This is a genomic window from Butyrivibrio sp., from assembly GCF_024699075.1.
The window spans coordinates 1-41,836 of the sequence record NZ_JAILQF010000340.1; the positions used below are offsets into that span (position 1 = coordinate 1).

40 protein-coding genes and 1 pseudogene are annotated in these 41,836 nt (G+C 40.5%); all 41 read left to right on the forward strand.

All coding sequences use genetic code 11. The annotated features are described in order from the left end of the window. On the forward strand, nt 1-516 hold a 516-nt coding region (gene codY, locus K6G87_RS13650; protein ID WP_296838402.1), incomplete at its 5' end, for a GTP-sensing pleiotropic transcriptional regulator CodY. 526 nt (nt 517-1,042) lie between these two features. After that, nucleotides 1,043-1,441 (forward strand): flagellar basal body rod protein FlgB, encoded by a 399-nt coding sequence (flgB, locus tag K6G87_RS13655; protein ID WP_296838405.1) that lies wholly within the window; start codon nt 1,043-1,045, stop codon nt 1,439-1,441. Nucleotides 1,442-1,473: 32 nt separating this feature from the next. Further along, complete coding sequence (gene flgC, locus K6G87_RS13660) at nt 1,474-1,923, forward strand: flagellar basal body rod protein FlgC (RefSeq protein ID WP_296838406.1); 450 nt, start codon at nt 1,474-1,476, stop codon at nt 1,921-1,923. Nucleotides 1,924-2,060: 137 nt separating this feature from the next. Further along, nucleotides 2,061-2,393 (forward strand): flagellar hook-basal body complex protein FliE, encoded by a 333-nt coding sequence (gene fliE, locus K6G87_RS13665; RefSeq protein ID WP_296838408.1) that lies wholly within the window; start codon nt 2,061-2,063, stop codon nt 2,391-2,393. Nucleotides 2,394-2,725: 332 nt separating this feature from the next. After that, nucleotides 2,726-4,354, forward strand: a complete 1,629-nt coding sequence (gene fliF / locus K6G87_RS13670) for a flagellar basal-body MS-ring/collar protein FliF (protein WP_296838410.1) — start codon at nt 2,726-2,728, stop codon at nt 4,352-4,354. A gap of 145 nt (nt 4,355-4,499) precedes the next feature. Then, the gene (gene fliG / locus K6G87_RS13675; protein WP_296838485.1) at nt 4,500-5,531 is read left to right on the forward strand and encodes a flagellar motor switch protein FliG; all 1,032 of its coding nucleotides are present in this window, start codon (nt 4,500-4,502) and stop codon (nt 5,529-5,531) included. Further along, on the forward strand, nt 5,524-6,495 hold the full coding sequence (gene sctL / locus K6G87_RS13680) for a type III secretion system stator protein SctL (protein ID WP_296838412.1): 972 nt from the start codon (nt 5,524-5,526) through the stop codon (nt 6,493-6,495). Before fliG ends, sctL begins: the two co-directional genes overlap by 8 nt. A gap of 107 nt (nt 6,496-6,602) precedes the next feature. Next, the gene (gene fliI / locus K6G87_RS13685) at nt 6,603-7,973 is read left to right on the forward strand and encodes a flagellar protein export ATPase FliI (RefSeq protein WP_296838414.1); all 1,371 of its coding nucleotides are present in this window, start codon (nt 6,603-6,605) and stop codon (nt 7,971-7,973) included. Nucleotides 7,974-8,026: 53 nt separating this feature from the next. Continuing rightward, nucleotides 8,027-8,485, forward strand: a complete 459-nt coding sequence (gene fliJ / locus K6G87_RS13690) for a flagellar export protein FliJ (protein WP_296838417.1) — start codon at nt 8,027-8,029, stop codon at nt 8,483-8,485. 79 nt (nt 8,486-8,564) lie between these two features. Further along, nucleotides 8,565-9,485, forward strand: a complete 921-nt coding sequence (locus K6G87_RS13695) for a magnesium transporter MgtE N-terminal domain-containing protein (RefSeq protein ID WP_296838419.1) — start codon at nt 8,565-8,567, stop codon at nt 9,483-9,485. A 108-nt stretch (nt 9,486-9,593) separates the two neighbouring features. Next, entirely contained in the window at nt 9,594-11,183 is a 1,590-nt protein-coding gene (locus K6G87_RS13700) for a flagellar hook-length control protein FliK (RefSeq protein WP_296838421.1), read from the forward strand. 52 nt (nt 11,184-11,235) lie between these two features. Further along, nucleotides 11,236-11,946, forward strand: a complete 711-nt coding sequence (locus K6G87_RS13705) for a flagellar hook capping FlgD N-terminal domain-containing protein (RefSeq protein ID WP_296838422.1) — start codon at nt 11,236-11,238, stop codon at nt 11,944-11,946. Nucleotides 11,947-12,140: 194 nt separating this feature from the next. Continuing rightward, nucleotides 12,141-12,554, forward strand: a complete 414-nt coding sequence (locus tag K6G87_RS13710; protein ID WP_296838426.1) for a TIGR02530 family flagellar biosynthesis protein — start codon at nt 12,141-12,143, stop codon at nt 12,552-12,554. Nucleotides 12,555-12,763: 209 nt separating this feature from the next. Next, nucleotides 12,764-15,679, forward strand: coding sequence for a flagellar hook-basal body complex protein (locus tag K6G87_RS13715; RefSeq protein ID WP_296838427.1), 2,916 nt, complete (start codon nt 12,764-12,766; stop codon nt 15,677-15,679). 363 nt (nt 15,680-16,042) lie between these two features. Next, nucleotides 16,043-16,837, forward strand: coding sequence for a motility protein A (locus K6G87_RS13720; protein ID WP_296838428.1), 795 nt, complete (start codon nt 16,043-16,045; stop codon nt 16,835-16,837). 2 nt (nt 16,838-16,839) lie between these two features. Beyond that, a complete protein-coding gene (locus tag K6G87_RS13725) occupies nt 16,840-17,733 on the forward strand; it encodes a flagellar motor protein MotB (RefSeq protein WP_296838431.1) in 894 nt (297 codons plus the stop codon). A gap of 109 nt (nt 17,734-17,842) precedes the next feature. Then, nucleotides 17,843-18,382 (forward strand): flagellar basal body-associated FliL family protein, encoded by a 540-nt coding sequence (locus K6G87_RS13730; RefSeq protein ID WP_296838432.1) that lies wholly within the window; start codon nt 17,843-17,845, stop codon nt 18,380-18,382. A gap of 27 nt (nt 18,383-18,409) precedes the next feature. Continuing rightward, nucleotides 18,410-19,390: a flagellar motor switch protein FliM gene (fliM, locus tag K6G87_RS13735; protein WP_296838434.1), complete on the forward strand. Its 981-nt coding sequence runs from the start codon at nt 18,410-18,412 to the stop codon at nt 19,388-19,390. A gap of 3 nt (nt 19,391-19,393) precedes the next feature. Beyond that, nucleotides 19,394-20,602, forward strand: coding sequence for a flagellar motor switch phosphatase FliY (fliY, locus tag K6G87_RS13740; protein ID WP_296838435.1), 1,209 nt, complete (start codon nt 19,394-19,396; stop codon nt 20,600-20,602). A 104-nt stretch (nt 20,603-20,706) separates the two neighbouring features. Next, the gene (locus tag K6G87_RS13745; protein WP_296838438.1) at nt 20,707-21,069 is read left to right on the forward strand and encodes a response regulator; all 363 of its coding nucleotides are present in this window, start codon (nt 20,707-20,709) and stop codon (nt 21,067-21,069) included. Between the two features lies 1 nt (nt 21,070). Next, the gene (locus K6G87_RS13750; RefSeq protein ID WP_296838439.1) at nt 21,071-21,412 is read left to right on the forward strand and encodes a flagellar biosynthetic protein FliO; all 342 of its coding nucleotides are present in this window, start codon (nt 21,071-21,073) and stop codon (nt 21,410-21,412) included. Nucleotides 21,413-21,479: 67 nt separating this feature from the next. Further along, complete coding sequence (gene fliP / locus K6G87_RS13755) at nt 21,480-22,421, forward strand: flagellar type III secretion system pore protein FliP (protein WP_296838440.1); 942 nt, start codon at nt 21,480-21,482, stop codon at nt 22,419-22,421. Between the two features lie 75 nt (nt 22,422-22,496). Continuing rightward, a complete protein-coding gene (gene fliQ / locus K6G87_RS13760; protein WP_296838442.1) occupies nt 22,497-22,766 on the forward strand; it encodes a flagellar biosynthesis protein FliQ in 270 nt (89 codons plus the stop codon). A gap of 62 nt (nt 22,767-22,828) precedes the next feature. After that, on the forward strand, nt 22,829-23,611 hold the full coding sequence (locus K6G87_RS13765; protein ID WP_296838445.1) for a flagellar biosynthetic protein FliR: 783 nt from the start codon (nt 22,829-22,831) through the stop codon (nt 23,609-23,611). Continuing rightward, complete coding sequence (flhB, locus tag K6G87_RS13770) at nt 23,595-24,713, forward strand: flagellar biosynthesis protein FlhB (RefSeq protein WP_296838446.1); 1,119 nt, start codon at nt 23,595-23,597, stop codon at nt 24,711-24,713. The genes K6G87_RS13765 and flhB overlap by 17 nt, the downstream gene beginning before the upstream one ends. A 267-nt stretch (nt 24,714-24,980) precedes the next feature. Further along, nucleotides 24,981-27,038 (forward strand): flagellar biosynthesis protein FlhA, encoded by a 2,058-nt coding sequence (gene flhA, locus K6G87_RS13775; RefSeq protein ID WP_296838448.1) that lies wholly within the window; start codon nt 24,981-24,983, stop codon nt 27,036-27,038. Between the two features lie 77 nt (nt 27,039-27,115). Then, on the forward strand, nt 27,116-28,492 hold the full coding sequence (flhF, locus tag K6G87_RS13780; RefSeq protein ID WP_296838449.1) for a flagellar biosynthesis protein FlhF: 1,377 nt from the start codon (nt 27,116-27,118) through the stop codon (nt 28,490-28,492). A 62-nt stretch (nt 28,493-28,554) separates the two neighbouring features. Continuing rightward, nucleotides 28,555-29,487 carry a MinD/ParA family protein gene (locus K6G87_RS13785; RefSeq protein WP_296838451.1) on the forward strand — a complete coding sequence of 311 codons (933 nt, stop codon included), beginning with the start codon at nt 28,555-28,557 and terminating at the stop codon, nt 29,485-29,487. 1 nt (nt 29,488) lies between these two features. After that, entirely contained in the window at nt 29,489-30,202 is a 714-nt protein-coding gene (locus K6G87_RS13790; RefSeq protein WP_296838453.1) for a flagellar brake protein, read from the forward strand. Nucleotides 30,203-30,284: 82 nt separating this feature from the next. Beyond that, nucleotides 30,285-31,376 carry a protein-glutamate methylesterase/protein-glutamine glutaminase gene (locus K6G87_RS13795; protein ID WP_296838455.1) on the forward strand — a complete coding sequence of 364 codons (1,092 nt, stop codon included), beginning with the start codon at nt 30,285-30,287 and terminating at the stop codon, nt 31,374-31,376. A gap of 59 nt (nt 31,377-31,435) precedes the next feature. After that, entirely contained in the window at nt 31,436-33,577 is a 2,142-nt protein-coding gene (locus K6G87_RS13800; RefSeq protein ID WP_296838458.1) for a chemotaxis protein CheA, read from the forward strand. Between the two features lie 5 nt (nt 33,578-33,582). Then, entirely contained in the window at nt 33,583-34,068 is a 486-nt protein-coding gene (locus K6G87_RS13805; RefSeq protein WP_296838459.1) for a chemotaxis protein CheW, read from the forward strand. Between the two features lie 255 nt (nt 34,069-34,323). Then, nucleotides 34,324-34,956, forward strand: coding sequence for a chemotaxis protein CheC (locus tag K6G87_RS13810; RefSeq protein WP_296838462.1), 633 nt, complete (start codon nt 34,324-34,326; stop codon nt 34,954-34,956). Nucleotides 34,957-35,008: 52 nt separating this feature from the next. After that, the gene (locus tag K6G87_RS13815) at nt 35,009-35,494 is read left to right on the forward strand and encodes a chemotaxis protein CheD (RefSeq protein ID WP_296838465.1); all 486 of its coding nucleotides are present in this window, start codon (nt 35,009-35,011) and stop codon (nt 35,492-35,494) included. After that, the gene (locus tag K6G87_RS13820; RefSeq protein ID WP_296838468.1) at nt 35,491-36,000 is read left to right on the forward strand and encodes a hypothetical protein; all 510 of its coding nucleotides are present in this window, start codon (nt 35,491-35,493) and stop codon (nt 35,998-36,000) included. The genes K6G87_RS13815 and K6G87_RS13820 overlap by 4 nt, the downstream gene beginning before the upstream one ends. 78 nt (nt 36,001-36,078) lie before the next feature. After that, on the forward strand, nt 36,079-36,849 hold the full coding sequence (locus tag K6G87_RS13825) for a FliA/WhiG family RNA polymerase sigma factor (RefSeq protein WP_296838471.1): 771 nt from the start codon (nt 36,079-36,081) through the stop codon (nt 36,847-36,849). A gap of 53 nt (nt 36,850-36,902) precedes the next feature. After that, the gene (locus K6G87_RS13830) at nt 36,903-38,507 is read left to right on the forward strand and encodes a DUF342 domain-containing protein (protein WP_296838474.1); all 1,605 of its coding nucleotides are present in this window, start codon (nt 36,903-36,905) and stop codon (nt 38,505-38,507) included. Between the two features lie 81 nt (nt 38,508-38,588). Beyond that, nucleotides 38,589-39,749 carry a DUF6115 domain-containing protein gene (locus tag K6G87_RS13835; RefSeq protein ID WP_296838477.1) on the forward strand — a complete coding sequence of 387 codons (1,161 nt, stop codon included), beginning with the start codon at nt 38,589-38,591 and terminating at the stop codon, nt 39,747-39,749. A 76-nt stretch (nt 39,750-39,825) separates the two neighbouring features. Then, the gene (locus K6G87_RS13840; protein WP_296838480.1) at nt 39,826-40,659 is read left to right on the forward strand and encodes a hypothetical protein; all 834 of its coding nucleotides are present in this window, start codon (nt 39,826-39,828) and stop codon (nt 40,657-40,659) included. Nucleotides 40,660-40,946: 287 nt separating this feature from the next. Continuing rightward, entirely contained in the window at nt 40,947-41,681 is a 735-nt protein-coding gene (gene rpsB, locus K6G87_RS13845) for a 30S ribosomal protein S2 (protein WP_296838482.1), read from the forward strand. 33 nt (nt 41,682-41,714) lie between these two features. After that, nucleotides 41,715-41,836: pseudogene (locus tag K6G87_RS13850) on the forward strand (translation elongation factor Ts); the annotation flags it as partial.

A 41,836-nucleotide genomic window follows, 5' to 3' on the forward strand; every position in this document is an offset into this window, starting at 1 on the left:
AAGGAGAATGTCAATCTGACAACTCTTGGATTTGATTCAGAAGAGTCTGATCGCTATCAGGCAATCATTACACCTATTGATATTGCTGGTGAGAGACTCGGAACATTGTTCATATACAAGATGGCAGAGACATACGAAATAGATGATATTATCCTGTGTGAGTATGGAACTACAGTCGTAGGTCTTGAAATGCTTCGTGCGGTTAATGAAGAGAGCGCAGAAGAGAATCGTAAGATTGCGGTTGTTAAGTCTGCGATAAGTACGTTATCTTTTTCAGAAATGGAAGCTATTGTTCATATATTTGATGAGCTTAATGGTATGGAGGGGGTTCTTGTTGCCAGCAAGATTGCGGATAGAGATGGCATAACACGCTCTGTTATTGTGAATGCACTTCGTAAATTTGAAAGCGCAGGTGTTATAGAATCCAGAAGTTCTGGAATGAAAGGAACTTATATAAAAGTTCTTAATGACGTTGTATTTGATGAAGTCAAAAAACTAAAAAAAGAGTCTAAATAAATTGAGCCTTGATAAAGTGAAATATCAAGACTTCACATTGCAAGAATTCGAATTAAAATGTAGCAGGTAATGTAAAATACTTAAACATTATTCTGCAGGAATTCGAATTAAAATGTAGCAGCTAATGTAAAATACTCAAACATTATTCTGCAGGAATTTAACTTAAAATACATCAGGCAATATGCAAAAGCTAAACTTTACGCTGATTAATACCGAAATATAGGTAACAGCGTAAATCTTACCGGAATTAAATTTAATAAGACCGGTTTATAGTACATCAAAGAATTAAGGATTTATCGCTGTTTGACGGTGATAGATCCTTTTTAAATGGCTAATATTGTCGCAAATACGTCAACATTACTTGCAATTTACAGATAAAACCTTTATCATAAATATTGAATAATCAGATATTTTTTTACTCTAAATTGTCCACGGATGGGAGAAACGCAAACTGATAAGCAATAGCGGTATGTTGCAGGTTTAATCGTTTTTAGGCCGCAGAATAAGCGGAGTAAAAGGGGTAAGCATGATTAATTCCAACGCTTTCGATTATATAAATGTTCTTGATGCTACGGCAGATGCGGCATGGACCAGAAATGAGATCATAGCCAATAATATTGCCAATGCAACAACTCCCGGTTATAAAAGAGAAGATATAGATTTTGAAAATGAGCTAAGACGTGCTCTTGGCTATATGAAATATAAATCACTTGATGAAAAGGTTGAAAATCTTCGAGGAAGTGAGCTAAAAGGCAGGACTTATAAAGACAGTATCAATTATTCTTACAGACTTGATGAGAACAATGTAGATATTGAGCAGGAGAACATTGAACTTGTATCCAATCAGCTCAAGTATCAGGGCGTTATAGCAAGTCTTACATCAGAATTCCAGAACCTTTCAACAGCAATGAGATCTTCATCATAATTTCTGGTCATCAGGACAGAAAGGAATAAGATATGAGTTTATTTACATCGTTTGATATCAATGGATCAGGTCTTACAGCTCAGAGGTTCCGTATGGATATTATCTCTGAGAATATAGCCAATGCAAACACGACTCGTGATGAAGACGGCGATCCTTATGTGCGTAAGGTTGTAACTTTTTCTGAAAAAGGTACGCAGACTCCTTTTTCAAAAATCCTTAATCAAAGACTTGATAACTACTCGGGTAAGGGTGTTAAAGTCACTACTGTTCAGGAAGATACGAAGACTCAGATGAACATCGTGTATGATCCTTCTCATCCTGATGCAGACGAAGACGGATATGTTACATATCCTAACGTAAATATAGTTACAGAGATGACTAATCTTATCGACGCAAGTAATGCTTACCAGGCTAATGCTACAGCTTTTAATGCGAGCAAGCAGATTGCACAGATGGGACTTACAATGGGACAGGGAGGCTGATAAGCTTTTAGCTTTGATGCAAAGTTTTATCAAGAATGTCGCGGCATTTTTGATCGGGTTTTATTTCGGGTAAAAAAAACTATTGTTCGGGGCAGTGCATGGGAAAAGGCTGTTTTTTCCCAAAAAGGAGAGGGCTGATGGCTGATATTTCTACTCTTACCAATGTTTCTTCGGGTGCGATAAGGAATGCCGAAAAGGCAACGAGTAATGTTACGAACCCGGTGGGCAAAGTCGACGAACGTAATACTTTTTCTAAAATACTATCTTCCACAATTGATAACATCAATACTACCAATGCTTATCTTTCTGATGCTGAAAATGCAGAGATAGAGTGGGCGCTTGGCCAGTCTGATAATACTCATGATCTGACGATAGCACTAAACAAGGCTCAGACAGCACTTCAATATACTGTTGCTATAAGGGACAGAGTCCTAACAGCTTACAACCAGCTTATGCAGATGCAGTTCTAATACAATCTGACTACACTGGATATTTACAAAGACAGTTCTAGTACATTCAGACTACATAGGATATTTACAAAGACAGTTCTAAAATATTCAGACTACACAGGATATTTACAAAGACAGTTCTAATACATTCAGACTACACCGGATATTTATAAAATTACAATTCACGGCTTATGGGAGCCTGTGCATACAATAGGATAAAAAGTAAGGATTCTTATGTAAATTGCAGAAGTACGTATTGAACTAGTATATGCGTAGACTATAAGTGGTTTACTTTTGGGACAAAGAATCTTTTTGCAGAACTTTTTATCTCTATACTCAGAGGGGAGGTAAGTATGCAGGAAAGATTGAAAGCTATTCTCGACAGGATCAAAGAGTGGTGGAACCGTTTTACCACCAAGCAAAAGACGATGATTGTTGCTGTAAGTGCTGGCGCGCTTGTCACACTTGCAATTCTTATAATGGTCTTCTCGCAGCCTAAATACGTGATACTTGTCACGGCGGATGATACTGCTCAGGCTGCAGAGATAAGAGATCTTCTTGAGGAAAATTCTGTAAATTATCAGTTGTCAGAAGATGCTCTTGTATTCAGGGTTCGTGAAGCGGACCAGCAGAATGCGAGACTTCTTCTTGCTGCTAACGGAGTTCAGGCTGACGACTATACAATTGATAATGTTACTGATTCAAGCTTTACCACCACAGAATCTGACAAGCAGAAGAAATATGTAACCTATATGGAAAAAAAGCTTGAGAAAGATCTGGCATCCATCGAGACCATAAACTGGGCAAGAGTTACTCTTCATGTGCCTGAAGACGATGGAACGCTTCTTGCTTCTCAGGAATCATCCACTGCAAGTATTCTTGTGGAATTAGAGGACCCTGAGAATTTTACGGAAGACAATGCGGCTTTTATAGCCAAGATCATAGCTGCGGCCCTTGGTAATGAGAATACAGAAGGAATTGTTATCATAGACAGCCTTGGAAACATGCTTTATGCAGGTGAGGATCAGACAAGCATCGGTATTGCATCTTCACAGCTTACACTTAAGCAAAAAGCTGAAGCGTCTGTAAGAGGAGCTGTAAGAAGTGTAATACTCGGAACCAATCTCTATGACAATGTTGAAGTTGGAACTAATCTTGCAATGGATTTTTCTACAATAGATGATACCGTTCATACCTATACACCTGTAGATGGCGGTTCTCAAGGTGTTCTCAGTTCACAAAGGACGTATTCATCAGAATCAAGTGGCGGAGAAACCGGAGTTCCCGGAACAGATACTAACGATGATACAACTTATGTAACAGAGGATACCGAGAATTACTCACAGTCAGTATCGGAAGAAGAGTTCAATTATCTTCCAAATGAGAGGATCACTACTACAAATACTCCACCTGGATCAATTGATTATGAAAATTCATCAGTTTCTGTATCAGCTATTAATTACGTAGTCATGAACGAAGATGACTATAAGGCAGAAGATCATGATGGTATGACCTGGAATGAATATAAGCTTGCAAACACTTCTCCAGTAGATGTCACAGAGACAATAGATGCAGCTACTCTTGCAAGACTTCAGAATCTTGTAGCCAATGCAACGGGTATTGATACTGAAAATATCACAGTAGGACTTTTTGAACAGAACGTATATTTTGACAGCGAAGGATTTAATGTAAGTCTTACAGACCTCCTTCAGATAATCCTGATCCTTGTGATACTCGCTCTTCTTGCATTCGTTATTATCAGAAGCCTTCGCTCTGAGCGTCAGGAAGAGGTTGAAGATGAGCCTGAAGAACTTTCGGTTGAACAGCTTCTTGAATCACAGCCCGAAGAAGCAGAAGCTCTTGAGAATATCGAAATGGATGAGGGATCTGAAACCAAGCATCTTATCGAAGAATTCGTCGAGCAGAATCCTGAAGCAGCTGCAAACCTTCTTCGTAACTGGCTAAATGATGATTATGCTTGATGTAATGGCATGAAAACATTTATTAACTGCCTATGGTAATCAAATTGCTAGGGAAGGGACTTGGTTACATGTGCGAAGTCTGTAACATAAATATTTTTTGACAAAAAATAATGGGAGAATACTTATGGCTGAAGAAGATGAAGTAATGTCTGGACCACCACCGGCGGTGAATCTAACAGAGAATCTGACAGGAACGCAAAAGGCAGCAATTCTTCTTATTGCACTTGGGCCTGAGAAGTCGTCGCTTATTTTTAAATACCTGAAGGAAGAGGAGATTGAGGAGCTCACTCTTGAAATTGCAAATACAAGGTCTGTAAGTTCTGAGATCAAAGAGGCTGTTATCAATGATTTCTATGGCGTATGTCTTGCCCAGCAGTACATTGCTGAAGGCGGTATCACATATGCTAAGGAACTTCTTGAAAAAGCCCTTGGTGAAGACAAGGCTATGGATGTTATCAGTAAGTTGACAGCTTCCCTGCAGGTTAAGCCTTTTGAATTTATCAGAAAGACGGATCCTTCACAGATACTTACGTTTATACAGGATGAGCATCCCCAGACTATAGCACTTATTTTGTCCTATATGTCTCCTGCACAAAGCTCTCAGATCCTGGGCGCTCTTACACCTGACAGACAGGCTGATGTAGCCAAGAGGATAGCTACTATGGATAGAACAAGTCCTGATACTATTAAAGATGTCGAAAAAGTACTGGAGACCAAGCTTTCATCGCTTGTTAACCAGGATTACACTATCATCGGCGGTGTCGATGCTGTTGTTGAGATCCTCAATACAGTTGATCGTCAGACAGAAAAGCATATCATGGAGACTCTGGAAATCGAAGAGCCCGAGCTTGCTGATGAAATCCGTAAGAAGATGTTCGTATTCGAAGATATCCTTATGCTGGATGATCGTTCCATTCAGAGAGTTCTTCGAGATGTTGATAACTCTGATCTGTCCCTTGCTTGTAAGGGTGCTAATGAACAGGTTCAGACTGCAATATTCAACAACCTTTCAAAGCGTCTTGCTGTCATGATCAAGGAAGATATGGACTTTATGGGACCTGTTCGTATGAAGGATGTTGAAGAAGCACAGCAGAAGATCGTTAACATTATCAGAAAACTTGAGGATTCTGGCGAAATTGTAATCTCCAGAGGCGGAGGTGATGAGATAGTTGTCTAATCTTGTAAAAGGCATGTGGGTTACTCTTGATAGTGAAGATACAAGAGTGATCGATAATAATGAGCTATCAGATCTGAAGATCCAGGAATCTTATGAAGAGGAAATGAGGCGTCGTGCCAGACTGAATGCCCAGATGCAGGAAGAAAACAGCGCAGACGAAATGTATGAGCCTCAGTTCAACGAAGGACTGGATGCAGAACAGCTTGACAGACTTATGGAAGATCAGGAGGGCATGGATGGCATGCCCTCTGAGATGAGTTTGTCTGATTTTGACACAAATGAAGGAATGATGCAGGATCAGGCTTCTATGAATCAGATGCAGGGAGGCGCAGGTTATAATGACCCTGGCGCTATTCCTGCCAGTGTTCAAAAGGATGTTGATCAGATCCTTGATGATGCCCAGATCCAGGCCAATCAGATAGTTGCGGATGCAAGAGCCCAGGCTGAGCAGATCATCAATGAGGCAAGAGATGAAGGTCACAGGCAAGGCTATGATGAAGGTTATCAGGAAGGCCTTAGTAAGTCCGAAGACAAGGTTCAAAAGACTATCAAGAAAAAAGAAAAAGAGCTTGATACAAGGTACGAGCGCATGGTTCAGTCAATAGAGCCTGAAATGGTAGATACACTGACAAGAATCTATGAGCATGTTTTTAACGTATCCTTTAAGGATGATAAAGAGATAATTCTTCACCTTTTACAGACATCACTATCAAGAATTGAATCAAGCGGAAGTCTTCTTATACACATATCACCGGATGATTATGACATGATAACAGATGCCAAGGATCAGCTGATGCAAAATGTCGTAAGTCCTGATACGGCGCTTGAACTTGTAGAAGATCCTACACTTAAGGAAAATGAGTGTATTATCGAAACAGATGGTGGCATCTTTGACTGCAGCGTTGGTGTAGAACTGGAAGAACTTGGAAGAAAGATTAAATTATTATCTTTTGACAGAAGATAATTATGCATATATCGGTTCTGGCTGCAATTATATCCTGTAATAATCCTGCAATGATAATCTTGTAATAATGATCTTGTAATAATGATCCGGTCTGTTGGAGATGACTTATGGCGAGTGGACTTATAGATTATAGCAGATACAAGAAACTTGAGACTCAGACCTTTTACAGAACAAGAGGAAAGGTCATAAATATCGTCGGTCTTACAATCGAGTCTGCGGGACCCGATGCGAAGATGGGCGATATTTGTTACATATATCCTAAGCAAAAAGGTGATGAGTCACCTGTTAAATATTCAGGAAAGCCTACTATGGCGGAAGTTGTAGGCTTTGCAAATGGAAGAGTCCAGCTCATGCCCTATGAGAATACAAGTGGCATAGGAAGCGGATCGATTGTGGAAAATACTGAGTCGCCCCTTAGAGTAAATGTTGGAGACGGCCTTCTTGGGCAGACTCTGGACGGACTTGGAAGGATTGATGGAACAAGCTATGGCCAGGGACATGTTCTTGAAAACGGTATTTCGTATTCTGTTGAGAATCAGCCTCCGGATCCCATGTCCAGAGACCCGATATCAGACGTTCTTCCTCTTGGAGTCAAGGCAGTTGACGGACTTCTTACAGTAGGAAAGGGACAGCGTATTGGAATATTTGCAGGTTCCGGTGTCGGAAAATCTACTCTTCTTGGTATGTTTGCCCGTAATACTAAAGCCGATATAAATGTAATAGCACTTATAGGAGAGCGAGGAAGAGAGGTTCGAGAATTCATAGAAAGAGACCTTGGAGAAGAAGGTGTTCAAAGGTCTGTAGTTATAGTTGCAACATCTGATAAGCCTGCTCTTGAAAGAGTCAAGGCTGCAAAAACAGCTACATCCATAGCTGAATATTTCAGGGACCAGGGTAAAGATGTGCTTCTTATGATGGATTCACTGACACGTTTTTCAATGGCACAAAGAGAAATAGGTCTTGCAAGCGGTGAGCCGCCTGTATCAAGAGGTTATCCGCCGTCCGTATATGCAGAAATGCCAAAGCTCTTAGAGCGTGCAGGAAGATCTTCAAAAGGCTCTATAACAGGGCTTTATACAGTTCTTGTAGATGGTGATGATTTTAATGAGCCTATTACTGATACGGCCAGATCTATTCTTGACGGACATATAGTACTTAACAGAAAGCTTGCGCAGAAGAATCATTATCCGGCGATTGATGTACTTCAGAGTATCTCCAGATGTATGTCTGCTATAGCATCTCCTGAGCAGAAGCGCTCTGCAGGACGATTCAAGAATGTCATGGCAACCTATAATGATGCTGAAGACCTGATTAATATAGGTGCTTACAGGAAAGGTGCCAACAAAAATATTGATTATGCTATTGATAAAATAGATGCGGTCAATGCCTTTTTACTTCAATCAACGGAAGAGAAGTTCACCTTTGAGGAAATAATTGAGCAGCTTGAAGAACTTTTTCCTGATGAACCCAAGAAATAACTTCTAAGCCTAAGTGTACTTGAGTAAAGCAAAGAAATGATCAGGAGGCGCTATTGGCTAAGTTTGTATATAGGATGCAGAGTGTCCTCAATTTAAAGATCAAAACTGAAAATCAGTCCAAGATGGAGTTTGGAACTGCCCAGATGCATCTCAATGAAGAGCTTGATAAGCTAGATCTTTTGAAAAAACGTCTTGAGGATTATCTAAGAGAAGGCGAGGAACTTCAAAAAAGTAAGCTTAATGTAAACGAGATTCTCTTTAATGGCAATGCCGTAGAAAATGTAAAGGCGCAGATAGAAGATCAGAAAGTAAATGTTGAGAAAGCTGAAAAGGTTGTAGACGAAGCAAGGTTAAAACTCTCCAAAGATATGCAGGAACGTAAGATGCAGGAAACTCTTCGCGACAGGGCTTTCCAGGAATATATTCAGGAGGAAAAAGACGCTGAGTTTAAGGAAAGCGATCAAAGGACCAGCTTTACATACGGCCAGCGTATAAACCAGAACAGGCAATAAAGTTATATTAGTTGAATTGTTAACCGGATATGTTTAGATATAGCATCTAACAGAGCTATAAGAATAAAAGAGGGATTTTATGGCTACTAAGAAAAAAGAACAAGAACCCGAAAGACCAGCATACACATTGCCGGATGACCCTAAAGAGGCAATGAAACAACTTAAAGCAGACAGGAAACAGCTGCGTACTGATCAAAAGGCGGCTGCCAAGGAAGCAAGACTTCGTGCAAGAGAGATGGAGGAAGCAGAGGCAGAGCTTACAGGAGATGTACATGGCGGCCTTGGATCTTTTCTTCTGATCCTTCTTATAATACTTGTCTGGCTCCTTCTTATGGCGATCATGATCAAGTTCAATATATTCGGGCTTGGTGATACGCTGACGCCTGCGCTTAAGGATATTCCATATATCCAAAACCTTCTTCCGGGAGCTACGGTAAAAACTGAAAGTGAAAGTGAAGAAGTGACAGAAACTGTATCAGATAATTCTGAATATGTCGCTTCTCTTGAAAGGGAGCTTTCAGAGCAGCTTGCAAGAAATGCCTCACTTTCAGCAACTATTGATGTTTTAAATGCTGAAGTTGAGAGGCTTGAGCCATTCGAAGCTGAACAGGCTGAGCTTCAGCAGGAAAAGGAACAGTTCTATAACGATATAATCTACAATGACAATGCTCCTGATGCAAGCGCCTATGCTTCTTATTATGCGATGATAGATCCTGAAGAAGCAGCTAAGATATATGAAGAGGTCGCTGCCAATGAAGTTTCAGATGAGGAAGTTGAAGTATATGCTGCAACCTTCTCTGCTATGAAACCTAAGGAAGCTGCTGAGATCTTCAACAACATGTCCAACATAACGCTTGTTGCAAGAATCTTAAAGCAAATGGGTAGTGATGACAGAGGTAAGATAATGGCCAAACTCGACACGGATGTGGCAGAAAAAGTCACGGAACTCTTAGAGCCTGAAGGACTTCCTGAACTTTCAGATAATAGCGGCACAAGCTAAACATGGTTCCCACTGCGAATGAATTTTGCAGTGGGAGCTTTTTATTTTTTATCAGAAAAGGTTATGGGTTTTGCAATATACTCCGATATATGTGATGACAGTTAATATATGCGCAGGGAAGCGCTTCTATATTTAGTTCTAAATGCAGGATCCCATGACAAGGACGTCACAGATGCAGCAGGAAAGGAGTGCCAGTACATGCCAGGAAACACTATGGGCGATGTCGGAGCACTGGCGCTGATGCCACAGGTGGCGGTTACAGCTACAAGGGTAGTAAGTAAAGTGCAGTCGACAAATGGCGGTGATTTTGGCAGTGTCATTGAAAACGCAAGGTTATCGAACATAGCAGATTCGAACCAGACATTTAAGACAGAAAGTACACTACAAAATACCGGACAGGACAACTCACAAAGAAATGTGAACACTAATGAACGGCCAAAGCTACAGGATAACAAAGGCAGCATAAAAGATTCAGCTAACAACAATCCTAAAGATGAACCTGAAAAGATCGACAGCAAGTTTAAAACAACAGATACAAGTGGAGATAACAAGGTAAGTGATCTTGAAAGCAAGGTAGATGAGATCAGTGAAGATTTGGAAGAAGCAGGTAATGAGCTGGTTTCACAGATCGCCGATGAACTTGATGTAACAGATGAAGAAGTATTGGAAATATTAGCATCACTTGGAATGACAGTTACAGATCTTTTTAATCCTGAAAATCTGACACAAGTGGTAATGGAAGTCACCGGCGTTGATGATGTGGCAGAGATACTGATGGATGAAGATCTTACATCTTCATTACAGGAACTTTTAAAAAGTGCACGTGATATGATCGAGGACATAGCTTCAGATTACGACACTTCGCCGCATGAAGTAGACAAGATGCTTGAAACCCTGAAGGAACTTGAGCAAAAAGACAATCCGCTTAAGGAAGAGACAGTATTAAAAGATCCTAAAGCTTTGGATAAGCAGTCCTTGGAAGACAAGATCAAGATCGAGTTTGAACAAAAAAATAATCCTTCAAATGAACAGGTGCAGGAAGGCAGGCATGAGGGAAAGAGTGATGGACAAGGACAGGATTTTAAGGGCGAAGGACAAAATCTTTTTTCACAAAATGAAGAAATAAAGACTCCTGAAATGAATCCTTATCAGCAGATGGTCAATGACTTAAAGAGTGCATTTAATGAAGCAGTAAATGAAGCGGCAAGACCCCAGCATACAGCAGCTGATCCTTCTGACGTTATAAACCAGATAACCGAATACATGAAAGTTAACGTCAAAGCGGATACAACATCGATGGAGATACAGCTTCATCCCGCAAGTCTTGGAACAGTCAAAGTCATGATAGAGCAGGCACAGGACGGCGGCGTAAGCGCTAAATTCACAGCATCTACAGAAGAAGCCAAGACAGTACTTCAGACACAGCTAATGCAGCTTCAGCAAAAGCTTGATGAGCAGGGAATTAAAGTAAATGCTGTTGAAGTAGCAGTTGATGCACATGCATTTGAACAAAATCTTGAAAAAGGTAATCAGGAGAATGCTTCAGAACAGGAAGAAAAACGTCAGAGCAGAATAAGGAGAATAAACCTTGGTGATCCGGACCTATTGCAGGAGGGTACCTTGGAGCTCGACGAAGAAACAAGACTCGCAGCCGAGATGATGGCAGCAAACGGACAGACTGTTGATTATACAGCTTAAATAATATGAACTTATAAGTTTGCTTATGACGAGTCTGGAATGAGGTGACAAAATGGCAGTAGATGCAATAGTAAAAGATGGTGTAATCGTAAATAACGGAAAAGCTGCTTCTGAAACTACCGAAACTACTTCAAATGACAAGCTTGGCGAATACAAAGAGCAGTTCATGCAGCTTCTGTGTGCGCAGATGAAATATCAGGATCCACTGGAGCCCACATCTAATACAGAATATATTTCTCAGTACGCTCAGTTCACACAGGTTGAGCAGATGCAGAATATGGCTCAGAATATGGCGCTTAACAGGGCATCTGATATGGTTGGTAAGACGGTTCAGATAACTGAAGTAGATGAATCAACGGGTGAGACAACCTCAGTCGTTGAAGGCGTAGTAGATTATGTATCATATTCAAATGGTGATGCATATGTAAGCGTAAACGGTAGTAAATACAGTCTTGATGACGTAACAGCAGTTGTTGACAGCACATACTACAGTGATACAAAGCTCGTCGATACGGTAAATGAACTTCTTGAAGAGCTTCCAGGTGTTGATTATGTAACACTTTATTCTGATCAGAGTAATCTTGAAAAGATGCTAAGCGCTTATGAATCTATATCAGGAGATGTATCATCTTACTTTACAACAACAGAGCTTTCAAAGATTTCACAGTATGCTCTTAAGTATGCAGAACTTGTCGAGAAGGCATCACAGACATCAGAGGAAAGTACGGATACTACAAGTACTACTGAAGTAGAAGAAACTTAAAGAGTAAGACATAAAGATCAAAACTTAACAATCAAGCTTTAAAGATCAAAACTTAACGAACAAGCTTTAAAGATCAAATTTTAAAGAACAAAGATTAAGTTTTAAAGATCAAGGTTTAGAATTAATGATTTTGGTAACAGGAGATTAAAGCATAAAAACTTTAATCTCCGGATATGAAAGGAGAAGATTAACAAATGAATAGCTTTAATCCATCCTTTCTTTCCATAGATCAAGTTCAGGGTCAGTACCTGAATAAAGAAAAGATTACAAAACCGGTATCAGGGGTTAAAGAAGCTCAAGAATCTTTTTCATCTATACTGGACAAAGCTCAGGAACAGGCCCGAAATAGTGAGCCGCTTAAATTCTCAAAACATGCAGCAGCAAGGCTCAGCGACAGAAATATTGAAATATCAAGTGAACAACTTGAACGCCTGAATCAGGGAAAGATACAGGCAGGAGAGAAAGGAATCAGCGAATCACTTATACTTGTCGATTCTCTGGCTTTCATCGTAAACGTACCTAACAATACGGTAGTTACAGCAATGAACCAGGAAGACAGCAGTGATAGCAAAGTATTTACAAATATAGACGGAGCAGTAATAGCATAAGGCCGGACTTAAGAAAAAAGATTTTTCTACAAAGAGGTCTATAAAATCCCGACTGACAGAAGGATTTTAAATATATATTCTGCTCCTGCAGATGCCCGTTATTAAATGTTAAAAGATCAGATCTATAAAGGTACTTTTATATAAGTGCAGTTACTTATCCGGCGATCTTAGTAAAACATTATGGCATCGTTTAGTAGGAGGTTTTATCTATGTTAAGATCAATGTACTCAGGTGTTGCAGGCTTAAAGACTCATCAGACCAAAATGGACGTTATTGGTAACAATATCGCTAATGTTAACACCACATCTTTTAAATCTCAGAACATCAGCTTCTCAGATCTTATGTATCAGACAACTCAGAATGCATCCGGCGCTACCGAGACAACCGGTGGTGTTAATGCCCGTCAGATAGGTCTTGGTGCCCAGTCTGCAGCTATAGCAACAGCTATTGAAACTCAGGGCGCAACACAGACGACCAATAACCCATACGATCTTATGATATCCGGAAATGCTTTCTTTATCGTAAATGATGGAACTCAGAATGTATATACACGTGATGGTTCATTCTATGTTGATGGACAAGGTAATCTTGCAACTCAGTCAGACGGTTACTATGTCATGGGATGGATGGCAGTTACAGATGAAGATACCGGCGTAACTTCAATAAATACAAATGGCGGCCTTTCAAGTCTTCAGATCATGAGCGATGAGACCAATACATTCCCTCCTGAAGGAACATCACAGGCTGTTATAAGCGGTAATATTGACGCCAAGGATTCTAATATTACTTCATCAGCAGGTAAGACAATCGCCCTTGAATTCTATGATAATCTTGGTTATCTCTATACTGCAGAATTCACTATTAAGGACGTTGATGATGAGCTTAATACCTATACCATGACTCTTACTGACATCATGGATTCTGACGGAAATTCAGTAGGAGCTGAGCAGCTTGCAATGGTTCATCTTGGAAATGATACTCAGGCAGGTGTTACAACTCAGGTTCCTGGCGTTCTTGCTGCAGGATATTATGTATCAAGTTATTCAGCATCAAAGGGAACAGCAGATTTTTCATATTCTGACAGTGACACAACGACTACGGATACAGTTCTTTACTCAGGAGTACCTACAAGCGGATCATTATCTGACCTTGATGATGCTGGTGTATTATATGATCTTTATAAGATAACCATTGATGATGAAACATTCTTTGATGAAGATACTTATACAATGGATGAACTTGGAAATCTTACTATTTCTCATATAAGCACAACATCTACAACTACTACAAAAAGCGTAGTAGATGATACAACTACAACATCATATGCTGTAACAGTAAATGGCACTACAGCAACAGTTTCATATACAACTACAACAGGAACACTTACCTCAGATAGTGATGGCGGTAAATATACAGCTATAGCTTCAGCGCTTAAAACTGCCTATAGCATTCCTACTGGGCTTTCATCATCAACTACATATCATACAACTGATGGAAGTACAGTTATTCTTACAGTTCCATCTTCAACAACTGCATCAACAAAAAGTGACTATACAGTTAGTGTAACAAGTGGAACTGCTACAATAACATATGGAACAGCTACTACAGCTACAGCTTCTGTAAGTGGTAATTATTCTAAGCTTTCAGAAACAGAAACAGTACTTGGTTATTATGGTCTTACGGCTGATACAAGCTCATCTGATACATATGTTATTTCATCAAATGGAATTACTGTAACAAGTACAGTTACAGGAACGCTTCAAAGTGGCTATACTTATGATAGTTCTGAAGAAACTATAACTGATGGTACAAATACTTACGAGGACGTTGAAGCTTCAGGTACAATGACTGATGATATTGCTGCGGCATTTGGTATATCATCAGATGATTATGATGAAGATGATACATATACGATAACAGAAAGTGATGATGGTACAGTAACGATAAGTATTGCGCATACTGTAACAACTAAATTACAGGATTCCACTAATGTTTCTGCTAATGTAGGTTCATCAACAGTTACATATACAGATAGTACAAATGTAAAAACATATACAATTGATTCAACAGGTGATCTTGAAGATCTGGAAAGTGATACAAATGCATCAGCAATTTTGGCAGCTTTTGGACTTACCAGTGTTGACGATTATGAGTCTGATTCTGATTATAGTGAATCAACATATGTAATATCATCAAGTGGCCTTTCGATTACTACATATAAAGATACTACTTATACACTTGATACTGATTCGGGTTATTCGGCTTCTACATCAGGTACTACAGTTACTGTATCTCTTACTTCTTCAGAAACACTTGATACTGAAGGCCAGATGACAGAGCTTTCATCTACAGTTAAGAACGCATTTGGAATATCAAGTTCTGACTATGACACAAGTGAACCTTATGATACCTATACTATAGAAGTTGATAGTAGTGGTAATGCAACACTTACGATCACAGATAATTCATATGAAACTGTAGCAACAGAATACAACCGCAACGAGATGACTCTTAATTATGATCATGCTACAGGCGCATATACAGGAGCAACCTTCAAGCAGGCTGATACCACTGAGAATGGTATTACTTATACTGACATAACTACTGACAAGATAATCCTTAACTTTAACCCTGATATGGATGATTCAGTTAACCCATGGACAGATGTATATCTTGATCTGTCTACAACTACTAACTATAACTCATCAGGAACATCTACACTTCAGGCATCAAAGGGAGATCTTGCAGGTAACAATACTGGACGTATGATGGGTAAGATGACAGGTATATCCATTTCCAAGGATGGTAAGATATCAGCTTCCTATTCAAATGGTCAGACACTTCTTCTTGCACAGATAGCATCTGCAACCTTTGCTAATGCATCAGGTCTTGAGAAGGCTGGTAATAACCTCTATACAGCAACACTTAACTCAGGAGATCCTGTAGTTGCTGATATTACAGTTGGCGGTGGATCCATTTCAACCGGTGTTCTTGAAATGAGTAATGTAGACCTTTCCAATGAGTTCACCAACATGATCACAGCACAGCGTGGTTTCCAGGCTAACTCACGTATCATCACAGTTTCAGATACACTTCTTGAAGAGCTTACAAATCTGAAGAGATGATAAAGGCTTATAGCTATTAACCATTAGTAACTGTATCAAATACATATGGTTATATAAAAATATTCAAATAGTAATAAAACGAATGGCATAGGGAGAAAGAGTGTCTAAGGCATTTTTTCTCCCAAGCCTGTATCAGGAATTTTAGGATCAGCATCTGTGGTTGACATAACTGGTTTTATCTAACAATTTTTACCAAAAATTGCAAAAAAATTTGTATCTTTAGTATAAAATTGACAGACAAGTACAATATTTCGTGATATAATATTTTTTATAAAATACAAAAATCACAAAATGTTTGCACGAACCAATGTCTATCTATTGTTGTCTTCTCATTCTTAATGTCGTGAACAAAGGAGATTTAACGTGGATATAGCTACATTAGCAGCGCTTGGTGGCGGCGTACTTATTATTCTAATAGGAATTGCTACAGCCGGTGGTCTTCAGACAATTCCAAGTTACATTGACATACCGTCGGTTGTTATCACAATCGGTGGTTCTCTGCTTGCAACATTTGGTACCAATACGATTCCCGGTGCTATAACAGCTCTTAAAACAGTTGGAATTGTTATAAAAATGCCAAGTTTTGATATGTCAGGACTTGTCAAACAGATTGTTGATCTGTCTAATACCGCAAGAAAAGAAGGACTTCTGGCTCTTGAAGAAGCAGCTAATGGTATTGAAGATCCTCTTCTTAAAAAGGGACTTTTGCTTACTGCAGATGGTACTGAGCCGGAGCTTGTAAGAGCGATCCTTGAAGCGGAAATTGACTCAATAGATGCAAGACATAAAGTTAATATCAAGTTCTTCGAGGACTGGGCCAGCCAGGGTCCTTCCTGGGGTATGATCGGTACTCTTATAGGACTTGTTAACATGCTTAATAACATGTCAGATGCATCTTCACTTGGACCTAATATGGCGGTTGCCCTTATCACAACATTCTACGGATCGGCGATCGCTAACTGGATTTGTTTCCCTGTTGCAGAAAAACTCAAATTCGATAATGATCAGGAGCTTACATATAAAGGCGTAATGATAGAGGGTATCCTGTCCATACAGGCAGGTGAAAACCCCAGAGTAACCGAAGAAAAGCTTAAGGCATTTATGAATCCTGCTGAAAGAGAAGCTTACGACGCAGCTAACGGTGGCGGAGGTGAGTAGTAATGGCTAAAGCAAAAAAAGAAGCCCCGCCTAAAAAAGGATGTCCTGCCTGGCAGGGAACCTTTGGCGATCTTATGAATCTGCTTCTGTGTTTCTTCGTGCTTCTTTTCTCGATGTCAACTTTGGATGCAGCAAAGTACGAGGAAGTTGCAGCATCTTTTAGTGCGGCTTTTGGTCTTTTCTCAGGTGGTCAGAATGCACTTGGTGATGGCGCACTTGTGGGTGATGGCGTATCTCAGCTTAGCTCACTTTCTGCATATACTACTTCTATGGGCGCATCTTCTTCGGGAGAGGCTGAAGATATCACAGATTCAACATCAGGAGAGGAGACTTCTGAAGGAGCTTCATCTGATGTATCTGAAGCAGAAGCAACTCTTGAAGCAGCGCAGCTTGAAGCATCCGAAGAACTTGCCAAAGAGGTCACCGAGGCCCTTCAGGAGGGCATGTCTGAGGAAGAACTTGCAGAGCTTACAGAAGAGGAAGTTATATCAGATGTAATCCTGAATTATACGAGCCAGTATGTTCAGCTGACTATAAGTGGTTCATTACTATTTGCTTCTGGTAGTTCGCAGGTTCAGGAAAGTGCTTATCCTGTCCTTAACAAGGTTGGCGCAGTACTTGAAAGCTATGCCGGCGGAACTATTGAAATTGAAGGTCATACAGATAACGTGCCGATCAGCAATTCACAGTTTGCTAATAATGATGAGCTTTCAGATGCTCGTGCACTATCTGTTTTCTATTATATTCTTGATGTGACGGATCTGGATCCTGCTAACATCAAGCACTCAGGAAGAGGAGAATATCAGCCGGTAGCTGATAATACTACAGCTGAAGGCAGAGCTAAGAACAGACGTGTTGAGATAAGGATCTATAACCCTCTCAGTGCGCAGTACTGATCATAGTATAAGAATAATTTATATTTTATAAATATACAGCATTTGTAGCAGAGACTAAAACGGCTTTGATGATTTTGATAAAAGCATAAGGCCTACCAGGAGGAAGTTTATGAAAAGGAACATGCTGGCTATTATCATTCTGGCTCTTCTTGTTATCAATACGGTTCTTACAGGAATAGTAATGCTGTCTGTCATGCAGACCAACCAAAAGACAGCTACCGTAATATCTGATATAGCATCTGCACTTGAACTTGAGGCAGGAGGCGGTTCGGGTACAAGTTCAGGATTTGCAAGGCAGGCTTCGGATATAACTGCTGCAGAAACTGCCAACTATGAAATAACCGACATTCAGATATCACTTGCCAAGACAGAAAGCGGTCAGTCAGCTATTTTGCAGTGCTCACTTAATATTTCAATGGATACTGTAAATTCTGATTATGCAACACTTGGATCAAGTGACAGCTTATCAGGTGCTACCTCTAAGATCAAATCAATTGTCAATGAGGTTGTATCTCCTTACAATTACGACAATGTAGCTGAAAATCAGGCAGCTATCGAGAAAGAGATCCTCGAAAAGGTTCAGGATTATTTCGGATCTGCTTTTATCTATGACATAAGCTTCAGTTCATTCTTGCCTGTTAAGATGTAATCAAGGGCCTATGGGAGAGAAGGAAGTATGAGTGATGTCTTAAGCCAAAATGAGATAGATAACCTACTGGCGGCGCTGTCAACAGGTGAGCTTGATGTCGAAGAGATGTCCAAGGCCGATGAGAAAAAGGTCAAGGACTATGATTTCAGACGCCCGGCGAAGTTCTCTAAAGAGCATCTAAGGACACTTGAGATCATATTTGAGCATTATGGCAGACTTCTTGCTACGACTATGCCCCTTTATCTTAGAAAAAATGTTCAGATCACTGTAGAAAACTCCGAAACAGTTACGTTCTCAGAGTTTTCCAATGCTCTTTCCAACCCTGTAATACTTGGAATAGTAAACCTCAATCCTCTTCAGGGACAGATAATAGTAGAAGTTCAGTCTAATATTGGCTTTGCTTTTATAGACAGAATGCTGGGCGGTGAAGGAACAGCTCTTGATAAGCCAAGACCTTTTACCGACATAGAGATGCCTCTTATAGAGAAGATGGTCACAATATGTGTTCAGCAGATGGTAGAACCTTGGGAAAATGTTGTAAACATTGATCCTATTCTTGACAGAATTGAGACCAATCCTCAGTTTGCCCAGGTCATATCACCTACAGATATGATCGCTATCGTCACACTTAATATGAAGATAGGTGATGTAGAAGGACTTATGAACTTCTGTCTTCCATTCTTTACACTCGAAAGTGTAATGGACAGACTCAATACCAAGTACTGGTTCTCGAGTATGCAAAGGCATAACGAAGAGAACGATTCGGAATTTCTTGAATCTCTTGTCAGGAGGATCGAGGTTCCTGTCAAAGCTGTACTTGGAAAGTGCCAGGTATCTGTCAGCGATTTCGTACAGCTGCAGCTTGGAGATATTATAAGGCTTGATTCTAAGGTGACACAGGAAATGCATGTATATGTGGGAGATATTGATAAATTCACAGCGCTTCCTGGAACATCGGATAAGAAGTACGCGGTAAGGGTTACGTCGGTGATAAGAGAGGAGGAATAAAAGATGGACGGAACACTCTCTCAGGATGAAATTAATGCCCTCCTGGAAGGAATGGATACATCTGGCGGTGCAGATTCCGGCGATTCTGCATCTGGCGGTGGTGGTGCTATGAGCAGTGAAATTGATGAATCCCTTCTTACAGATGTTGAGAAAGACGCGGTAGGTGAAGTAGCCAATATCAGTATGGGTTCTTCTGCGACAACTCTTTTCTCACTCGTAAATCAGAAGGTTAATATCACAACGCCCAGAGTTACGCTTTGTAACTGGGATACCTTGATGGCAGATTACGAAAGACCTTGTGTATTTGTTCAGATCAAATACACGATAGGTCTTGACGGTAGTAACATCATGATCCTCAAAGAACATGATGTTATGGTCATCACTGATCTTATGATGGGCGGCGATGGTACCAATATTCAGGATGGTGAGATAGGAGAACTTCAGCTTTCTGCTATCTCTGAAGCAATGAACCAGATGATGGGTGCTGCTGCGACAGCTCTCTCATCAATGATCGATCAAAAAGTTGATATTTCGCCGCCTCAGGCTACGCTCCTTGCGGCTATGGATACTGATCCCGGTGAAATAGCAGAATTTCTTCGCGGAACATTTGTAAGGATCACATTTAAGATGCAGATTGGTGATCTTGTAGATTCTTCAATCATGCAATTGTATCCTGTTGACTTTGCGAAGAGTTTGTATGATACTTTTATTACAAGCACTAAAGAGGATCAACTTCCTCCACCTCAAGAACCTGCTCCTGCACCAGAGCAGCCTGCACCTTCGATGGATGCCGGAATGCCGGCTATGGACCAGTCACAGATGCAGCAACAGCCGATGATGCAGCAGCCAATGATGCAGCAACAGCCAATGATGCAGCCGCAGATGATGATGCAGCCGCAGATGATGCCAATGCAGAATATGAATGTTCAGCCGGCATCATTCCAGAACTTCAGTCCTGATGGCCAGCTCATAGCAGGTGGAGAGAATATCACACTTATCAAAGATGTTCCTCTTGAAGTAACTGTAGAGCTTGGGCGTACGCACAAGCCGATTTCCGACATTCTTGATTTTGCACCCGGGACGATCATAGAACTTGATAAGGTAGCAGGTGAACCTGTAGATGTACTTGTAAATGGCAAGTACGTAGCCAAGGGAGAAGTAGTAGTAATCGACGAAAGTTTTGGTGTCAGAGTAACTGAAATTATTAAGTAAAGTAATCCGCATATCTGTCCGATATATTTTACGCAGATTGCGATTAGCATTTCATAACTTATTAACAGACAACTAAGATTACGTAAAGAAATGGAGAATGAGCGATGGCAAAAAATGTGTTAGTTTGTGATGACGCAGCATTTATGAGAATGATGATCAAGGATATTCTTACGAAAAATGGCTACAATGTCGCAGGCGAAGCAGAGAATGGAGCAAAAGCCGTAGAAAAATACAACGAGCTTCATCCGGATCTTGTGCTTATGGATATCACTATGCCTGAAATGGATGGAATCCAGGCTTTAAAGAAAATTAAGGAAGGTGATCCTAAAGCTATAGTTATTATGTGTTCAGCAATGGGTCAGCAGGCCATGGTTGTTGAAGCTATACAGTCAGGCGCTCGTGACTTTATCGTTAAACCTTTCCAGGCAGACCGTGTTCTCGAGGCTGTAAAGAAGGTTATAGGATAATTTGGACGTTACAGCGATAGCTCAGTTTTTGACTGTGATATTTTTATTCATAGTTATTCTGGCGCTTACATATATCACAACCAGATTTATTGCTGGGTATCAGAAAAACAGTTCTGCTAATACCAACATTGAATCTGTTGAAGTCATGCGCCTTAGTCAGAGCCAATACGTACAGATAATACGTATTGGCACTAAGTATGTGGCAATAGCTGTGAGCAAGGATTCCGTAGAAAAGCTCTGTGAGCTTTCATCCGAGGACGTGAAAGCTGTAGCATCTGAGCCTTCTTCAGCGAATTCATTTAAAGATATCATGGATAAAATTAAACAGGGTTTGCAGCGCTAACAGAATTAAAACCCATAACCGGGTTTTGATTTCTTAATTTAGCCTAATGCGGGGGATCAAGCGGAATATGAAAAATCCTAAGGGAAAGGACAGCATACGCCGGTTGCTTCTAAGAGCTGTCATCAGCACTGCGGCATCCGCGGTTATGGTGGCCTTTCTTTCTTTTGCAATTCCTTTGGTATCAACTGCGACCGAGGCCGGAACAGTTTATGTTGACGACACCACGGATACTGACCCAACTGTAGAACCGGATTACCATCTTACTGGTACGGATGATGAGCGTACCAATATTACGGACCCCGGTAGCGCCGAAACGGCAGAAGACCTTTCGGAACTTAATATAGCCAACTATGTTACTGTTACTTATGACAATGGTAATGGTGACATTAATGGTGCACTGCGTATTTTCATTACACTTACTCTTATAGCGCTTGCACCTTCTATTATCATTATGATGACCTCATTTACGAGGATCATCCTGGTTCTTCACTTTACCCGAACAGCACTTAATACTCAGACAGCCCCTCCTAACATGGTAATGATAGGTCTGGCTTTGTTTCTGACCTTTTATATCATGCAGCCCACTATACTTCGTGTATACAACGAGGCTTACGTTCCGTTTAATAACGGCGAGATAACCCAGCAGGAGCTCTTGGACAAGGCAATGGTTCCTATAAGAGAGTTCATGTATCCTCAGACTCAGCGCAAGGACGTTGTTATGTTCATGGAGATAAGCGGTGATGAGTGGGATGGAACCCTGGATGATATTCCTACAACAGTTCTTGTTCCTTCATTTATGATAAGTGAACTAAGGACAGGATTCATCATAGGATTCCTTATCTATATTCCGTTTATTGTAATTGATATGGTTGTTGCATCAGTACTTATGTCAATGGGTATGATGATGCTGCCGCCTACGACTATATCCATGCCGTTTAAGATTCTTTTATTCGTTCTTGCAGATGGCTGGAATCTTATTATTGGAAGTCTTGTTAAGACTTTTTATTAGCAAATGTATAATAAGTGTTAAATATAAATTTCAGGTGATTTTTAGTAAAAGAAGCTGCGAAAGGAGGTCCTCTTTATGGATGCCGGTGTTGTTAATCAGATAATAAGAGATGCACTGTTTCTGGTAATAAAGGTTGGAGGACCTATGCTCCTTGCTTCTCTTGTAATGGGTCTTGTGATCTCTATTTTCCAGACTGTCACTTCAATTCAGGAACAGACACTTACCTTTGTACCAAAGCTTTTGGTTGCATTTTTATGTCTTATTCTTCTTGGCAACTATATGGGGACGCAGATTTCTGATTTTATGACTAAGCTCTGGTCGGATTTTTCACTTTATATTCACTGATCTGAAGTTTACACCTTGTATCGGGAATATGAAGGATCAAAAGGGTTCTGAGGGCTAATACAATGATTGATATATCTTTTACCTATGGAGATCTTGAATATTTTCTTCTGATACTGGTGAGAATATCTGCCTTTGTATTTGTTGCGCCCTTTTTCTCTGTAAAAGGAATCCCGAGAAGGTATAAGGTCGGATTTTCCTTGTTTCTGGCTATGGTAATGTTCGATGTGGCTCCAAGGGCGGCTCTTTCTTATTCAACTGTATACGGCTATGCGTTCATAGTTTTAAGAGAGCTTGCTACAGGAATCATACTTGGCTTTTCTTCGCTTATCTGCATGCAGATCGGAGCTTTTGCAGGTCAGATCATCGATATGATGACAGGTCTTTCCATGGTATCTATCATGGACCCTTCAACTAATATCAATGTAACTATAACGGGTGCATTATATCAGCAGATGCTTATGGTAATGCTTATTATAAGCGGGATGTACAGATATCTTATCAAAGCCCTGGCAGATTCATTTACTCTTATTCCTGTAAATGGAGCCATGTTCCAGACACATTTCCTTCTTCAGGCAATGCTTGAATTTATGAAGGACTATATGGTTATAGGATTTAGGATAACACTTCCTGTTTTTATAGTATCTTTTACCATGAATATTGTTCTTGGTATACTTGCAAAGGTTTCTCCTCAGCTTAATATGTTTGCTGTAGGTATGCAGCTTAAGATACTTGTTGGACTTGGGATTTTGTTTATTACAAGTTCGCTTATGTCAGTTGCTTCAGAATTTATCTTTGATCAGATGAAAATATTACTCCAGGAGTTTGCGTATGGAATTGCGCCTTAGGTATGATCTTCAGTTCTTCGCCAAGGAAGGCCCTGGCGGTGAGAAGACTGAAGAGGCAACCGGTAAAAGATTAAATGATGCAAGAAAAAAAGGTCAGGTGGCTAAGAGTCAGGAAATAACTGTGGCTGCGGATCTTTTTGCGTTTTTTATAATCCTTAATGTTTATAAAGAATATCTTGGAGAATATTTTGTATTTCTTTTTAGAGATACTTATGAGAATATTCCGGATACTATAGTCATGGTGGATGGCTATATTCCTTCATCTACTATTTATTCCCTTTTTGTTAAAATATTACTTATAGTACTTTTGGCAGTACTGCCATATCTTCTTGCAGGCTTTGCCCTTGCTTTTATCTGTAATATCGCTCAGTTTGGTTTTAAGATAACTACTGAACCCATGAAGCCTAAATTCAATAAGCTCAATCCTTTGAGCGGTATTAAGCGTATTTTTTCAGTTCAGTCTCTTTTTAATCTTTTAAAGTCTCTTTTGAAGATAGGTCTTATTTCTATTGTCGTAGTTATGACGCTTACGGGCAGGCAGGAGTCTCTTTTTCTTTTATATGATATGCCTCTTAAACAGGGGATTGCTCTTATGGGCGATATTATAATCGATGTCGGGATCAGATGTTCTGCGGTTTATATACTGATAGCGGCAATAGATTTCATATATCAGAAGCATAAGTTTCGTGAAGACATGAAGATGACTAAGCAGGAAGTTAAAGATGAATATAAGGATACTGAAGGTGATCCTCAGATTAAGTCCAAACAGAAACAGAAGATGAGAGAAGCTTCCCAGCGCCGTATGATGCAGGAACTTCCTAAAGCGGACGTTGTTATCACAAACCCTACGCACTATGCTGTAGCACTTATCTACAATCAGGACGAGGATCCTGCTCCTAAAGTTATAGCCAAGGGTGCTGACTTTATGGCTCAAAGGATTAAGGATGCAGCTAAAGAGAATCATATAGAGATCGTAGAAGATAAGCCTCTTGCAAGAATGCTTTACGCCAATGTCGAAATTGGTGAATTCATACCTCCTGAGCTTTATAAAGCTGTAGCAGAGGTTCTTGCATATGTATATAAGCTTCAGGGCAAGATCTGATCTATAGAGAGGTTTTGTTTTTTACAGCAGAGGTGTTCGTTATAGGGTCATTTAGTCAAAAATAATCAAAAAACCGACATATTTTTTATAAAAAATGATGAAATTGCGGTATTTTTTTGATAAAATATCATTAAGGTGTTAGGGTTAGTACATTTTTCGATCATTCTATGATACAAAGAGTAATAAAACTTTACGGGTAAACTATACTCTCTTGTAGTAAATATCCGGCTTTGGCCGTTATAGAAGGATTGAGAAAGGGGGATGCTTATGAATCGTAAGAAGATTACTGAGCTTGTTTTTGATTACGGTGTAGCGCTGTATGTAGTTGCTGCGCTTATTATGCTCATCATCCCTATCCCGGCATTTTTAATGGATATACTTCTTGCATTTGACCTTTCTATGGCTTTTGCAATTTTGTTTAACGCAATGTATGTTAAGGAAGCTCTGGATATGAGCTTTTATCCTACAATGCTTCTATGTACCACAGTTTTTAGAATCGCTCTCAACGTTTCATCTACAAGACTTATTCTTACAACAGGTGATCCTGGTAAGGTTATTGAGGTATTTGGTGAATTCGTTGGTGGCGGTGACCTTATTATCGGTATTATCGTATATATTATCCTTGTAATAGTTCAGTTCGTTGTAATCAACAAAGGTTCTGAACGTGTATCTGAAGTAACTGCAAGATTTACACTTGATGCTATGCCTGGTAAGCAGATGGCTATTGATGCCGATCTTAATACCGGTGTAATAGATGATAAAGAAGCCAAAAACAGACGTGATCATATTCAGAAGGAAGCCACATTCTTTGGTAACATGGATGGTGCTTCCAAGTATGTAAAGGGAGATGCCACAGCCGGTCTTATTATCACAGTCGTAAATATTGTTGGTGGTATTATGATGGGTGTCCTTCGTCAAAGCCTTGCTCTTAATGAAGCTGTTGATAAGTACACTATCCTTACAATTGGTGATGGCCTTGTATCTTCAATTCCTTCACTTTGTACGTCACTTGCAACAGGTGTTCTTGTAACTAAGGGCGCCGGCGAATCTGACTTTGGTCATACTCTTATCAATCAGGTATTTGGCCTTCCCAAGGTTATGTATCTGGTTGGCGCAGTTATTGCTTTCCTAGGACTCTTTTCACCACTTCCGCCTGTTATATATGTTGCAATTGGCGCTTTGTATATAGTTGGCGGCAGAATGATGCAGCAAAGAGTAGAAGAAGCAGCTACTGAAGAAACTGTTGAAGAAGCAGAAGAAGCTCAGGCTGAAGAGATAAGACAGCCTGAAAATGTTAATTCACTTCTTCAGGTTGATCCTATAGAGCTTGAGTTTGGATATGGAATAATCCCCCTTGCTGATATCAATCAGGGAGGTGACCTTCTTGACCGAGTTGTTATGATTAGGCGTCAGATAGCACTTGAACTTGGTACGGTTGTTCCTATTATACGTCTTCGTGATAATATCCAGCTCAATCCTAATCAGTATATTATTAAAATAAAAGGTATACAGATCAGTGAAGGCGAGATTCTTTTTGACCATTATATGGCCATGAATCCGGGACATGTTGAGGAAGAGATCACAGGTATTCCTACATTTGAGCCTTCCTTCCACCTGCCCGCTATATGGATAACCGAAAGTCAGAGAGAACGCGCGGAGTCTATGGGCTATACAGTTGTTGATCCGCCTTCCATAATAGCAACTCATTTGACAGAGGTTATAAGAGAGCATATAGCTGAACTTCTTACAAGACAGGATGTTCAGAACCTTGTTAACAATCTTAAGGAAAACAATGCTGCTCTTGTAGATGAGCTTGTTCCCAAGCTTATGAGTCTTGGTGAGATTGAAAAGGTTCTTCAGAATCTTTTGTCAGAGGGTATATCAATAAGAGATCTTGTTACTATATTTGAAACTCTTGCGGATTATGCGCCTAGTACGCATGATACGGATATACTGACTGAATATGTAAGGCAGAGCCTTAAGCGCGCTATATCCAACAAGTACTTTATATCCGGAGAGACGACGAGCGTTGTTACGCTTGATCCTAAGGTGGAGCAGGAGATCATGGGTTCTGTCAAGCAGACTGAGACCGGTGCTTATCTTACTCTTGATCCTGAAAGGACCAGAGCTATCTTAAAGAGTGTTGTCACTCAGGCCAAAAAGCTTGAAGACAACGGCAGAAGTCCTATAGTAATGACTTCTCCAATTGTAAGAATGTATTTTAAGAAAATGACAGAAGAGACCTACAAAGACCTGATTGTTATTTCCTACAATGAAGTGGAAAGCGACGTTGAGCTTCAATCGGTTGGCATGGTTACGGCATAACTTGAATTTAAGAACTAAAGGCAGGTTGATTTATAAAAAAATCCTTCAATAAGAATTTAGTATTGGAAAGAAGGCCTATGATAATTAAGAAGTTTGTCGGTAAAACAGAAGAAGATGCCACAGAGCAGGCTAGAGAAGAGCTCGGCATGGGCATTGTCGTGATGAATGTAAGACCTGTACGCAAGGTTGGCTTTTGGTCTTTCCTTCAAAAACCAAAGACAGAGGTGACGGTAGCTTTAGAAGAAGAGCCTGATCTTTCTGATAAGATCGTGCGCCCTAAAAAGAGTCTTTCACCTTCTGAACAGGACAATGATAATAAGAAAGCTGATGAAGCTTCTGATCTTGGCAAGAAGCTTATCAAGGCGTCCCAGTCAGGAGTGCTTCCACCTTTGAAGGTATCCGCCGGTTCGTCCGGGAAGCTTTCTGCTACTAATGCTGTAGCTGCAGAGAATGCTACGGCTTCTTCGGTTGTTCTTGAAAGGCCGGGTGTCACAGTCCCTTCTTCTAATTCTGTTATCGAAGAAAAGCTGGATTCTCTTCATTCTCTTCTTGAAAAAAATATTGTGCGTCCGCAAAAAGATGAGCAAGCTCCAAAAGCTTCTGCTGATTCCAAAAATGATTCAGAAATCCGCGCAAAGGACGATACAATTCCGGAAGAGACTTTATCTTTTATCAAACTCCTATATAACACAATGATAGAAAACGAAGTAGACGAGCGCTATGTCAATGAGCTGACTGATGAAGTCGAGAGATTTGCAAAGCCGGGTATACCTCTTGAATACTTTCTTAGTAATGTGTATCAGAAGATGATCCTCAAATTCGGTAAGTCCGAAGAGATAACACCTTCTGAAAATGGTGTAAAAGCTGAAATATTCATAGGACCTACAGGCGTTGGTAAGACAACTACTATTGCAAAGCTTGCTTCCAATCTTTCTGTAGTTCAGCACAAAAAGGTTGCGCTTATAACAGTTGATACTTACAGGATCGCTGCAGCTGAGCAGCTTAGAACTTATGCTTCAATTCTTGAGATACCTTTCAGGGTTATCTATTCTGTGGAAGATATCAAGAAGGCGGCAGATGATTTTGAAGATATGGATTATATCATGGTAGATACTGCCGGTCATTCTATTCACAATGAGGAACAAAAGGATGAAGTCGGCAAATACGTAGAGACTTTAAAGGAAAAAATGGATACGGATACTTTCCTTGTTATGAGTGCATCTACCAAATACAGAGATCTTCTTGAGATAGTGGACAATTATAAGGAAGATTTTGACTACAAGCTTATTTTCACCAAGATGGATGAAACTAATGCGGTCGGCAATCTTTATAATATAAAGCTTCATACCGGTGCTCCGATGTCTTACATTACTAATGGCCAGAATGTTCCGGATGATATCGCCGTATTTGATGCGCAGAGGGTAGTCAAGAACCTTCTGGGAGGAAAAAAATAATTGCTTAATGTTTGATGAAGGACTTATTGATAAGGCCGAAAGCAGTAGCCGGGGGATAATGTATGCAGGATCAGGCAACTCAGCTTAGAAATATTATTAAGAATGCGAATTCTTCAAGGCCCAACAGACCTCTTGCAAGAGTTATTACTGTTACAAGCGGTAAGGGCGGTGTTGGTAAGAGCAATGTAGCTATAAATCTGGCGATACAGTTTCGTAAGATGGGCCAGAGGGTCATAATCCTTGATGCCGACTTCGGACTTGCCAATATTGAGATCATGTTTGGTACAGTTCCCAAACATAATCTGTGCGATCTTATATATCAGGGCAAAAATATTAAAGAAGTTATTACCTGGGGACCTATGGGCGTAGGCTTTATTTCTGGCGGTTCCGGCATTTCCGGCATGTATAATCTTTCGAGAGATTATCTTGTTTATATAATTGTTAATCTTGCGGAACTCGATGCAATAGCCGATACAATAATTGTGGATACAGGAGCGGGTATTTCGGATGCCGTTTTGGAATTTCTTGTAGCAAGTGGCGAGATCATACTTGTGACAACGCCTGAACCGACTTCGATAACTGATTCTTATTCACTTCTTAAAGCGCTTAATCATCATCCCAGATTTAGCAGGGAAGATACTGTAATTAAAACAGTCTCGAACAGAGTAAGTTCCGATGCGGAAGGCGAACAGCTGTATCATAAGCTCAGCGCTGTTTCTACAAGATATTTAAAGCTACCTCTTACTTATCTTGGCTCGATTCCGCAGGATCAGCAGCTATCTAATGCTGTAATGCAGCAATCGCCGGTGTCGATTGCTTTTCCGAATGCTAAATCGGTCAGATCGTTTGAGAGCATTGCTAGAAAACTTACAGGCGAACAAGGTGGTGAGCCAGAGATACAGCCAAGAGGAATGGCAGCTTTTTTCTCGCATATTATTAAGAGCAGAAAATTAGAATCTACCACAGCTGAGGCCGTAGGCGGCACGAAAGGATGACATGCTATCTGATTACATAATACCTGGAAACAGAATAGAACTGCAGCCTTTTTCGACAGGGTATATAAATAGTGGTGACAGGAAATCGTATGCAAGCAAGATATACGACATCCTGTCTGAAGAAAAGATCGATGTGATGATGCCGATGGAAAAAGGGCAGCTTCAGCTCCTTCCTGTAGATGGCACTTATAACATAGTCTTTTATTCTGATAAGGGCTTGTTCCAAAGTAGCGGAAGAGTCGCTGACAGATACCGGTCCAACAATATGTATATTCTTACTATTGAGCTTACAAGTCCCCTTTCAAAGCTGCAGAGAAGAGAATATTACAGATTTAGCTGTGCTATCAGTTTTAAATTCAGAAATCTTACTGAGGATGAAGAATTAACAATAAGAGATAATCCTTTCTTTGCACTTGATTATGATGAACCGATGAATAAAGGGACGATAGTCGATATAAGCGGAGGCGGTATAAGATTCATAGCTCCTTTAAGACTTGATGAAAATTCCAGGATATATATCTACTATAAGCTTCCTCAAAGAGGAAATCTTAAGGAATACAGGATCATCGGGCAGATACTTAAGACAAGAGAACTTGAAGCCAAGCAGGGAAGCTTTGAACACCGCGTTAAGTATACCAATATAGATGAAGATGACCGCGAAGATATAATCCACTATATCTTTGAAGAAGAAAGGAAAATGATGCGAAGAACTTGAACTTAAATACAGTTAACCAAAGATATTATAAGGAACAGACACTATAGTATAAACGATAATAAGATAGAAAGTAGGCGTAAATATGAAAAAAATTTTCTTGGTTGATGACTCTGCACTTATGAGAAGCGTACTCAGTGATATCATTAATTCAGATTCAAAGTTTCATGTGGAAGCTACTGCCAGAGATGGCGCTGAAGCACTTGAAATGCTGAAGAAGTCCAATTCATATGATGTCATGGTTCTTGATGTTAACATGCCTAAGATGAATGGTATAGAGCTTCTTCAGAAATTGAACGAAGAAAAGATCAGAATACGCACTATGATGGCCAGCACAGATACAGTTGAAGGTGCTAAGGTCACACTGGACTCTCTGGATCTTGGAGCTATAGACTTCGTTCACAAACCTGACAGAGCATCTGCCTGCAAAGGCGAGGATTTTACCAAGGAATTCCTTACAACTCTTTGGAGTGTCAGCATTTCAAAGCTTCCTACAATTGTAAGTGTTAATAAAACTGAAAAACCCGCCGATAAAAAGATTGATAAGCAGATAATACAGGCTGTTCAGAAAAGTACAGCCAGCATTACCGGCAACAAGATCGTCGCTATTGCTTCATCTACTGGCGGTCCCAGAGCTCTTCAGGCGGTAATACCAAAGCTTCCAAAAAATCTCAAAGCACCTGTTGTACTGGTGCAGCATATGCCGGTCGGTTTCACAGCATCACTTGCAACCCGTCTTGATTCTCTTTCAGAGATTCATGTCAAGGAAGCAGCAGAGGGTGATGAACTTACAAGAGGAACCGTTTATATCGCTAAAGGCGGTATACATATGCATATTGAGAAAAATCCTTCCGGTAAATTTGTCATCCATTTTAAAGACGGACCGACAAGAGAAGGTGTTAAGCCAAGTGCCAACTTCATGTACGAATCGCTTGCCAATTCATCCTATGATGAAGTTGTATGCGTCGTAATGACAGGCATGGGAGCTGATGGAACTGAAGGAATCAAGAACCTTAAAGCAAGTAAAAAAGTGCATGTTATCTCCCAGGATGAAGAATCCTGTACAGTTTATGGAATGCCAAGAGCTGTAGCAACTGCCGGATTGTCCAATCAGGTAGTATCGCTGGATAAGATTGCACAGGAAATAGTAATGAATGTAGGTGTATCCGGGGTATAAATGTCACAAGAAACGGCGCCTTCATTCATGGGTTAACTCTTCAAGGAGGGTAAAATAAAATGGATACTTCCCAATATCTAGGCGTGTTTCTTGATGAAGCTAAGGAACATATCCAGACTCTGAACGACGCTATTATGACTCTGGAAGATGATCCTACAAACGAGGACTGTGTCAACGAGATATTCCGTGCGGCGCATTCCATGAAGGGTATGGCAGGCACCATGGGCTATAAGCGCATGCAGCAGCTTACTCACGACATGGAAGACGTATTTTCTGATGTGCGTAATGGCACATTAAAAGTTGATACCCATATGACAGATACTTTGTTTAAGTGTCTGGATGCGGTTCAGGAATATGTTGATAATATCGAGTCTTCACAGGATGAAGGTACAGAAGAAAATGCAGACCTTATACAGGCTCTTGCAGATATTCGTGCCGGAAAAGCTGGTGGAAGTGCAGAAGCAGCACCTGCTGCTCAGCCCGCAGCGGCAGAAGCAGCACCTGCACAGGAAGCTAAAGCTGATGCTGTTCCTCATGGCGACTGGCATTTGATCCCTATGGATGATGCTACTAAAGATACTATCAAAAAAGGTATTGCAGATAGCCGTAAGGCATTTGGCCTTACAGTTAAGATACAGGATACTTGTCTTTTAAAGGCTGCCAGAGCTTTTCTTGTTGTAAAAGGTCTGGAAGATATAGGTGAAGTTGTTGCTTCAGATCCAAGCAATCAGGATATAGAGGATGAAAAGTTCGATTTTACATTCTCTTTGATCGTACTTACTGATACTGATGATGCAGAGAAGGTTGCAGAGATAGCCAAGAATGTATCTGAGATAGAATCAGTAGAGATTGGCGAATATGATCCTGATGCTCCTGTAGCAACACCCGCTCAGCCTGCAGCTGAAGCAGCACCGGCTCCTGCACCTGCTCCTGCAGCACCTGCACCGGCTCCTGCAAAAGCAGCAGCTCCAGCACCCGCTCCTGCAAAAGCAGCACCAGCTCCTGCTAAAGCTGCAGATGCCAAGAAACCGGCAGGAAAGCCTGTTGTATCAAGAACAATCCGTGTTGATACAGAAAAACTTGATTCACTTATGAACCAGGTATCAGAGCTTATCATCGCTAAGAATTCGCTGATATCAGCTACTGAATCAGCCGGAATACAAAATAGTAATGTTACTGAACAGATAGAATATCTTGAATCAGTAACAACCAATCTTCACGAATCAGTCATGAAAGTACGAATGGTTCCTATTGAATCAGTACTTCAGAAATTCCCTCGTATGATCAGAGATCTTACAAAGTCTCTTGGCAAGAAGATGGAACTTACAATGACTGGTGAAGAGACAGAAATGGACCGTACCGTTGTTGATGAGATCGGTGATCCTTTGATGCATCTGTTAAGAAACAGTGCTGATCACGGTATCGAAGATTCTGAGACAAGACTTTCACGTGGTAAGGATGAGACAGGACAGATTTTCCTTCATGCTTATCAGGATGGTAACTCAGTTGTCATCGAGGTTGGTGATGATGGTAACGGTATTGATGCTAACATAGTCAGAAATAAGGCTGTAGAAAAGGGCATCATGACAAGAGAAGAAGCTGACGTTCTTACAGAACAGCAGGCTGTAGAACTTCTTTTCCATCCTGGATTCTCAACTGCTAAGCAGGTATCTGAAATCTCAGGAAGAGGCGTTGGTCTTGATGTTGTTAAGAGTAAGGTTGAATCCCTTTCAGGTACTGTTACAGTTAATACAAAGCTTGGCGAAGGATCTACATGGATCATAAGACTTCCTCTGACTCTTGCTATTATTCAGGGTCTCATGGTTGAAGTCGGCGGTGAGAAATATGCTATTCCGCTTGATTCCATTCAGTCCATTGAAAATGTTCCTGTATCGGATATCAAGTTTGTATCCAATAAAGAGGTTATCAATCTTCGTGGCAGCGTAACAAGACTTATCAGAATGAACGAAGTTCTTGAAAATAAGTCAACCAATGATCCTAACGAGGACATGATCGTTGTTATAACCAAACGTGGCGATCAGCAGGTTGGTCTTGTTATCGACAAACTTGAAGGTCAGCTGGAAATCGTTATCAAGCCTCTTGGTAAATATATGACGAAGTGCAAATTCATCAGTGGCGCTACAATCCTTGGTGATGGAGAAATTGCACTCATTCTTGATACCAATCAGATTGGAGGATAATAATAATGGATGCACTCAGAGATACACAGGATATTGGAGAAATAATTCAATATATTATCATCAAGCTTGCTGACGAGCAGTATGGAATCGATATCAAGTATATCGATAATATTGTAAGGATGCAGAATATCACAAGAGTTCCTAAGGTTGATGACTATTTTAAGGGCGTTTTGAATATTCGAGGCGTTATCGTTCCTGTAATGAGCATTCGTGTTCTTATGGGAATGGAAGAGGATGTCATCACCAACAAGAGCCGTATCATTATCCTTAAGATCGGCGATGAAGGTGAACTTCTTGGAATTATTGTAGATCAGGTCAATCAGGTACTTAATATTGGTGCCGCTAATATTGATAAGCTCTCCTTTGATGAAAAGACAAAGAAGAGCAACGGCAAGTTTATATCAGGCGTTGGTAAGTATGAGGGCGGACTCGTATCAATACTTGACCTTACAGCACTTGATCCTGAAACTGCAAAAGAAAAGAAAGAATAACGATATAATATTAAAATTAAATTGAAAATGTGATACTATTAAAGAGAGAAAGTTTTAACACCTTCTCTCTTTAGTAGTACATGGAATTACATCCATGTAATTCCAAACATGTACGGTTACATCCTGTAACCGCGTACATAGAAATACATCCATGTATTTCTAAACATGTACAGTTACATCCTGTAACTGAGTACTTGTACAAAGAGTCGCTTTTTTGTTCCTTTCAGGGATTGTTTCAGATCAGGAGGATATGATTTGGCGGATTTAAGTCTGGATGCTCTTTCCGAGCAGTATTATGATGTACTAAAGGAACTTGGTAATATCGGAGCAGGTAATGCTACTACAGCACTTGCACAGATGCTTGGTGCTAAGGTTGATATGTCAGTTCCCAGTGTAAGACTCCTTGAATTTAAGGATGTTGGCGATTGTATGGGTGGTGCGGATCAGATCATGGCCGGCATTTATCTTCGTATGGAAGGAGATGTTGACGGTTCTATCATGTTCCTTACCGGCCAGAAAGAAGCCAGGTATCTTGCTAATAAGCTTATAATGCAGGATAAACCTGAAGATGCAGAGTTTGATGAAATGGAACTTTCTGCATTAAAAGAAATTGGTAATATCATTACCGGTTCTTATCTTAATTCTCTTGCAACAATGACTAATTTGAAGATGATCCCTTCAGTTCCATACGTTGCTGTTGATATGGCAGGAGCAATCCTTTCCGTTCCGGCAATTGAATTCGGTCTTATGGGCGATAAACTTCTTCTGATAGAGAATCGTTTTACTGACGATGTTCAGATAAGCGGTTATTTTATTCTTTTACCTGATATTGAAGGTTATAAGAAGATTCTCGGCTCCCTTGGTATTGATGTCTCTATGTTTGACTGATAAATTTTTTGTCTCGTTTGTTTTTATATTTTACAGCTGATGAGGATAATTCATGTCTGAAATTATAAAAGTAGGGATGGCAGATTTAAATACCTGCAAGGCCCCGGATGGGATTACTACACTTGGTCTAGGCTCTTGTTGCGGTATAGCAATAAGAGATCCTGTAACCAAGATAGGAGGTCTTGCTCATATAATGCTCCCGGATTCTACAGAGATCAGGAATAATAATAACATTCCTAAATTTGCAGATACCGGAATTAGAGAGCTTGTAAAGCGCATGGAAGCTCTTGGCGCATCTAAAAGCAGGATGGTAGCCAAGATTGCTGGCGGCGCTACTATGTTTGCATTCCAGTCGTCAAGTCCCAGTATGCGTGTTGGCGATCGTAATGTTGAGGCTTCTCTAAAAGCTCTTAAGGAACTTAATATCAAAGTACTTTCTCAGGATACGGGCCTTAATTTCGGACGAACTGTTATTTTTTATCCTGAGACGGGAGATTATGTTATCAAAGCTGTAGGCAAGCCGGAGAAAATCATATGAGCGATGATGATAACATGGAAGTTCAGGATGAAGAGAATTTAGAAAATGCTTCTGACAAGGAAGAAAACGATGTTCATCCCGAAATGTGGAAAGATCCCCGGGTTGAAAACATTGTCAGAGCCATCCGTAAAAATGAAAAAGCAAAAAATAAAAATGAGATCATAAAAGTTAATTACAAGGTTTTGATTGATCCTAAAACAAAGCTTATTGCACCATTTGTGACTCTACTTGGAACGGCTGTCATTGCTGTTTTTACTTATTTTGACGGTATGCCGACCAGCAGATGGTTTATTGTAGTATGTACGACTACAGTTCTTTTCCTTTTGTTTGGGTCCATTCTTCAAAATATGATAGAAAAATATGAAGAAGAGGCCGTTAAGCAGTGGATTGATAAAAGGCTTGAACAGGAACGTCTTTTGGATGAGGAGAAAGCAAGACGTGAGGCTGAAGAGCTTATTGCTCAGGCAAAAGCTGCTGCAAAGCAAGAAGAGGATTTGTTTTTCTAGTATATTTTCTATAGAAATATTTCTTTTTACATATATAATCGAGTGCTTTAAATACTAGAACATGGGGGTAAGCTCTACATGGATGAAGCAGCAAGAATCAAGTTATGGAAAGAATATGAAAACTCTAAACTTCCCGAGATAAGAGAAAAACTGATACTGGAATACGCTCCGCTTGTAAAGCTTGTTGCAGGCAGACTTTCTATGTATCTGGGTTTTAATGTCGAATATGACGACCTTGTTGGATATGGCATCTTCGGTCTTATTGATGCGATAGACAAGTTCGATACACTTAAGGATGTCAAATTTGAGACCTATGCATCACTTCGTATACGTGGCGCCATCCTTGACCAGATAAGGAAGATGGACTGGATTCCGCGTACTATTCGTGATCGCCAGAAGAAGATCGATATTGCGATCAAGGAAGTCGAGGCTGAAAGTGGTCATGTTGCCACAGATGCCGAGATCGCGAAGAAGATGAATATCTCCGAGGAAGAGTATCTTAACTGGCAGAGCCAGATGAAGGTTACGGGTGTCATCTCTTTAAATGAGTTTATGGAGCAGGGATCTGATGTGCCGGAAGACCGAAATCATGGTGCCAGATTTGAAAAGCCTGAAGAGGTTATAGAGAAGGCTGAGCTTAAGAAGATGCTTGGAGAAGCCCTTGAACTTCTTACAGAAAAAGAGCGCAAGGTAATACTTTTGTATTACTATGAGGAGCTTACCTTAAAAGAAATCAGTAATATCTTAGAGGTTTCGGAATCACGTGTATCCCAGCTTCATACAAGAGCGCTCCAAAAGATGCGCGGTAAGATGGGCAAATACATGGGTATTCTCACAGACAGAGTATAGATACCTATTCATGTTACAGTCAGAGCATAAATACGGGTAATGATGGAGCGAAAATGAACGGATATTTTCAGCTTGTTATTGGAAAAGCCGGAACAGCTGTTAAGGTATTTGAAGCTACAGATGGAGATCCTGATATCACCACCGGCGAAATAACTGAATATCTTGATAGGAACAGAATCGGCTATGACATTATTGCTGTTAATGAAGCAGTGAAAAAGATGGGCGGTGAGCCTGTCTATTTCACTCAGAACAAGGCTAATCCTGTAAGGGAACAGTATTTAATGACTATAGCTGATGATCAGATGTCCGTATCGCTTCGTTTTTTTCCTCCTTCTGAGAACATCGCTGGCGGAGAAAACGGTCAGCTTACTGATTCCAAGGAAGTTGTAGGAGACCTGGTGCTTAAAAAGATCAGGTTTGGCGTTGACAAGGATATTATTGATAGTTTTTTTGCCAAAAGAGAATATTGTAAAGACATCGTAATTGCCAGGGGAAAGCTTCCAAGAGATGGCAGCGATGCTGTTATAGATTATAAATTCGGAGTCAGCAAAAGACCTCATCCTACTCTTAATGCTGACGGGTCAGTTGATTATCATAACCTGAATATCATAAATCACTGCACAGAGGGAGACCTTCTTGCTGTACTTACACCTGCTGATATGGGTGATTATGGAACAAGTGTTTATGGCAATCAGGTTAAACCGAAGGCTGTAAAGGTTAAGAGCCTTCATTATGGCAAAAATGTAAAGATTTCTGAAGATAAGCTTACGCTTACTGCCGAAACATCAGGGCATGTGTCTCTTCAGGAAGGTAAGGTTGTTGTATCCAATGTTTTGAATCTTAAGAATATTGACGTTGCTACAGGTAATATTGATTATGAAGGAAGTATTGCTGTGGCCGGTAATATAGCTTCCGGATTTAGTGCAAAAGCCGGAGGAAATATAGAGGTTAAAGGCACTATTGAAGGTGCGGTGCTTGAAGCAGGCGCTGACATAATCATGGAAAGAGGTGTTAACGGAGCTGGCGGAGGTCTTATAAAAGCCGGCGGTAATATAGTCACCAAATTCATAGAAAATGCTCAGGTTGTTGCCGGAGGAAGCGTTAATGCTGAATCTATCCTGCATTCTAATGTGCAGGCGGGTACGGAAGTTAATGTTACAGGTAATAAGGGCTTTATAGTTGGCGGGCACGTTGTTGCGGGCGAGAAAGTATGCGTTATTACTATTGGCGGTGAAATGGGAACCACCACAAGAGTTGACGTTGGAGTTGATCCCACGCTTAAAGCAAGGATCCGCGACCTTATGAAGAGCATTGGCGAAGCCAATAAGAGTCTTCAGCAGATAAAGCCTACAGTTGAGGGAATTGTCAAAAAGCTTAAGGCAGGCATTCAGCTTTCAGCAGATCAGGCAGCCTATGCCAAGAAGCTTATGGCTATGAAAGCTCAGCTGGAAAATGATATTAATGATAAATCAGAAAATCTGATGGAACTTCAGGATAAATTATCTGATACGCATGATGCATATGTAAGTGTTAATGGCATATGCAATGCAGGAACTGTTATTACAATTGGGGAATTGTCAATGACAGTAAGTAAACCGGTCAAATTTAGTAAATTTATAGAAAAAGAGGGAGACGTAAGGGTCGCTCCTTTGGACTGATAAGTATTTATCTGCATCATGGATTTATTAACGACTTGGGTTATGCCTTTGTGTATCCATAAACAAAGGTAAGGAGGACTGATGGGAATAGGTGTTGTTATATTACTCATTTTTGGTGTAGTTGCAATAGTTCTGGGCTTTGTCCTGCCGGTTGGCAAAGACCTTGAGAAAGATGACAAAAAAGCTATGGAATCGGCCGTTTCGCAGGCTGTCCACAAATCTATCGAGAAATCTCACGATAAAATTCAGCAGGAAATTGATGATAAGATCGAGGAATCTCTTTTGAAAACAGAAAGAGGGCTTGATCGTATTACTAATGAAAAAATGAGTGCCATAAGTGAGTATGCTGATACTGTCATGAATGATATCCATAAAAATCATGATGAAGTAATGTTCATGTATGACATGCTCAATGATAAGCACAAAAATCTTACGTCTACAGTATCTGAGGCTGCCAAAACAGAAGCACAGGCAAGACAGACTGTTATTGACGCAGAACTTACTGCTAAGCAGGCAAGAGAAGCTGCTACCAAAGTCAGCATGATGGCTCATGGTATAAATCCCGGTTCTGCCAATATGGCTCCGCCGGATTCTAACTCTCCGGCAGGTTTTTATGATGCAGCTACACCTCCTGTTTCATTTCATAATGCAGCAGCATCAAACTTTTTTGAAAATCTCGGAATTGATGGTTATGAGCTTGACGGTACGGTTAGCGGTATCCAGCAGGCCAAGGCAGCTACTGATAAAAACAACAAAAAGGGCCAGAACTCAGTATTTGGAGATATAAGAGCCGGTAAATCAGCTCCCGGAGCTGATCAGAATATATTCGGAGATTTAGACAGCCGCGAATCCGAATTTGCGCCCCTTGGAGCAGCTGAACATCTGTCAAGTGAAGACCTTGATCAGCAGTTTGCAAGAGTATTTGGAAGCACAGACAATAATGAAGAGGATTACAGCGCTCTTACAGATGAAATGGAGGCTGTACGTGCTATTGCAGCTGCAGCATCTAATTCTGTATCCGATTCAGCTTCTGATAAGGTGATTCCTATCGCTGATGCTCAGAGATCTGTAAGAGAAGAAGAAAGTTCAAATGATCAGACGCGCCAGAACAATAAGATAATGGAGATGCATGAATCCGGTAAATCCAATATTGCGATTGCAAGAGAGCTTGGTCTTGGCGTAGGAGAGGTTGGACTTGTAATAGAACTTTCCCAGAAGAACCGTAGAAAAAGACAGATCTGATCTTACAGACATTTAAAGTTTATGACCTTAGCCTTTTTTATCCAGAAAGATATGTAGAAGGCGTGAAAGGGGGAGCATGAAACTAAAATTATATTTGCGAGGACTTGGCGTAGGATTACTTATAGGAGCTATTGCGCTTCTTATATTCGGAGGCGTTGATGTTGGAAGCAAGTCTGATTCTGCTTCAGACAGCTCAGCTGTCGGACTTATAACGCCTGTGGAGGAAACTGATGAAAGTGAAGAAAACGAAGTCACGTTATATGCTACTGCGTACCCTTTGGAAGATGTTTCCACTTCGGAGGAGAGCAGCGAAGTATCTGACGAAGGAGAAGAAGCACTTACGACGATCGACGAAGAACTCACTTCGACAAGTGACAGCATTTCGGAAACAGATGACGAAACTCAGGAAGCGATATCACAGGTACTTGCAAAAACCAGTGATGCGCAGAGTGGGTCAAAGCAAAGTCAGGATGCCTCAACAAATGAGAGCACCGAGATCGAAGTCGAAGATGGTGAAGCATTTGTAGTATCTGATGATGCTGATACAACAGATACATCCAAAACAAGTACATCCAAATCAAGTACATCTGGTACAGATACAAATTCTGAATCTGAAAGTACGAATGCCAATACTGATACGGATACAGCTTCTGATGAGTCAGATACAGAAGATACAACTGAAACAACTACAACAACCACAGGCAATTCTGTTGTGGTACAGATACCCGGAGGAAGCGATTCAGCTACTGTCTGCAAGGTTTTACAAAATGCAGGGGCTATAGAAAGTGCATCCGATTTTGATGCTTATCTTGTATCAAGAGGCATAGACCGTTATATAAGATCCGGAACCTACTATATAACAGCAGGTTCTACATATGAGGAAATTGCAAAGCTCATCACCGGAAGGTGATGGGCTTTTTCTGGCGCGCCTTTTGCGCACGTTTCTATTGTATTTACTGGGATTTTCTTAAAAAAACCTTGCATACACATTATCTTTGTGTTATTCTAGTAGGGCTGTGGAAATTCTATGGGATATTTATGCCTGCAGATATTTCTGCAAATACAAATCAATCACGTATATCTGTTCTTTTTTCGGGTGCTGCATTGCAGTTGGAAATTGATCTCGCCGGGGTGCTAACGCCGCCTTGGATTTATGAGTAAGGATATACGGAAGAATAACCAAATGGAGGTAATATCATGAGCGTTGTTACAATGAAACAGTTACTTGAAGCAGGTGTACACTTCGGACACCAGACAAGAAGATGGAACCCTAAAATGGCTCCTTACATCTTCACAGAGAGAAATAATATCCACATTATCGATCTTCAGAAGTCAGTTGGTAAGGTTGATGAAGCTTACAAGGCTATCTTCGAGATCGCTGAGCAGGGTGGTACAGTTCTTTTCGTAGGAACTAAGAAGCAGGCTCAGGATGCTGTTAAGGAAGAAGCTCTTCGTTGCGGTATGTACTATGTTAACGAGAGATGGCTTGGCGGTATGCTTACAAACTTCACAACAATCCAGTCAAGAATCCAGCGCATGAAAGATATCGAAAGAATGCAGGCTGATGGAACATTCGAACTTCTTCCTAAGAAGGAAGTTGCTGGTCTTAAGAAGGAACTTGATAAGCTTCAGAGAAATATCGGCGGTATCCGCGATATGAAGAGAATTCCTGATGCTATCTTCGTAGTAGATCCTAAGAAGGAACACATCTGTATCCAGGAAGCTCACGCACTTGGAATCACACTTGTTGGTATCTGTGATACAAACTGCGATCCTGAAGAGCTTGATTACATCATCCCTGGTAACGATGATGCTATCCGTGCAGTTAAACTTCTTGTTGGTAAGATGGCAGATGCTGTTATCGAAGCTAACCAGGGTGCTGAGAACGAAGTTGAGGCAGCTGAGGAAGTTTCTGAGCAGGACGCTGAATAATATTTCATTATCTGAGAGAAGGAGAATAAAACAATGGCAGCTATTACAGCAGCAATGGTAAAAGAATTACGTGAATCAACAGGCGCAGGAATGATGGAGTGCAAAAAGGCTCTTTCTGCTTCTGATGGAGATATGGATGCAGCAGTTGAATTCCT

Bases quoted from the DNA above. Each gene is read 5' to 3' on its own strand.
- K6G87_RS13730 (WP_296838432.1), top strand. From the start codon at position 17,843: ATGAAAAGGAACATGCTGGCTATTATCATTCTGGCTCTTCTTGTTATC.
- fliP (WP_296838440.1), top strand. From the start codon at position 21,480: ATGAAAAATCCTAAGGGAAAGGACAGCATACGCCGGTTGCTTCTAAGA.
- fliQ (WP_296838442.1), top strand. From the start codon at position 22,497: ATGGATGCCGGTGTTGTTAATCAGATAATAAGAGATGCACTGTTTCTG.
- flhB (WP_296838446.1), top strand. From the start codon at position 23,595: ATGGAATTGCGCCTTAGGTATGATCTTCAGTTCTTCGCCAAGGAAGGC.
- K6G87_RS13700 (WP_296838421.1), top strand. From the start codon at position 9,594: ATGCGCAGGGAAGCGCTTCTATATTTAGTTCTAAATGCAGGATCCCAT.
- K6G87_RS13835 (WP_296838477.1), top strand. From the start codon at position 38,589: ATGGGAATAGGTGTTGTTATATTACTCATTTTTGGTGTAGTTGCAATA.
- K6G87_RS13800 (WP_296838458.1), top strand. From the start codon at position 31,436: ATGGATACTTCCCAATATCTAGGCGTGTTTCTTGATGAAGCTAAGGAA.
- flgB (WP_296838405.1), top strand. From the start codon at position 1,043: ATGATTAATTCCAACGCTTTCGATTATATAAATGTTCTTGATGCTACG.
- K6G87_RS13745 (WP_296838438.1), top strand. From the start codon at position 20,707: ATGGCAAAAAATGTGTTAGTTTGTGATGACGCAGCATTTATGAGAATG.
- fliI (WP_296838414.1), top strand. From the start codon at position 6,603: ATGGCGAGTGGACTTATAGATTATAGCAGATACAAGAAACTTGAGACT.
- K6G87_RS13705 (WP_296838422.1), top strand. From the start codon at position 11,236: ATGGCAGTAGATGCAATAGTAAAAGATGGTGTAATCGTAAATAACGGA.
- K6G87_RS13805 (WP_296838459.1), top strand. From the start codon at position 33,583: ATGGATGCACTCAGAGATACACAGGATATTGGAGAAATAATTCAATAT.
- fliM (WP_296838434.1), top strand. From the start codon at position 18,410: ATGAGTGATGTCTTAAGCCAAAATGAGATAGATAACCTACTGGCGGCG.
- K6G87_RS13725 (WP_296838431.1), top strand. From the start codon at position 16,840: ATGGCTAAAGCAAAAAAAGAAGCCCCGCCTAAAAAAGGATGTCCTGCC.
- rpsB (WP_296838482.1), top strand. From the start codon at position 40,947: ATGAGCGTTGTTACAATGAAACAGTTACTTGAAGCAGGTGTACACTTC.
- K6G87_RS13820 (WP_296838468.1), top strand. From the start codon at position 35,491: ATGAGCGATGATGATAACATGGAAGTTCAGGATGAAGAGAATTTAGAA.
- K6G87_RS13815 (WP_296838465.1), top strand. From the start codon at position 35,009: ATGTCTGAAATTATAAAAGTAGGGATGGCAGATTTAAATACCTGCAAG.
- K6G87_RS13825 (WP_296838471.1), top strand. From the start codon at position 36,079: ATGGATGAAGCAGCAAGAATCAAGTTATGGAAAGAATATGAAAACTCT.
- K6G87_RS13785 (WP_296838451.1), top strand. From the start codon at position 28,555: ATGCAGGATCAGGCAACTCAGCTTAGAAATATTATTAAGAATGCGAAT.
- K6G87_RS13790 (WP_296838453.1), top strand. From the start codon at position 29,489: ATGCTATCTGATTACATAATACCTGGAAACAGAATAGAACTGCAGCCT.
- fliG (WP_296838485.1), top strand. From the start codon at position 4,500: ATGTCTGGACCACCACCGGCGGTGAATCTAACAGAGAATCTGACAGGA.
- K6G87_RS13765 (WP_296838445.1), top strand. From the start codon at position 22,829: ATGATTGATATATCTTTTACCTATGGAGATCTTGAATATTTTCTTCTG.
- K6G87_RS13710 (WP_296838426.1), top strand. From the start codon at position 12,141: ATGAATAGCTTTAATCCATCCTTTCTTTCCATAGATCAAGTTCAGGGT.
- fliE (WP_296838408.1), top strand. From the start codon at position 2,061: ATGGCTGATATTTCTACTCTTACCAATGTTTCTTCGGGTGCGATAAGG.
- K6G87_RS13830 (WP_296838474.1), top strand. From the start codon at position 36,903: ATGAACGGATATTTTCAGCTTGTTATTGGAAAAGCCGGAACAGCTGTT.
- flhA (WP_296838448.1), top strand. From the start codon at position 24,981: ATGAATCGTAAGAAGATTACTGAGCTTGTTTTTGATTACGGTGTAGCG.
- K6G87_RS13840 (WP_296838480.1), top strand. From the start codon at position 39,826: ATGAAACTAAAATTATATTTGCGAGGACTTGGCGTAGGATTACTTATA.
- fliY (WP_296838435.1), top strand. From the start codon at position 19,394: ATGGACGGAACACTCTCTCAGGATGAAATTAATGCCCTCCTGGAAGGA.
- K6G87_RS13795 (WP_296838455.1), top strand. From the start codon at position 30,285: ATGAAAAAAATTTTCTTGGTTGATGACTCTGCACTTATGAGAAGCGTA.
- flhF (WP_296838449.1), top strand. From the start codon at position 27,116: ATGATAATTAAGAAGTTTGTCGGTAAAACAGAAGAAGATGCCACAGAG.
- K6G87_RS13695 (WP_296838419.1), top strand. From the start codon at position 8,565: ATGGCTACTAAGAAAAAAGAACAAGAACCCGAAAGACCAGCATACACA.
- flgC (WP_296838406.1), top strand. From the start codon at position 1,474: ATGAGTTTATTTACATCGTTTGATATCAATGGATCAGGTCTTACAGCT.
- fliF (WP_296838410.1), top strand. From the start codon at position 2,726: ATGCAGGAAAGATTGAAAGCTATTCTCGACAGGATCAAAGAGTGGTGG.
- K6G87_RS13715 (WP_296838427.1), top strand. From the start codon at position 12,764: ATGTTAAGATCAATGTACTCAGGTGTTGCAGGCTTAAAGACTCATCAG.